At 68.0% G+C, this 57,671-nt stretch carries 50 protein-coding genes, 1 tRNA gene and 1 pseudogene (1 of these 52 running past the window's edge); 23 read left to right on the forward strand and 29 right to left on the reverse strand.

What is annotated here, in order from left to right; genetic code table 11:
* Positions 1–245: 245 nt before the first annotated feature.
* Positions 246–1,520 carry a tyrosine--tRNA ligase gene (gene tyrS, locus QJR12_RS15640; protein ID WP_300584083.1) on the reverse strand — a complete coding sequence of 425 codons (1,275 nt, stop codon included), beginning with the start codon at positions 1,518–1,520 and terminating at the stop codon, positions 246–248.
* Positions 1,521–1,585: 65 nt separating this feature from the next.
* On the reverse strand, positions 1,586–2,197 hold the full coding sequence (locus QJR12_RS15645) for a DNA-3-methyladenine glycosylase (protein ID WP_300584085.1): 612 nt from the start codon (positions 2,195–2,197) through the stop codon (positions 1,586–1,588).
* 59 nt (positions 2,198–2,256) lie between these two features.
* Here QJR12_RS15645 and QJR12_RS15650 point away from each other — a divergent pair, with 59 nt between their 5' ends.
* Genes QJR12_RS15650 through QJR12_RS15660 form a run of 3 tightly spaced genes read left to right on the forward strand, consistent with a single transcriptional unit; the run spans position 2,257 to position 4,395 of the window.
* Positions 2,257–3,021 (forward strand): ABC transporter ATP-binding protein, encoded by a 765-nt coding sequence (locus QJR12_RS15650; RefSeq protein ID WP_300584255.1) that lies wholly within the window; start codon positions 2,257–2,259, stop codon positions 3,019–3,021.
* Positions 2,955–3,773 carry an ABC transporter permease gene (locus QJR12_RS15655; protein WP_300584088.1) on the forward strand — a complete coding sequence of 273 codons (819 nt, stop codon included), beginning with the start codon at positions 2,955–2,957 and terminating at the stop codon, positions 3,771–3,773. The genes QJR12_RS15650 and QJR12_RS15655 overlap by 67 nt, the downstream gene beginning before the upstream one ends.
* Before the next feature lies 1 nt (position 3,774).
* On the forward strand, positions 3,775–4,395 hold the full coding sequence (locus tag QJR12_RS15660; protein ID WP_300584090.1) for a TetR family transcriptional regulator: 621 nt from the start codon (positions 3,775–3,777) through the stop codon (positions 4,393–4,395).
* Here QJR12_RS15660 and QJR12_RS15665 read toward each other — a convergent pair.
* The 13 genes from QJR12_RS15665 to QJR12_RS15725 form a co-directional block, all read right to left on the reverse strand.
* Positions 4,361–4,573, reverse strand: coding sequence for a Trm112 family protein (locus tag QJR12_RS15665; RefSeq protein WP_300584092.1), 213 nt, complete (start codon positions 4,571–4,573; stop codon positions 4,361–4,363). The genes QJR12_RS15660 and QJR12_RS15665 overlap by 35 nt on opposite strands.
* 15 nt (positions 4,574–4,588) lie before the next feature.
* Complete coding sequence (locus QJR12_RS15670; protein WP_300584257.1) at positions 4,589–7,513, reverse strand: acyl-CoA synthetase; 2,925 nt, start codon at positions 7,511–7,513, stop codon at positions 4,589–4,591.
* Positions 7,514–7,737: 224 nt separating this feature from the next.
* On the reverse strand, positions 7,738–9,150 hold the full coding sequence (gene argH, locus QJR12_RS15675) for an argininosuccinate lyase (protein WP_300584094.1): 1,413 nt from the start codon (positions 9,148–9,150) through the stop codon (positions 7,738–7,740).
* On the reverse strand, positions 9,147–10,370 hold the full coding sequence (locus QJR12_RS15680) for an argininosuccinate synthase (RefSeq protein ID WP_300584095.1): 1,224 nt from the start codon (positions 10,368–10,370) through the stop codon (positions 9,147–9,149). Before QJR12_RS15680 ends, argH begins: the two co-directional genes overlap by 4 nt.
* Positions 10,371–10,387: 17 nt before the next feature.
* On the reverse strand, positions 10,388–10,882 hold the full coding sequence (locus QJR12_RS15685) for an arginine repressor (protein ID WP_300584097.1): 495 nt from the start codon (positions 10,880–10,882) through the stop codon (positions 10,388–10,390).
* Positions 10,879–11,805, reverse strand: a complete 927-nt coding sequence (gene argF, locus QJR12_RS15690) for an ornithine carbamoyltransferase (protein ID WP_300584099.1) — start codon at positions 11,803–11,805, stop codon at positions 10,879–10,881. The genes QJR12_RS15685 and argF overlap by 4 nt, the downstream gene beginning before the upstream one ends.
* The gene (locus tag QJR12_RS15695) at positions 11,802–12,992 is read right to left on the reverse strand and encodes an acetylornithine transaminase (RefSeq protein ID WP_300584101.1); all 1,191 of its coding nucleotides are present in this window, start codon (positions 12,990–12,992) and stop codon (positions 11,802–11,804) included. The genes argF and QJR12_RS15695 overlap by 4 nt, the downstream gene beginning before the upstream one ends.
* Entirely contained in the window at positions 12,989–13,870 is an 882-nt protein-coding gene (argB, locus tag QJR12_RS15700; RefSeq protein WP_300584103.1) for an acetylglutamate kinase, read from the reverse strand. The genes QJR12_RS15695 and argB overlap by 4 nt, the downstream gene beginning before the upstream one ends.
* Complete coding sequence (gene argJ / locus QJR12_RS15705) at positions 13,867–15,081, reverse strand: bifunctional glutamate N-acetyltransferase/amino-acid acetyltransferase ArgJ (RefSeq protein ID WP_300584104.1); 1,215 nt, start codon at positions 15,079–15,081, stop codon at positions 13,867–13,869. Before argJ ends, argB begins: the two co-directional genes overlap by 4 nt.
* Positions 15,078–16,130, reverse strand: a complete 1,053-nt coding sequence (argC, locus tag QJR12_RS15710) for an N-acetyl-gamma-glutamyl-phosphate reductase (RefSeq protein ID WP_300584106.1) — start codon at positions 16,128–16,130, stop codon at positions 15,078–15,080. Before argC ends, argJ begins: the two co-directional genes overlap by 4 nt.
* 74 nt (positions 16,131–16,204) lie before the next feature.
* Positions 16,205–18,703: a phenylalanine--tRNA ligase subunit beta gene (gene pheT / locus QJR12_RS15715; RefSeq protein WP_300584108.1), complete on the reverse strand. Its 2,499-nt coding sequence runs from the start codon at positions 18,701–18,703 to the stop codon at positions 16,205–16,207.
* On the reverse strand, positions 18,703–19,755 hold the full coding sequence (pheS, locus tag QJR12_RS15720) for a phenylalanine--tRNA ligase subunit alpha (RefSeq protein WP_300584110.1): 1,053 nt from the start codon (positions 19,753–19,755) through the stop codon (positions 18,703–18,705). The genes pheT and pheS overlap by 1 nt, the downstream gene beginning before the upstream one ends.
* Positions 19,756–19,925: 170 nt before the next feature.
* Positions 19,926–20,729: a rhomboid-like protein gene (locus tag QJR12_RS15725; protein WP_300584112.1), complete on the reverse strand. Its 804-nt coding sequence runs from the start codon at positions 20,727–20,729 to the stop codon at positions 19,926–19,928.
* Between the two features lie 187 nt (positions 20,730–20,916).
* On the opposite strand from QJR12_RS15725, the gene QJR12_RS15730 reads away from it, so the two are divergent.
* Positions 20,917–21,978, forward strand: coding sequence for an oxygenase MpaB family protein (locus tag QJR12_RS15730; protein ID WP_300584259.1), 1,062 nt, complete (start codon positions 20,917–20,919; stop codon positions 21,976–21,978).
* Positions 21,979–21,999: 21 nt separating this feature from the next.
* Here QJR12_RS15730 and QJR12_RS15735 read toward each other — a convergent pair whose 3' ends face one another.
* The 4 genes from QJR12_RS15735 to infC form a co-directional block, all read right to left on the reverse strand.
* The gene (locus tag QJR12_RS15735) at positions 22,000–22,815 is read right to left on the reverse strand and encodes an RNA methyltransferase (protein ID WP_300584261.1); all 816 of its coding nucleotides are present in this window, start codon (positions 22,813–22,815) and stop codon (positions 22,000–22,002) included.
* A gap of 74 nt (positions 22,816–22,889) precedes the next feature.
* A complete protein-coding gene (rplT, locus tag QJR12_RS15740; protein WP_300584114.1) occupies positions 22,890–23,279 on the reverse strand; it encodes a 50S ribosomal protein L20 in 390 nt (129 codons plus the stop codon).
* Between the two features lie 108 nt (positions 23,280–23,387).
* Entirely contained in the window at positions 23,388–23,582 is a 195-nt protein-coding gene (gene rpmI / locus QJR12_RS15745) for a 50S ribosomal protein L35 (RefSeq protein ID WP_300584116.1), read from the reverse strand.
* A 16-nt stretch (positions 23,583–23,598) separates the two neighbouring features.
* A complete protein-coding gene (gene infC / locus QJR12_RS15750) occupies positions 23,599–24,204 on the reverse strand; it encodes a translation initiation factor IF-3 (RefSeq protein ID WP_300584263.1) in 606 nt (201 codons plus the stop codon).
* Positions 24,205–24,638: 434 nt separating this feature from the next.
* Between infC and lysX the strand changes: the two genes are divergently transcribed.
* The gene (gene lysX, locus QJR12_RS15755) at positions 24,639–27,932 is read left to right on the forward strand and encodes a bifunctional lysylphosphatidylglycerol synthetase/lysine--tRNA ligase LysX (RefSeq protein WP_300584265.1); all 3,294 of its coding nucleotides are present in this window, start codon (positions 24,639–24,641) and stop codon (positions 27,930–27,932) included.
* Positions 27,933–27,934: 2 nt separating this feature from the next.
* Here the strand turns inward: lysX and uvrA are convergent, their stop codons facing one another.
* Complete coding sequence (uvrA, locus tag QJR12_RS15760; protein ID WP_300584118.1) at positions 27,935–30,856, reverse strand: excinuclease ABC subunit UvrA; 2,922 nt, start codon at positions 30,854–30,856, stop codon at positions 27,935–27,937.
* A 184-nt stretch (positions 30,857–31,040) separates the two neighbouring features.
* On the opposite strand from uvrA, the gene QJR12_RS15765 reads away from it, so the two are divergent.
* The 4 genes from QJR12_RS15765 (at position 31,041) to QJR12_RS15780 (ending at position 33,769) form a co-directional block, all read left to right on the forward strand.
* Positions 31,041–31,718, forward strand: coding sequence for an MBL fold metallo-hydrolase (locus tag QJR12_RS15765; protein WP_300584119.1), 678 nt, complete (start codon positions 31,041–31,043; stop codon positions 31,716–31,718).
* A gap of 76 nt (positions 31,719–31,794) precedes the next feature.
* Positions 31,795–32,022, forward strand: coding sequence for a hypothetical protein (locus QJR12_RS15770; protein WP_300584121.1), 228 nt, complete (start codon positions 31,795–31,797; stop codon positions 32,020–32,022).
* A gap of 167 nt (positions 32,023–32,189) precedes the next feature.
* Positions 32,190–33,455 (forward strand): sulfate adenylyltransferase, encoded by a 1,266-nt coding sequence (gene sat / locus QJR12_RS15775; RefSeq protein ID WP_300584123.1) that lies wholly within the window; start codon positions 32,190–32,192, stop codon positions 33,453–33,455.
* Positions 33,452–33,769, forward strand: a complete 318-nt coding sequence (locus QJR12_RS15780) for a hypothetical protein (protein WP_300584125.1) — start codon at positions 33,452–33,454, stop codon at positions 33,767–33,769. The genes sat and QJR12_RS15780 overlap by 4 nt, the downstream gene beginning before the upstream one ends.
* A gap of 31 nt (positions 33,770–33,800) precedes the next feature.
* Here QJR12_RS15780 and QJR12_RS15785 read toward each other — a convergent pair whose 3' ends face one another.
* Positions 33,801–34,244 (reverse strand): universal stress protein, encoded by a 444-nt coding sequence (locus tag QJR12_RS15785; RefSeq protein ID WP_300584127.1) that lies wholly within the window; start codon positions 34,242–34,244, stop codon positions 33,801–33,803.
* A gap of 208 nt (positions 34,245–34,452) precedes the next feature.
* Here QJR12_RS15785 and QJR12_RS15790 point away from each other — a divergent pair, with 208 nt between their 5' ends.
* Positions 34,453–36,036 (forward strand): glycosyltransferase family 39 protein, encoded by a 1,584-nt coding sequence (locus QJR12_RS15790; RefSeq protein WP_300584129.1) that lies wholly within the window; start codon positions 34,453–34,455, stop codon positions 36,034–36,036.
* Positions 36,037–36,093: 57 nt separating this feature from the next.
* On the opposite strand, the gene uvrB is transcribed toward QJR12_RS15790, so the two are convergent.
* Entirely contained in the window at positions 36,094–38,262 is a 2,169-nt protein-coding gene (uvrB, locus tag QJR12_RS15795; protein WP_300584131.1) for an excinuclease ABC subunit UvrB, read from the reverse strand.
* 146 nt (positions 38,263–38,408) lie between these two features.
* Between uvrB and QJR12_RS15800 the strand changes: the two genes are divergently transcribed.
* The 3 genes from QJR12_RS15800 (at position 38,409) to QJR12_RS15810 (ending at position 40,330) form a co-directional block, all read left to right on the forward strand.
* Positions 38,409–38,888: a DUF402 domain-containing protein gene (locus tag QJR12_RS15800; RefSeq protein ID WP_300584133.1), complete on the forward strand. Its 480-nt coding sequence runs from the start codon at positions 38,409–38,411 to the stop codon at positions 38,886–38,888.
* A gap of 33 nt (positions 38,889–38,921) precedes the next feature.
* On the forward strand, positions 38,922–39,821 hold the full coding sequence (gene ligD / locus QJR12_RS15805) for a non-homologous end-joining DNA ligase (RefSeq protein WP_300584135.1): 900 nt from the start codon (positions 38,922–38,924) through the stop codon (positions 39,819–39,821).
* Between the two features lie 89 nt (positions 39,822–39,910).
* Positions 39,911–40,330 carry a hypothetical protein gene (locus tag QJR12_RS15810; protein WP_300584137.1) on the forward strand — a complete coding sequence of 140 codons (420 nt, stop codon included), beginning with the start codon at positions 39,911–39,913 and terminating at the stop codon, positions 40,328–40,330.
* Positions 40,331–40,368: 38 nt separating this feature from the next.
* On the opposite strand, the gene coaE is transcribed toward QJR12_RS15810, so the two are convergent.
* The 3 genes from coaE to polA all read right to left on the reverse strand — a co-directional run bounded on the left by coaE (position 40,369) and on the right by polA (position 45,984).
* On the reverse strand, positions 40,369–41,583 hold the full coding sequence (coaE, locus tag QJR12_RS15815; protein ID WP_300584138.1) for a dephospho-CoA kinase: 1,215 nt from the start codon (positions 41,581–41,583) through the stop codon (positions 40,369–40,371).
* 24 nt (positions 41,584–41,607) lie between these two features.
* Positions 41,608–43,056 carry a 30S ribosomal protein S1 gene (gene rpsA, locus QJR12_RS15820; protein WP_300584140.1) on the reverse strand — a complete coding sequence of 483 codons (1,449 nt, stop codon included), beginning with the start codon at positions 43,054–43,056 and terminating at the stop codon, positions 41,608–41,610.
* A 213-nt stretch (positions 43,057–43,269) separates the two neighbouring features.
* Positions 43,270–45,984 carry a DNA polymerase I gene (gene polA / locus QJR12_RS15825; protein ID WP_300584267.1) on the reverse strand — a complete coding sequence of 905 codons (2,715 nt, stop codon included), beginning with the start codon at positions 45,982–45,984 and terminating at the stop codon, positions 43,270–43,272.
* Positions 45,985–46,100: 116 nt separating this feature from the next.
* Here polA and QJR12_RS15830 point away from each other — a divergent pair, with 116 nt between their 5' ends.
* Entirely contained in the window at positions 46,101–46,337 is a 237-nt protein-coding gene (locus tag QJR12_RS15830; RefSeq protein ID WP_300584142.1) for a DUF167 domain-containing protein, read from the forward strand.
* Here QJR12_RS15830 and QJR12_RS15835 read toward each other — a convergent pair.
* On the reverse strand, positions 46,334–46,960 hold the full coding sequence (locus tag QJR12_RS15835; protein WP_300584144.1) for an ANTAR domain-containing response regulator: 627 nt from the start codon (positions 46,958–46,960) through the stop codon (positions 46,334–46,336). The two genes, QJR12_RS15830 and QJR12_RS15835, sit on opposite strands and share 4 nt — an antisense overlap.
* A 101-nt stretch (positions 46,961–47,061) precedes the next feature.
* On the opposite strand from QJR12_RS15835, the gene QJR12_RS15840 reads away from it, so the two are divergent.
* The 9 genes from QJR12_RS15840 (at position 47,062) to QJR12_RS15880 (ending at position 56,222) form a co-directional block, all read left to right on the forward strand.
* Positions 47,062–47,135, forward strand: a tRNA-Leu gene (locus tag QJR12_RS15840).
* Positions 47,136–47,148: 13 nt separating this feature from the next.
* Positions 47,149–47,658, forward strand: coding sequence for a DUF488 domain-containing protein (locus QJR12_RS15845; RefSeq protein WP_300584147.1), 510 nt, complete (start codon positions 47,149–47,151; stop codon positions 47,656–47,658).
* Positions 47,659–47,739: 81 nt separating this feature from the next.
* Entirely contained in the window at positions 47,740–49,044 is a 1,305-nt protein-coding gene (locus QJR12_RS15850) for an adenylate/guanylate cyclase domain-containing protein (protein ID WP_300584269.1), read from the forward strand.
* Positions 49,045–49,070: 26 nt separating this feature from the next.
* The gene (locus QJR12_RS15855) at positions 49,071–49,667 is read left to right on the forward strand and encodes an HdeD family acid-resistance protein (RefSeq protein ID WP_300584149.1); all 597 of its coding nucleotides are present in this window, start codon (positions 49,071–49,073) and stop codon (positions 49,665–49,667) included.
* Between the two features lie 82 nt (positions 49,668–49,749).
* Positions 49,750–51,216: a cytochrome ubiquinol oxidase subunit I gene (locus QJR12_RS15860; RefSeq protein WP_300584151.1), complete on the forward strand. Its 1,467-nt coding sequence runs from the start codon at positions 49,750–49,752 to the stop codon at positions 51,214–51,216.
* Between the two features lie 16 nt (positions 51,217–51,232).
* Positions 51,233–52,273: a cytochrome d ubiquinol oxidase subunit II gene (gene cydB / locus QJR12_RS15865; protein WP_300584153.1), complete on the forward strand. Its 1,041-nt coding sequence runs from the start codon at positions 51,233–51,235 to the stop codon at positions 52,271–52,273.
* Between the two features lie 53 nt (positions 52,274–52,326).
* Positions 52,327–53,937 (forward strand): thiol reductant ABC exporter subunit CydD, encoded by a 1,611-nt coding sequence (gene cydD, locus QJR12_RS15870; protein WP_300584271.1) that lies wholly within the window; start codon positions 52,327–52,329, stop codon positions 53,935–53,937.
* A complete protein-coding gene (gene cydC, locus QJR12_RS15875) occupies positions 53,924–55,645 on the forward strand; it encodes a thiol reductant ABC exporter subunit CydC (protein WP_300584155.1) in 1,722 nt (573 codons plus the stop codon). The genes cydD and cydC overlap by 14 nt, the downstream gene beginning before the upstream one ends.
* On the forward strand, positions 55,617–56,222 hold the full coding sequence (locus QJR12_RS15880) for a DUF4190 domain-containing protein (RefSeq protein WP_300584157.1): 606 nt from the start codon (positions 55,617–55,619) through the stop codon (positions 56,220–56,222). Before cydC ends, QJR12_RS15880 begins: the two co-directional genes overlap by 29 nt.
* Before the next feature lie 19 nt (positions 56,223–56,241).
* On the opposite strand, the pseudogene QJR12_RS15885 reads toward QJR12_RS15880, so the two are convergent.
* The 3 genes and pseudogenes from QJR12_RS15885 to pyk all read right to left on the reverse strand — a co-directional run.
* Positions 56,242–56,684, reverse strand: a pseudogene (locus QJR12_RS15885) (phosphatidylglycerol lysyltransferase domain-containing protein); the annotation flags it as partial.
* Positions 56,681–57,562, reverse strand: a complete 882-nt coding sequence (locus QJR12_RS15890) for an acyl-CoA thioesterase II (RefSeq protein WP_300584159.1) — start codon at positions 57,560–57,562, stop codon at positions 56,681–56,683. The gene QJR12_RS15890 and the pseudogene QJR12_RS15885, both read right to left, overlap by 4 nt.
* A 67-nt stretch (positions 57,563–57,629) precedes the next feature.
* Positions 57,630–57,671 carry the end of a pyruvate kinase gene (gene pyk / locus QJR12_RS15895; RefSeq protein WP_300584161.1) on the reverse strand. Its footprint extends 1,374 nt past the window's final position, so only the last 42 of its 1,416 coding nucleotides appear in the window; its start codon lies beyond the right edge, outside the window; it ends in the stop codon at positions 57,630–57,632.

Genomic DNA, 57,671 nt, shown 5'->3' on the forward strand with positions numbered 1-57,671 from the left:
CGACAAACAACACCATCAACACACTATTGAGTTCTCAAACAACACCCCCAACGGCCGCGCAACCAGCCGCGGCGCTCTGGCCGCGGACGGTGGTGCGGACGATGAAGGACCCACCGAAGTGGGATATCTCTTCGGTGATGCCGCCGCGCGCCGGAAGAACCGCATCGCGACGACGTCACCAAGTTACGCTGAGCGCCACACAGAGTCAAACAACGTGGTAGTCGCTGTGTTTCGCGTAATCCAGATTAGCCAACCCGTTGGACACCGGCAATATTCCGCTTACCGCGGCGCAGCACCAGCCATCGTCCGTGCAGGAAGTCGGAGCGCTGCGGTGCCCACTCGTCGCTGTCGATTCGGGTGTTGTTGACCGACACCCCGCCCTCCGCGATGGTGCGCCGGGCCGCCCCCTTGCTGGCGGCCAGCCCGGTAGCGACCAGCAGGTCCACGATAGAGTCCGGGCCGCCGGGTTTCAGCTCGGCGACCGGCGTCTCCCGCAGCGCGGCCGCGAGGGTTGCCTCGTCGAGCCGGGTCAGCTCGCCGTGGCCGAAAAGGGCCCGGCTGGCGTGCTCGACCGCCACCGTCGCGGCCTCACCGTGGACCAGCATGGTGAGCTCGCGCGCCAGCCGGCGCTGCGCGGCGCGGTCCTGCGGACGGGTAGCCGTCTGCTGTTCCAGCTCGGCCAGCTCATCGGCCGACAAGAAGGTGAACCAACGCAGGTAGCGGATGACGTCGGCGTCGGCGGTGTTGATGAAATACTGGTACCAGGCATAGGGGCTGGTCATCTCCGGATCCAGCCACAAGTTGCCGCCACCGGTGGATTTGCCGAACTTGGTGCCGTCGGCGGCCGTCACCAGCGGAACCGTCAGGGCGTGTACCGTCGCACCCAGCTTCTGCCGGACCAAACGCACCCCGGCGATGATGTTGCCCCATTGATCCGAGCCGCCGATCTGCAGCGTGCACCCGTAGCGCCGGTGCAATTCGACGTAGTCGTTGGCCTGCAGCAACAGGTAGCTGAACTCGGTGTAGGAGATTCCCTCCCCGTGCAGCCGCCGGCGGATGGTGTCACGATCCAGCATGACGTTGACCGAGAAGTGCTTGCCCACATCGCGCAGGAACTCGATGACCGACATCCCGCGGGTCCACTCGTCGTTGTTCTCGATGATCGCACCCGTCGGCGAATCATCGAAGACCACGAACCGCTCCAGCTGGGCACGAATTCGCTCGGTCCACTCACGCACGGTGTCGGCGGCGTTCAGGGTCCGTTCACCGGTATCCCGAGGGTCGCCGATCAAACCGGTCGCGCCGCCGGCGAGCACGATCGGGCGGTGGCCGGCGCGCTGAAAACGCCGCAGCGCCAGCAGCGGCACCAAATGCCCGGCGTGCAGGCTGGGCGCGGTGGGATCGAAGCCGGCATACACGGTCACCGGCCCCTGCGCTACCTCGGCGGCCAGCGCGTCCAGATCGGTGCACTGCGCAATCAGCCCGCGCCAGCGCAGCTCGTCGAGGATCGTCGCACCCATACACCCGATTCTCCAGGATGATCGGGACCATCCCACGGCCGTCCCGACGGGAGCGGCGACGCCGGTCAGTCGCTGGCACCCGGCGCCGGCGCTCGCGGGCTGCGCCGGTAGGCCGACACCTCCGGGCGGCCCGGCACCCACAGGCGCCACGGCCGGTCGGCGGCGTGGCTGATGCCGACCCGTGGGCCGCACCCGGCGTCGAGGGTGGCATTCAACCTCAGCGTCACCGGACTGTCCGGGTCGAACAAATCGATTCCATTGTCGGCCATGGTTATTCCCAGCGCGGCACAGAGGTTTCCGGGTCCGCGCGCCAGCGCCGCGGTGCGCACCGTCCCGCCGCGCCGGGCGCGGGCGATATCGATGCCGCCTTCCACCGCGCCGGCCCGCAGCAGGACCGCGGCCGCCACGCCATCGGGGCCGCAGGACACGTTGGCACACACGTGAATTCCGTGGCTGCGATAAGTGTAGAGGTGCCCGGGGGGACCGAACATCACGGCGTTGCGGCCGTTGAGACCGCGGTATGAGTGTGCCGCAGCGTCCGGCCACGGACCCTCGGGCACCCCGCCATACGCCTCGACCTCGACGATCCTGACGCGCACACCCCGCCCGGTGAGGGTGGCGCCGAGCACCCGATGCGCGGCCGTCACCGGATCGACCGCAAGTTCCGCAGCGCCCATCGGACAGATTCTGCCCACCGCCCTTGACAACCCCATACCAGAGGGTTCATATTCATCGCATAGTGATTTCATCGAACGATGAATTATTTCCCACGGGGGTCGAGCCGGCCATCGTCATCGACCGGCTTCGGGTGCTTCGCGACAACCGGCCCGCCGTGCAAAACCTCTCGGTCCGGATCGCGCGTGGCATGATCACCGGCTTGCTCGGCCCGTCGGGCTCGGGCAAGACCACGGTGATGCGCTGCATCGTCGGCACCCAGATCATCACCTCGGGAACGGTGACGGTGCTGGGTCACCCGGCCGGGTCCGCGGTGCTGCGGCGGCGCGTCGGCTACCTGCCCCAGGATCCAAGCATCTACAACGACCTGCGCATCGTCGACAACGTCCGCTATTTCGCTTCCTTGTACGGCGTCGACACCCACGCCGCGGATGAGGCGATCAAGGCGGTGGACCTGCAAGATCACCGCTTCGCTTGCTGTGCGGCGCTCTCCGGGGGCCAACGCGCCCGGGTCTCGCTGGCCTGCGCGCTGGTCGGCCAACCCGAGCTCTTGGTGCTCGACGAGCCGACGATCGGCCTCGATCCCGTGCTGCGCGCCGAGCTGTGGGAGCGGTTCGCCGCCCTGGCACGGCGCGGCGCAACGCTGCTGGTCTCCAGCCACGTCATGGACGAGGCCGACCGATGCGCCGAGGTGTTGCTGATGCGGGAAGGGCGTCTGCTGGCCCACACCACGCCGAAGCGACTGCGAGAGGACACCGGATGTGCGTCACTAGAGGAAGCGTTTCTGTCGGTCATCCGCCACACCACCACCGTCGCAGCCGGCTGACGCTGCGCGGCTATACCGCCACCACGGCCCGGATCCTGCGCCAACTGGCCGCCGATCGCCGCAGCGTCGCCCTGATCCTGCTGGTGCCGGTCGTGGTCCTGACGCTGATGTACTTCATGTTCGAAAATGCCCCGCACCGCCCGGGCGCCCCGTCGCCGTTCGATAACGCGTGCCTGATCCTGCTGGGCCTTTTCCCACTTTTCTTGATGTTCATCATCACGTCGATAACGATGCAACGCGAACGCGTCTCGGGCACCTTGGAGCGGATCCTGACCACCCCGCTGCGCCGGCTCGACCTGCTGATGGCCTATGGGACCGCGTTTTCGATCGCCGCGGCGGCCCAAGCCGTTCTGGCGTGCATCGTGTCGTTTTGGTTTTTGGGCTTGCGCACCGCAGGTAGCCCGGTGTGGGTGTTCGTGATCGCGATCATCAACGCCGTGCTGGGTGTCGGGCTGGGCCTGCTGTGCAGTGCGTTCGCCCGCACGGAGTTTCAGGCCGTGCAGTTCATCCCGCTGGTGCTGACACCGCAGCTGCTGCTGGCCGGGATCATCGTCCCGCGAGCGCTGATGGCGACCTGGCTGCAGTGGATCAGCAACGTGCTGCCCGCCAGCTACGCCCTGGAAGCGCTGCAGCAAGTCGGTAGCCACGCCGGGCTGACCGCCGTCGCAAGACGCGACATCATCGTCGTGCTGGGCTTCGCCGTCGCCGCGCTGTGCCTGGCCGCCGCGACGCTGCGAAGGCGGACACCGTAACGTGACCGCCGAAGTGCGACGCCGGCGGCCCGGACGCCCGGCCGGAACCTCCGACACCCGCGAGCGGATCCTGGAGAGCGCCCGCGAGCTGTTCGCCCGCAACGGGATAGACAAGACGTCGATCCGGGCGGTGGCCGCCGCGGCGGGTGTGGATCCCGCGCTGGTGCACCACTATTACGGCACCAAGCGGCAACTGTTCGCCGCGGCCGTACGCATCCCGATCGACCCGATGGACATCATCGGCCCGTTGCGCGAGGTGCCCGTCGAGCACCTCGGCTACCGGCTGCCGTCGATGTTGCTGGAGCTGTGGGACTCCGAGATGGGTGCCGGGATCGTCGCCACGCTGCGGTCCATCCTGGCCGGATCGGAGGTGAACCTGTTTCGCTCGTTCCTTCAGGAGGTGATCGCGGTCGAGGTGGGGCCTCGTGTCGACAATCCCCCCGGAAGCGGAATCATCCGCATCCAGTTCGTGGCGTCGCAGCTGGTGGGCGTGGTCATGGCCCGCTACATCCTGGAACTGGAGCCGTTCACGTCGCTGCCGGCGCAACAGATCGCGCAGACGATCGCGCCCAACCTGCAGCACTACCTCACCGGGGATCTGCCGGCCGTGCGCGCGCCATGAGGCGGGCGTGCTCGTCGTCGCCGACCGCACGTGCCTCGTCGACCAGCAGCACCGGGATGCCGTCTTCGATGCGGTACGCTCGGCGCAGCCTCGGGTTGTAGAGCATCTCGTCGACCAGCAGCAGCGGACCCCGGTCGGCGGGGCAGACCAAAATGCTCAACAGCGTTTCGTCGATCACGACACCACCTCGTCGTTAATGCGTCCCGTACAGCCCGGTTCGCACCGCCGGGGTCAACCGGCGGAACTGGCCGGCGCCGGGCTCGAAATACCACGCGAGCCGACCCGCTTTGGGGATCCCGGCCGCCCGCAGGGCGCTGACGGTCGGGCGGTAGTTGGCGCTGAGCGTCATTGCCGGCACCACGTGCACGATGTCGGGCCCGAACCCGACCGCTATGCCCGCCGCGGCCTCGGTCAGGTCGGCCGCGGTGATGCTGGCTCCCGGGCGCAGCGTCACCGCCGAGACCGCCACCTCGCGTTCGCGCACCGGCACCGGGTAGGTCACCGCGAGGTCGACACCGTTGACGAAGCCGAGCGCGTCGTTGACCGCCTCGGGGTAGACGGTTCCGCGCCCGGTGCGGATCACCACGGCACGCCGGCCCAGCAACCAGTAGTCGCCGTCCTCGTCGCGCCGGAAAAGGTACTCGGTGGAGATCCAGGTATCCCCCGGCGCGAAGACGCCGCGTTTGATCGATGCCGAGGGGTCGATCGGCCCGCGCGGCGAAGCCAGCAGCACCCCGGCCTGGTTGACGCCCGCGACCTGCACGAACCCCCGCTCATCCTCGAGGATCAGGTCGCGCTCGGCGTCGTAGGCACCCAGCTCGACCCGGCTTGCGCCGGGCAGCGGACGGCCCTTGCTGCCGATCTTGGCTCCGGACACGTTGCCCAGGACCGCCTGCCCGTCGGTGGTGGCGAAGAACTCCACGACACGGGCGGGCGCGAACACGTCGACGACCCGCTGCCACAAGCCGGTCGGCATGCCCGAACCGATGAACAGCCGCACCGGGTGGTGGCCCGGCGGCACGAACCGCGGGTCGTCGATGACCTCGCGCAGCATCGCCCAGGTGTAGGACACCACCGAAACCCCGTATTGGCGGATCTCCGCGACAAACCGGTCCGGGCGCAACCCCCGCGACAGCGCGATGCGGGCCCCCGCGGCAACCGCTCCGCCGAGGCTGACCAGCAGCCCGGACTCGTGGTGCAGCGCCGTCAGGCAGTACACGGTGTCGCCCCGCCCCAGGGCCGCCGCCGACGCCGTCCCGAACGCCGACAGCGCCCACCGGTAGTTGGTGATCTGCCTGGCGACCAACTCGCCACCGGCCACCGTGAACGCGATGAACGCCAAATCGCGCGCCAGTCCCGGGTTGGGCCGGTACCACCCGGGCAGCTCGACCGCGGCCGGGTCGATCTTTTCCATGTCGATGACGTCGGCGTCCTGCGGCAGATGCAGATCCCGCGACTCGCCACCACCCAGCACCAGCACCCGGCCGGGCAATCGGCGCGCGGTGTCGAGGTTGGGGGGATCCGTGATGATCTCGGACACCCCCCCGATCCGCGCCGCGGCGGCCAGGTCGGCATCGGGGCGCATCAGCACCGCGACCGCACCGAGGCGAGACAGCGCGGCGATCGCGACCAGTGCGCTGGGGCGAGTCTCCATCAGCACCCCCACGTGCTCGCCCTGGCGCACCCCGACCTCGATCAGGCCGCGCACCACGTTGTCGATTCGCCGGTTCACCGCCTCGTAGGTGTGCACGCGTCCGTCGAACAAGAGGAATTCACCTCGCGGCGCGTCGTGGGCCTGTTCGGCGATGACCCGGCCCAGCGAGATCCGGGTGTGGTCGTTGATCTGGCCCAGCCGCGCCAGCCGCGGCAGTGTGCGGGCGGTCTCCACGGCGAGGGTGCGCACCGATTTGTTGGCGGCGACCACCGTGTCGGCCGCGCCGCGAGCCAGCGCCCACGCCATCTCCGACGCCTCGCCCACGCCGTGCAGCACCCGGTTGCCGAACGTGACACCGCTGTCGGTGTGTTCGGCCGGCGGCTCCACCATGGGCGCGATGGCCGCCGGCTTGTCTCCGCGCCCGGAGATCCACAGCACCCACTCGGCCACCGTCGGCCAGCTGTGCTGCGCCGCCTTGGATCCGACGACCAGGCCGAAATGACCTGATCGCACGCTGCATTCGTAGACCTCGGCATTCGGAGCGGCCCGGCGGATACCGCGCACCGCGGCCGGCTGCCCGATGTCATCGACCTCCCCGACGAATGCCAGCACCGGGCAGGTGATGTCGGTCAGCGTGACCAGCTGGCCGCTGATCGCGAAACCGCCGGTCATCATCCGGTTGTGCGCGATGAACTGTTTGAGCAGCTCGGAGACGGCCGGCCCCGACCACGCGATCCAGCCTTCCGATTCGAGGAACCGGCGCTGCTGCTCGCGTGGCAACAGCGCCTCGCGGTCATGCAGCTGACGCAGGAAATCGAGCCGGGCTTTCGCCGTCTTAAGTGGGTCACGCATATGAAAACCCGTGCGCGCCAACCAGCTTGGGATTGCCACTCGGTTGAAAACGTGATCGGCCATGAAGTTGGCGGCTGCGGCGGCCAGGTTGGGCGGAATGCCCATCGGCAATGCGGCCAGGGTGTCGACCGGGGCACCGAACGTCACGATGCTGGCGATGTTCTTCGAGCGCCGGTACGCGGCCGCCTGATAGCAGAACATCCCGCCTTGCGAATAACCGGCCAGGTGCACCTCGTGGCCGGTGATGTCCGTCACGGTGTCGACGGCCTGGCTGAGCGCGACGATGTGGTCGGCCAGGTTGCGGCGCATGCCGCCCTCGACCTTGTCGGGTGAGCCGAAGTCGATGACCCAGGGATCCAGCCCCGCCGCGTGCAGGATGCTCACTGCGCCGTTCGCCCGGCTGACATCCCACATGTCCGCGGACATCATCATCGGGTGCACCATCAACACCGGCGGCCCCGCCGGCGGCTGCCCGGGGCGGCTGTCCGGCGGGAAGTACCGGCGCAGCTTGTACATCGGCACACTCTCGACGATCTGGAAGGGTGATGGGGCAGCGCCGGTCTCCAGGCCTCCCAGGCGCAACACCTCCAGGCCGTTCTGCGCCGTGGCCATCAGGCGCTCGAGCGGTCTCGTGATCGCCGAAAGCTTCAACTCCACCCGTGCTCCCCTATAAAAGTACTGCGGTGCCAGGCAGCCACCCCAGGGTGCACATCATGGCACATCGGGGCGTCGCCCTAGCCGCTTTCACCGTGCGCCCGCCCCGCTGGGCCGTGGATCGGCAAGCCACCGGCCGATCGTCGCCGCCGGTAACCCATTCGGGGATCCCGGCGAACCGACTAGCGCTGCAACCGCTCCCGCAGCCGCTGCGCCGTCGCACGGACCGTGTCGAGCTGCCTGGCAACCTGGGCCGGCGCGGTACCGCCGCGAGCGTCGCGGGCGCACACCGAGCCCTGCACGGTCAGCACCTCGCGGACCCCGCCGGTGAGCTGCGGATGGATGGCCGTCAACTCGTCGTCGGTCAACTCCTCCAGCCCGACGCCGCGCCGCTCCGCCGCGCGCACCGCCGCCCCCGCGGCCTCATGCGCCGTTCGAAACGGAATGCCCTGGCGCACCAACCATTCGGCAATGTCGGTGGCCAGGGTGTAACCGATCGGCGCCAATTGCGCCATCCGCTCGATGTTGAACGTCAGGCTGCCCACCAGCCCGGTCATCGCCGGCAGCAGCAGCTCCAGTTGGGTCACCGAGTCGAACACCGGTTCCTTGTCTTCCTGCAGGTCCCGGTTGTAGGCCAGCGGCTGGGCTTTCAGGGTTGCCATCAGCCCGGCGAGGTTGCCGATCAGCCGGCCCGACTTGCCCCGGGCCAGCTCGGCGATGTCAGGGTTTTTCTTCTGCGGCATGATCGAGCTGCCGGTCGACCATGAGTCGTGCAGTGTGACGTAGCCGAATTCGGTTGAACTCCAAATGACGATGTCCTCGCCGAGGCGCGAGAGGTCGACCGCGATCATCGCGAACACGAATGCGGCCTCGGCCGCGAAATCCCGGGCCGAGGTCGCGTCGACCGAATTGTCCGCCGCTGCCGAAAAACCCAACTCTTTGGCGATGGCGTCGGGGTCGAGTCCCAGCGACGAGCCGGCCAATGCGCCCGAGCCGTAGGGAGATACCGCCGTGCGCCGGTCCAGATCGACGATCCGGTCGACATCGCGCAGCAGTGGGTGGGCGTGCGCGAGCAAATGGTGCGCCAGCAAAATCGGTTGCGCGGACTGCAGGTGCGTCTTGCCGGGCATGATGGCACCCGGATGAGCGGCGGCTTGAGTAGCCAGCGCATCGACGACATCGAGCACTCCGGCGGCGACCCGGCGCGCGCCGTCACGCAACCACATCCGGAAAAGCGTGACCACCTGGTCATTTCGCGATCTGCCGGCCCGCAGCCGGCCGCCCAGCTCCGACCCGACTCGCTCGATCAGTCCGCGCTCCAGCGCGGCGTGCACGTCTTCGTCGGTGGCCCGTGGCGTAAAGCTGCCGTCGGAGACGTCATGGGCCAGGCTGTCCAACCCCGCCAGCAGCCGGTCGCGCTGCTCCTCGGTGAGCAGCCCCGCCCGGTAGAGCACCCGGGTATGCGCTTTGGAGGCGGTGATGTCATAGGGGGCCAGCACCCAGTCGAAGTGGGTGGACCGGCTCAGCGCCATCAGGGCATCGGAGGGGCCTTCGCGGAACCGCCCGCCCCACAACGCTCCCGGGTTGGTGCTCATGTCTGCTCGCCGGCCGGCTTTTTGGCCCGCAGGTCCCTGCGGGCCGCCAACCTGGCCGATAACCCGTAAATGTGCACGAACCCGCGAGCAGCCGACTGGTCGAAGGTGTCGCCCTCGTCGTAGGTGGCCAGGTGAAAGTCGTACAACGACTGCGCACTGCGGCGGCCGTTGACCGCGATGTGCCCGCCGTGCAGCACCATCCGCACCTCGCCGGAGACGTGCTCCTGGGTTTTGGCGACGAAGCATTCCAGGGCGTTCTTCAGCGGCGAATACCACAATCCGTCGTACACCAGTTCGGCCCAGCGCTGATCGGTCAGCCGTTTGAAGCGCCCCAGCTCGCGCTCCAGGGTGACGTGCTCGAGTTCGGTGTGCGCGGTGATGAGCACCATCGCCCCCGGCGCTTCATAGATTTCGCGGCTCTTGATGCCCACCAGCCGGTCTTCGACGACATCCAGGCGCCCGATACCCTGGGCGCCGGCACGCCGGTTGAGTTCCTCGATGGCGTCCAGCACCGACACCGCCCGGCCGTCGATCGACACCGGGACACCGCGCTCGAACCCGACAATCACCTCGTCGGGGGTGTTCTGGTGCACGGTGGGGTCTTCGGTGTAGGCGTAGACGTCTTCGGTGGGCGCGTTCCACAGGTGTTCCAGGAAGCCGGTTTCCACCGCACGCCCCCAGACGTTCTGGTCTATCGAGAACGGCGAGCGCGCGCTGACGTTGATCGGGATCGCATTCTCCTCGGCGAACGCGATCGCCTTCTCCCGGGTCCACGCGTAATCGCGGACCGGGGCAAGCACCTGCAAATCCGGTGCCAGCGAGGCGAATCCGACTTCGAAGCGGACCTGGTCGTTGCCTTTCCCGGTGCAGCCGTGGGCGACGATGCCCCCGCCGTACTCGCGGGCGGCGGCCACCAGGTGCTTGACGATCAGCGGGCGGCTAATCGCCGACACCAGCGGGTAGCGGTCCATGTACAGCCCGTTGGCCATGATGGTGGGAACGCAGTAGTCATTGGCGAACTCTTCGCGCGCGTCGATGACGATCGCCTCCACCGCGCCACAATCCAGGGCACGGCGGCGCACCACCTCCATGTCCTCGCCGCCCTGGCCGAGGTCGATCGCTACGGCGATGACCTCCCTGCCGGTCTCCTTGCCGATCCAGCTGATCGCCACAGAGGTGTCCAGGCCACCGGAATATGCCAGGATGACACGCTCGGACATGAATCAAACTCCTTGTGCTACTTGAGTTTTTCGAGGACACCGACGAGTTCGGCCCCGGTCATCGGTTCGCGGGCCGCCACGAAGACGGTGTCGTCTCCGGCGATGGTGCCCACCACGTACGGCAACGCCGCCCGGTCGATCGCGCTGGCCAGATAGTCTGCTGCCCCGGGCGGGGTGCGCAGCACCGCGAGGTTCCCGCTGGCGTCGCTGCCAACCAGCAGCTCACCCAGCAGCCGGGAGAGCCGCGCGGTGCCACCGGGCACCCCGCGCACCGGGCTGCCGTCCTCGGGAACAACGTAGACCCCGACTCCGCCGTCGGCGCCACGCAGTTTCACCGCCCCGAGCTCTTCCAGATCCCGTGACAGCGTGGCCTGGGTAACCTCGATTCCCTCGTCGGCCAGCAGCGCCGCCAGCTCCGTTTGGCTGTGCACCGATGCCGACGACAAGATCGCCACGATGCGGGCCTGCCGCCCGGCGCGGGTGATTTCCGGCGATGTCTTCGAGCGTGTCATCGCGAACCCTCCAGCAGCCATACCAGTAATGCCTTCTGCGCGTGCAGCCGGTTTTCGGCCTCGTCCCACACCGCGCTGTGCGGTCCGTCCATCACCTCGTCGGTGATCTCGTGGCCACGGTGCGCCGGAAGACAGTGCAGCACAATGGCATCCGGGTCAGCCAATGCGAGCAGTCCGGCGTTGACCTGAAATGGCCGAAACGGCGCCACCCGATTCAGCCCGTCGGCCTCTTGTCCCATCGACGTCCAGGTGTCGGTCACCAGGACGTCGGCCCCGGCCGCGGCCGCCCGCGGGTCGGCGGTCACCCGCACCGACCCGCCGGTGGCGGCGGCGCGTTCCCGGGCGGCGGTCACCACCGACGGATGCGGGGCGAAGCCGGCGGGCGCGGCGATGGTGACGTGCAGTCCCGCGGTGACACCGCCCAGCAGCAACGAGTGGGCCATGTTATTGGCGCCATCACCGAAATAGGACATTCGCACGCCGCGAAGCCGGCCCTTGCGCTCGGCAATGGTCTGCAGATCGGCGAGCACCTGGCAGGGATGGAATGCGTCGGAGAGCGCATTGACCACCGGGACCGTCGCGGCCGCGGCCATCGCGGTCAGCCGCTCCTGGGCGAAGGTTCGCCAGACGATCGCCTCGACGTAGCGCGACAACGCCCGTGCGGTGTCCGCCAGGGTCTCCGCGCGGTCCAGCTGGGTGCTGCGACTGTCGACGACGACGGCGTGCCCGCCGAGCTGAGCGACGCCCAGCTCGAAGGAGAACCGGGTGCGCGTGGAGTGCTTATCGAAAATAACGGCAACCCCGCGGGGACCTTCCAGGGGCCGGCGGCTCCACGGATCCTTCTTGAGCTCGCCGGCCAGCTGGAGGATTTCGGCCTGCTCAGCCGGCGTTAGGTCATCGTCGCGCAGGAAATGCCGCGTCACCGGGCGCCCTCCGCACCGTCGAGGATGCCGGGCAAGGCGGTGACGAAGGCGTCGATTTGGCCTTCGGTGATGATCAGCGGCGGCGCCAGCCGGATGACCTGGGGGGTAGCGGCGTTGACCAGGAAACCCGCGTCCCGGGCCGCCGTCTCCACCTCTTTCGCTTTCGGCGCGCTCAGCACGACACCGCACAGCAGTCCGCGCCCGCGAACCCGATCGATTAGCGGGTGGCCCAGTGATTCGATGCGGTGGCGCAACAACTTTCCCAGCCCGTCGGCGCGGCGCACCAGGTCGTCGGCGGCCAGCACCCGCAGCACCGCCAGCGCCGCGGCCGCACAGACCGGGTTGCCGCCGAAGGTGCTGCCGTGCAGGCCCGGGGTGAGCAACTCGGCGGCGGGCCCGACGGCCAGGCACGCCCCGATCGGCAGGCCGCCGCCGAGCCCCTTGGCCAGCGTCACCACATCCGGGGTGATGCCGTCGTGTTGGTGGGCGAAAAAGGCCCCGGTGCGGCCCATCCCGGTCTGCACCTCGTCGAGCACCAGCAGCGCGCCATGGCGGGCGGTGATGTCCCGGGCGGCGGCCAGATAGCCGTCGGGCGGGACGACGACACCGCACTCCCCCATGATCGGCTCCAAAAACACCGCGGCGGTGTCGTCGCCGACCGCGGCCGCCAGCGCATCGCGATCACCGTAGGGGACGTGGGCGACGTCGCCGGGCAGCGGCGCGAACGGCGCCTGCTTGGCCGGCTGCCCGGTCAGCGCTAGCGAGCCCATCGTTCGGCCATGGAAAGCGTCCTGTGCGGCAACAAGTTTGGTGCGGCCGGTGAGCCGGGACAGTTTGAATGCCAGCTCGACGGCCTCGGTGCCGGAGTTGCAGAAAAACACCTTCGCCGGGGTTTCCGCGCCCAGCAGGCCGACCAGTGCCTCGGCCAGGGCGATGGCCGGCTCGGTGGCGTAGAGGTTGGAGGTGTGACCCAGCGTGGACAGCTGCCGGCTGACCGCCTCCACGACGGCGGGGTGGCAGTGGCCGAGGACGTTGACCGCGATGCCGGCGAGCAGATCCAGGTAGCACTTGCCGTCCACATCGGTGACCACCGCGCCGGCACCGCTGGCCAGGGCCACCGGCGGGGTGCCGTAGGCGTTCATCATCACGGCCGCCCAGCGCCGCTGCAGCACCTCCGTGCGGGTCACCCGCTCACCACCTTGGTGCCGGTGCCCGCGTCGGTGAAAAGCTCAACCAGAACGCAATGTTCGACCCGCCCGTCGATCATGTGCGCGCTGGGCACCCCGCCGGTCACCGCGCGCAGACACGCCTCCACCTTGGGAATCATGCCGCCCTGCAGGGTTGGCAACAGCCGCGCCAGCGCCGCGCTGTCGATCTCGCTGACCAGCGTATCCGGGTCCGGCCACCGCCGATACAGTCCCTCGACATCGGTGAGCATCAACAGCTTTTCTGCTCCCAGCGCCGCCGCCAGGGCCGCCGCGGCGGTGTCGGCGTTGATGTTGTGCACCACACCCTCGGCATCGGGCGCCAGCGTCGAGACCACCGGGATGCGGCGCGCCGCAATGAGATCCAGCACCGCTGCGGTGTTGACCTTGTCGATGTCGCCGACCAGGCCCAAGTCGGTGGTGACGCCGTCGACGGTGATGCTGCGACGCACCGCGGTGAAAAGTTGGGCGTCCTCGCCGGTAATGCCGACCGCGTAGGGCCCGTGCGCGTTGATCAGGTTGACCAGTTCCCGCCCCACCTGCCCGAAGAGCACCATCCGGGCGACGTCGAGCACCTCGGGTGTGGTGACCCGCAGGCCACCCTTGAAGTCGCCGGTGATGCCGAGGCGCTCCAGCATGGCGCTGATCTGCGGACCCCCGCCGTGCACCACCACGGGATGGATGCCGCAGTTGCGCAGAAAAGCCATATCGGCGGCGAATGCGTGCTTCAAAGTGTCATCGGTCATCGCGTTGCCGCCGTATTTGATGACGACGATCTTGCCGTGCAGTTGCTTGAGCCAGGGCAGGGCTTCGGCCAGCACCTGTGCCTTGACGTGGGTGGGCAATGCGCTGGTCGTCATGAGCTGTAGGCCGAGTTCTCTTCGACGTAGCCGTGAGACAGATCCGTGGTGCGGATCGCGGCCTTCCCGTCGCCCAGGCCGAGGTCGACGCTGAGGTCGATATCGGCACCTGAAAGGTCGACCCGGCGTGCCCCGGGTACCCCGACGCCGTTCACACACATCGTAAAACCGTTGAACGACACCGTAATACGATTTGGATCGAGGACGATTGGCGCCATGCCGACGGCGGCAACCACCCGGCCCCAGTTGGGATCCGAGCCGAACAATGCGGTTTTGACCAGGCTGTCTCGGGCGATCCCCCGGGCGGCGGCGAGGGCGTCGTCGTCGCTGGCCGCCCCGGTCACAGTGACGGTGATCCGCTTGGTGGCACCCTCGGCGTCGGCCTGCAGCTGCGCGCACAGGTCGTCGCAGACCCGCAGCACCGCCTCGTCGAGATCGCCCTGGGACGGCGTGATCTCACTGGCTCCCGACGCCAGCAGCAACACGGTGTCGTTGGTGGAGCAGCTGCCGTCGACGTCGAGACGATCGAAGGTGGCCGCGGCGGCGCGACGCAGCGCCCGGTCGAGCTCCTGCGGCCCGACCGCCGCGTCGGTGGTCAACACGCACAACATCGTGGCCAGCGACGGCGCCAGCATGCCGGCCCCCTTGGCCATCCCGCCGACCGTCCACGTGCCGGGATGGTGCAGCGCCACCTGCTTGGGCACGGTGTCGGTGGTCATGATGGCCCGTGCCGCGTCCTCACCACCCGCCAGACCGCCGGCCAGCTCGCGCACCACCGCACGCACGCCGGCGAGCACCTTATCCATCGGCAGCCGGTCCCCGATCAACCCGGTGGAGCAGACGCCGACCTCGATCGCTCCGGTTTCGGTGCCCCAGTCCGACAACGCCGCGGCGAGCGCCTCCGCCGTGGCGTGGGTGTCCTGAAAGCCCGCCGGTCCGGTGCAGGCGTTGGCGCCGCCGGAGTTCAGGATCACCGCCCGCAGCCGGCCGGTCGTCAGCACCTGCCGGGTCCACAGCACCGGCGCGGCCTTGACCTGGTTGCGGGTGAACACCCCGGCGGCCGCGTAGTCGGGGCCCTCGTTGAACACCAGCGCGAGATCCAATCCGCCCGAGGGCTTGATCCCCGCGGCGATGCCCGCAGCCCGGAAACCGGCGGGCGCCGTGACGCCCTGGGTGCGCAGCAGCCGCGCCGCATCGGCCAGGCCGGTCACGGCGCCACCCCGACCACCGGAAGGCCTTCGGTCTCCCGCCATCCCAGCGCCAGGTTCATCGCCTGCACCGCGGTGCCGGCGGCGCCCTTGACCAGGTTGTCGATCGCGCAGATCGCGACGAAGGTGGCGGCCTCCTCGTCCACCGCGACCGCGAGGTGTGCGGCGTTGCTGCCGATCACCGCACCGGTGCTGGGCAGCTGGCCTTCGGGTAGCAGATGGACGAAAGGCTCGACGTGGTAAGCCTTTTCGTAGGCGCCTCGCAATGCAGACAGCGGCGCGGCGGTGCGCGCGGTGCAGGTCGCCAGGATGCCCCGCGAGGTCGGGATCAGCACCGGGGTGAACGACACGGTGACGTCGCGGTCGGTCACCGTCCGCAGGCCCTGGACGATCTCGGGGGTGTGGCGGTGGGCGCCGGCGATGTTGTAAGCCCGTGCCGACCCGATGACCTCCGAGCCGAGCAGGTCGGCTTTTGCGGCCCGGCCGGCGCCGGAGGTGCCGCTGACGGCGACCACCGTGACCGCGGGCTCGACGAGGTCCTCGGCGATCGCGGGCAGCAGCGCCAGCAGGGCGGCGGTCGGATAGCAACCCGGTACCGCGATCCGGGTCGCATCCCGCAGCCGCTCGCGGCTTCCGGGCAGTTCGGGGAGCCCGTATGGCCAGCTGCCTGCGTGCGCCGACCCGTAGAACCGCTCCCAGGCGGCGGCGTCGGTGAGCCGGAAATCCGCGCCGCAGTCCACGATCAACGTCTGGGGGCCGACTTGTTGAGCCAGCGTCGCCGAATTGCCATGCGGGAGAGCCAGGAAAACGACGTCATGACTGTCGAGCACGTCGGGTTCGGTCGGTTCCAGCAGCCGCCGCGCCAACGGCAACAGGTGCGGGTGGTGTTGGCCCAGGGTGTCGCCGGCGTGGCCGGCGGCGGTCAGCGCCCCAATCATCAGCCGGCCATCGGAGTATGCCGGATGACCGAGCAGCAGCCGCAGGATCTCGCCGCCCACATAACCGCTGGCGCCCGCCACCGCCACCCGCTTGATCTCGACCACCGTAGCCATTCTGCATTGTTATGCACTATGATGCAAATTAATTCTGCCGCTTGCGGCATCTCGCGTCTCCGCACCGCGCGCCGTCACGCGCGAAGCACCGCGCCGGTGCGTTCGGCGGCACATCGCAGCGCGGCGTCACGGGCCGCGCTGGCCTCCTCTTCGGTCAGGGTGCGATCCGGCGCACGGAACCGCAGCGCGAATGTCAGCGACTTGCGGTGCTCGCCGATCTGCGGGCCGGTATAAAGGTCGAACAGCCGGACATCCTCTAACAGGTCGCCCGCGCCGTCGCGGATGGCGTCTTGCACCGTCTGCGCGGCGACATCGCTATCCACCACCAGGCTGAGATCCTGAAATACCGCCGGGAACGGCGATATCCTCGGCGCCGGCAGCGTCTCGACAACCGGAATGGCATCGAGGTCCAGCTCCACCGCGCAGGTGCCCTTGGGCAGGCCGGACCGCTCGATCACGGCCGGATGCAGTTCTCCCGCGTGGCCGACCACCGTTTGTTCCGCACCGTGACCGACCAGCACCTCGGCGCACCGGCCGGGGTGCCACGGCAGGTAGTGGGCCGCCTGCAGCCGCACGTCGATCCCGGCGGCCCGCCCGATGATGCGCACCGCCTCGAAAGCATCGGCGGCCTCGACCGCCCGGCCGGGACCCCAGGGGCCACGCTGTTCCCGCAGGCCGGTCAATACCGCGGCGACGTGCTGCGGTTGCCGCGGCAGCGACGCGTCCAACATCGCGATCTCGGCGTCGGTGGGCCGGCGATGCACCGGAATGGGATCCACCCCCCGGGTCTGCGCGGTCGGCTCGACCACCTGTGCGATCGCGAACAGCGCGACGTCGACGATGCCGCGGGAGACATTGCGCGCCAGCGCTTCCAGTAGCGCCGGCAACAGCGTGGTGGCCAGATGCGGGCGGTCGGCCTCCAACGGGTTGAGGACTTGAGTGGTGACCCGGCGCGGATCGTCGGGCGCCAGCCCCCACAGGTCGAACACCCGGGCCGAAAGAAACGGGGTCGGCACGATCTCGACGTATCCCGAGAGCGCTAACGACTTGCCGATGGCCCGGCGCCGCTTCTGCGCCGCGGTGAGCCCCCGGCCGGCCGGCGCGGCCGGCAGCACCGACGGGATGGCGTCATAACCCTCCAGCCGTGCGACCTCCTCGATCAGGTCCGCGGGCTGCACCAGATCGGGCCGCCAGCTGGGCGGTCTCACGATCAGGGTGGCCCCCTCGTCGGTGACCGCGGCGCCGATCTGGGTCAAACGCCGGGCCGTCGTCCCCCGGGGGTAGTCGACGCCGATGATCCGGCCGGGCAGGTCGGCGGGCATCCGGATGGCGGGCGGCGACCAGTCCCGACACGGCGGGTCGCCGCGCCAATCGGTCAGGGCGGGCGAGACCGTTCCCCCGGCGATCTCGGCGAGTAACGCGGCGCAGCGGTCCAGGGCGGCCACCGAGATCGCCGGGTCGACCGCCCGCTCGTAGCGGCGGGCGGCCTCGCTGGGCAGGTGCAGCCGGCGCTGGGTGCGCGACACCGCTGCCGGATCCCACACCGCGGCCTCCAGCACCACATCGGTGGAGTCCGCCCGCACTTGGGTGCTGGCCGCCCCCATCACGCCACCGATCGCGGCGGTGGTTACGTCGTCGACGATCACGACGTCGGCCGGATCCAGTCGGCGTTCGACGTTATCGAGGGTGAGCACCGTCTCGCCGGGCCGGGCAAAGCGCACCGTAAAACCGCCGGTGATGCGCTTGCGGTCGTGCGCGTGCATCGGGTGACCGAGTTCGAGCATGACGTAGTTGGTCGCGTCCACCGCCGGGGAGGTCGGCCGGATACCCGACAGCAACAACCGCCGCTGCAGCCACCACGGTGACATCGCTCCCGGGTCGATGCCGCTCACCTCCCGCAAGGCGAAGCGGCGCACTCCCGTTCCGGGCTGCACCGTCACCGGCAACGCGCCCGTTTCGCCGGGCAATGGCGGCACCTCGGCCGGATCGACGAACGTCAGGTTGTAGGCGCACGCGATCTCGCGGGCCAAACCCCGCACCGACATGCAGTAACCGCGGTCCGGGGTGATGGCCAGGTGGAAGACGACATCGTCGAGTCCGAGCACGCTCGCGGCGTCGGCTCCCGGCTCGCCGGTCCCGGGCGGCAGCACCAAAATGCCGTAATGGTCGGCGCTCAACCCTAACTCGGCCGCTGAGCAAATCATGCCCTCGGAGCTGCGGCCGTAGATCTGGCGCGCCGCGATCGTGAGGCCCCCCGGCAGGGTGGCGCCGGGCAGTGCCACCACGACTAGGTCACCGCCAACGAAATTTGTCGCACCGCAGACGATCTCACGTCGCTGACGCTCCCCGACGTCAACGACGCAGGCTCGCATCGGCTTCTTGAAACCACGGAGTTCCTCGATGGCGGTCACCCGTCCCACGGTCATCGGGCCGCTGACCGGACCGGGTCTGATCACTTCTTCAACCTCGTGACCGATGCGAAGCAGCGTCTGCTCGAGATCACCCGGCGCAACGTCCCAGCCCGGTGCCCCGGTCGCCACGACGTCGCGCAGCCAGCTGTAGGGAACCCGCATCAGGCCCCCACCCCGAACGGCAGCGAAAACCGGACGTCCCCCTCGACCATGTCGCGCATGTCGGAAATACCGTTGCGGAACTGCAGGGTGCGCTCCAGCCCCATGCCGAAGGCAAAACCGGTGTAGTCCTCCGGGTCGACACCGGCCGCGCGCAACACGTTCGGGTTGACCATTCCGCAGCCTCCCCATTCCACCCAGCCCGCACCGCCCTTCTTGTGACCGAACCAGACATCGACCTCGGCCGACGGCTCGGTGAACGGGAAGAAATGCGGCCGGAACCGGGTGCGGGCGGCCGGGCCAAACTCGGCGCGGGCGAACGCGTCGAGCGTGCCGCGCAGGTGCGCCATCGACAGCCCCCGATCCACCGCCAAGCCTTCGACCTGATGGAACACCGGCGTATGGGTGGCATCGATCTCGTCGGTGCGAAACGCGCGGCCGATGGAGATGACGTAGACCGGCGGCCGGCGCTCGAGCAGCGTACGCACCTGCACCGGCGAGGTATGGGTGCGCAACAGCTGCCGCGAATTCTCCGGCGCGATGTAGAAGGTGTCCTGTTCGCTGCGGGCCGGATGATCGGACGGGAAGTTCAGCGCATCGAAGTTAAACTGCTCGGTCTCCACCTCCGGCCCCTCGGCCAGTTCCCATCCCATCGCAATGAAGGTGTCGGCGATGTGCTCGGCCAATATCGTGACGGGATGCCGGGCCCCGACCGGCTGGCGCGTCGACGGCAGTGTCACGTCGATCCTCTCGGCGAGCAGCACGGCCGCGTCCCGCTCGGCACGCAGCGCCGCAAGTCGTTCCTGGTAGCTGCGTTGGGCTTCGCCGCGGGCCGCGTTGACCCGCCGGCCGGCGTCGGCTCGCTCACTCTTGGGCAATGTGGCCAGCGCCTGGCGGGCCAACGCCAGCGGCGAACGGTCACCGAGGTGCTCGGTCTTGGCACGTGCCAGGGCCTCGAGATCGACCGCGCGCTCGAAGGCCCGCCGTGCCGCATTGACCGCTGCGGTTAGCGACTCCGGCGAGAGCAACGCCGGACCGGGGGGGTGATCACTCACCGATGACACTCTCCTTGTCGGCAAGGCCGTGTGGCAGGGGTTGGTCGGCCCGGGCCGTGAGCAGTTAGCAATGTAGTTGGTCGCGCCCGGTCAGGGGTGCGCCAGGTGGCCGATGGCCGTCGGTGCCGGGGAAACCCGCCCAAGACCGGCCACGGGCCGGGCCGGGCCACTCACCCAATCGACGCGGGCTGTGCGACTGCCGACGCGGTCGGCGCCGCCAAGGCGCGCGCCCCGCGGGAGCGGCTGAGCCTGTCGGCCAGCAGCAGCCCCAGCACACCGAGGGACACCCCGGTCAGCACCGACCACCCGCTATGGGCCAGCACCATGAAACCGAAGACCATTGAGACCGCCAGCAGCACATACCGGGCCGGTGTCCATCGAGCCGGCGGACCCAACAGGCTGCCCAGCAGCATGCCGAGCACCAACGCGATCGCGTGCCCGGCACCGGTGAAGTCGGCGCCGATGACGGCCCCCGCCAGACCCACCGGAACCCACCACCCGATCCACGCGGGCCGCCAGCGTCCGGGTATGGCCGCGGTCAGCGCTCCCAGCACCCCGAGGGCGCCGTAGCTCATCCCGACGTCGCTGGCACGGGTGATCGAGAACGGCAGCCAGCCGGCCTCCACCGCTACCGCCAGCCCGGCCGCCACCACCAGCGTCGTGCCCACGTGGCCGACCAGGAACGCCAGGATCAGCCGGCTGCTGCGCCAGAGCAGCTCCGCCAGCGCCAGCAGGCAGATCAAACCGGGCAGCCAAGCGTAGATCGGGCCGGTGTCGGCGATCAGCGCGCTGCCGAGCAGTGATTCCAGGTTCCCGTGCGCCAGATTGTGCAGGTTGGTACTGGCTTGCTGGACCACCTGCGCCCGAACCCGGGGTCCGAGGATGACCAGCGTGGTACTGATCGAGATCAGCGCCGCTGCGTAACCCACGGTGAACCGGACACGTGCCAGCGCGCGCCACAAGCCGTACATCATCGACATCTACTATGCCAGCTCCGGGCCCAGCTCCGGGCGAGATGCCCGGCCCGGGCACCACGACCTCGCCCGGTGGTGGGCCCGGTTGCGGGTGCGCATCCGGCTCACCCCGGCCACCCACCGCGACGCGATAGACAATGCGCGTTGTCAACCGTTATCGTGGGACGGTCAGGATCGGGAGGCCATGATGACTGCCACCTCGGCGACGTCCGCCCCATCCGGGTCGCGGGCCTCGGGTGCTCGGGCCAAGGCCGAGCCACTCGGGCCGGACTCGTTGACCTGGAGGTATTTCGGTGACCTGCGTACCGCGTTGCTGGGGATGTGGATCGGTGCGCTGCAGAACATGTACCCGGAGTTGGGCGCCGGCGTCGAGGAGCATTCGATCCTGCTGCGCGAGCCGCTGCGACGGGTCGCCCGCTCGGTGTACCCCATCATGGGGGTGGTCTACGACGGCGACCGGGCGGCCCGGACCGCTGAGCAGATCAAGAGGTACCACGTCACCATCAACGGGGTCGACGCCGCCGGCCGACGCTATCACGCGCTGAATCCGGACACGTTCTACTGGGCGCACGCCACGTTCTTCATGCTGGTGATCAAGGTGGCCGAATACTTCTGCGGCGGGCTGACCGAGGCCGAAAAGCGCCGGCTGTTCGAGGAGCATGTGCAGTGGTACCGGATGTACGGAATGAGCATGCGGCCGGTGCCCCGCTCATGGGAGGAGTTCCAGCAGTACTGGGAGCGGGTGTGCCGCGACAAGCTGGAGATCAACCAGGCAACGGTGGACATCCTGCGAATCCGCGTTCCCAAGCCGAGGTTTGTTCTCCTGCCCACGCAGCTCTGGGACCAGCTGTTCACGCCGTTTGTGGCTGGCCAGCGCTGGATCGCGGCGGGATTGTTCGATCCGCCGGTTCGGGAAAAGGCCGGCCTGCGCTGGACGCCGGGAGACGAGATCGTGCTGCGGCTGTTCGGCAAACTGGTTGAGCTGATGTTCCTGGCGGTTCCCGACGAAATCCGGTTGCACCCCCGGGCGCTGGCCGCATACCGGCGGGCAGCGGGACGGATTCCGGCCGACGCGCCCTTGGTCGAGGCGCCGGGGTTTCTGGCACCGCCGCGCGACCGTCGGGGATTGTCGATGCATTATTTCCCGCCCCGCCGCACCATCCTGGAGCGCGCCGGATCACTGGTGCACACCACCTGCTGGTTGGCCGGTCTGCGGCCCGCCCGCGGCCGGCGCACGGCGCGAAATTAGCGACGCACGACCGCGGCGGACTCACCGGTTGGCCTTCGCTCGCCGGGCCCGCGCACTTTGGTACAGGCAGATCGCCGCGGCGGCCGCCACGTTGAGGCTCTCGGCGCCGCCGGACATCGGGATGCGCACGCGATGGTCGGCTTCGTCGGCCACCGACGCCGAAAGCCCTCGCGATTCCGCGCCGAACAGCCACGCCGTCGGGTCAGCGAGCAGCGTCTCGGCATCGTCGAGGGACATTTCGCCGTCCACCGTGGTCGCCAACACCTGCATCCCGGCCGTGCGCAGCGCCGTGATGGCTGCCCGGGCATCCGGTGCGACGACGACCGGGAGGGACACGATGCTGCCGGCGGAGGCGCGCACACACTTGCCGTTGTAGGGGTCAACGCTGTGCCCGACGAGCAGCACGGCCGCGGCGCCCATGGCGTCCGCGATGCGGATCAACGTCCCCGCATTGCCCGGCTCGCGAACCTCGACCGCCGCCGCGATCAGCTCGGGTGCGCGGGCGAGTACCTCATCCATGCGAGCCGCCGGTATTTCGCACACCGCGACCAGCCCCGTCGGCGTGACCGTGTCGGACAGCAACCGGGCGGCGCGCTCGGTCACCCGATGGATCGGGACCTCGTGTCCGGCCAACAACGCCGCGTAACGCTGCGCCGCGGCCTCGGTGACGAAGACTTCCCGGACCAGCCCACGCACGGCTGCGGCTTCGACGAGGTGCGGACCCTCCGCGAGGAAGCGCCCCGCGCGGCGCCGGCCGATGTGGCGATGCAATTTCGCGGCCGCGACCACCCGGGCCGAGCGTTCGCCGAGGACCCGTGGGCCCACCGGCCGGTCCAGATTCACCGATCCGGCCCTCCTCCGGCGGCCGGCCCACGTCGTCGCCGGATCGACCCCGGCGGGGCTAGGCAGGGCTAGGCAGCCTCTCCCGAGGGGGCGTTGACGTCTTCGGGCAGTGCCGAGCGGGCGACGTCGACCAGCGAGGTGAACACCGCCGGATCGGTTACCGCGATGTCGGCCAAATTCTTGCGGTCGACCTCGACGCCGGCGGCCTTCAGGCCCTGGATCAGTCGGTTGTAGGTGATGCCGTTGGCGCGTGCCGCGGCGTTGATCCGCGAAATCCACAACCTGCGGAAATCACCCTTGCGCGCGCGCCGGTCCCGGTAGGCGTAGTTCAGGGAGTGCAGTTGCTGTTCCTTGGCCTTGCGGTACAGCCGGGATCGCTGGCCTCGATAGCCTCGGGACGCCGCCAAAATGGTGCGCCGCTTCTTGTGGGCGTTGACCGCCCGCTTCACGCGTGCCATGTGATGGTCCTATCCTGTCGGGTCCTGCAGGGGACTGCCTCTCGGGGAAATATGCCCGTCGGAGACATAATTGCGCCCGCTCCGGGCTCGTCGTGTCTTGGGTGTCGGTCAGCCGGTCAGCATCCTTTTGACCCGCTTGGTGTCTGCGACCGACACCCCGACGCGACCCTCCAGCCGCCGGGTGCGGGTGCTGGGCTTGTGCTCGAACAGATGCCTGCGGTTGGCCTGCTGGCGCACAATTTTGCCGGTTCCGGTGCGCCGGAACCGTTTCGAGGCGCCGCTGTGGGTCTTGGTTTTAGGCACACGTCCTCCCGTCTGGTCAATTCAGCGACGGCGATGGCTCGGTATCGCCGCCGCCCAGCGGCCCGGTCACGGATGCCCGGGCTTGTTGCGCCGCCCGGGCGCGGGTCTTTGCCCCGCGGTGCGGTGCCAACACCATCGTCATGTTGCGTCCGTCCTGCTTGGGGGCCGACTCGATGAACCCGTAGTCGGCGACGTCGGCGCCCAGGCGTTGCAGCAGTCGGTAGCCCAACTCGGGCCGCGACTGCTCCCGTCCCCGGAACATGATGGTGACCTTGACCTTCGATCCCGCCTCCAAGAACCGGATCACATGGCCCTTTTTGGTCTCGTAGTCGTGGTCGTCGATCTTGGGGCGGAGCTTTTGCTCTTTGACAACGGTCTGCTGCTGATGCCGGCGAGACTCGCGCGCCTTCTGCGCCGCCTCGTATTTGTACTTGCCGTAGTCCATGATCTTGCAGACCGGTGGCCTGGCGTTGGGGGCAACTTCGACAAGGTCGAGATCGGCGTCCGCGGCGACGCGGAGTGCATCTTCGATGCGCACGATGCCTACCTGCTCCCCTCCCGGGCCGATCAATCGGACTTCAGGTACGCGGATGCGCTCGTTGACGCGGGTCTCAGTGCTGATGGGGCCTCCCTAAATCGTTTGTCGGTTGGCGACCGGTTCCGGATCCGTCGGGAGGCAGCACGCGGGGTACCGCCCCATCAGCAAAAAAGCCCTGCAAAAGCAGGGCCCTGTGCCGACCGGTCGCAGCCTTAGCCGCCTGCGCCACACGCAGAACGGGCATCACCCGATACCCGTGACCGGACCGCTAGGCCTTGGATAAGCCCTGGATAAGCCCTGGATAAGCCGTCGAGCATATCCTCGAGATATCCGTGGCCAGCGGTGGGAGTGGGACTCCACTTGCTGTCCCTGCCTTCGCCGGGACGGTCGCGGCTATCAGTTTAGCAGCCATGAGAGATCCTTCGGGGGCAACGGCGGGGCATGGTCATCCGGCACCCTCGGACCGAAGCGGCGGTTGCCGGTCGGAGCGAATATCCTCGCGGTCTGTGACCCTTACCATGAGTCGGCCGGCCTCCCGGTATCACTGGGTACCGGCGGCCGCGGGCTGGACGGTTGGCGTCATCGCCACCGTGTCGCTCATGGCGAGCGTGTCGCCGTTAATCCGCTGGATCATCAAGATTCCGCGAGAGTTCATCAACGATTACCTGTTCAACTTTCCCGACACCAGCTTCGCGTGGTCATTCGTGCTGGCATTGCTGGCCGCGGCGCTCAGCGCGCGCAAACGCATCGCCTGGTGGGTGTTGGTCGGCAACTTGTTTTTCGCCGCCGTATTGAATGTCGCGGGCCTGGTGGGTGGCGATCACACCGGGGCGCAAATCTTCGGGGAGAACTTCGGGCTGCTGCTGCATGTGGCGGCTATCGCCCTGCTGGTCTTGGCCTACCGGGAGTTTTCGGCCAAGGTTCGTCGCGGCGCGCTGGTCAAGGCGACCGCCGTGCTGGCCGTCGGATGGGCGTTGGGAATTCTGCTGTCCTGGGGGCTGGTCGAACTGTTTCCCGGATCGCTGGCGCCTTCCGACCGACTGCCCTACGTGGTGGACCGGGTGATCGGCTTCGCCCTGGCCGACCCCGATCTGTTCACCGGCAAACCGCACGTGTTCCTCAATACGCTTTTCGGGCTGTTCGGCGCGCTGGCGCTGATCGCCGCCGCGATCGTGTTGTTTCAATCCCAGCGCGCCGAAAACGCGCTGACCGGTGAGGACGAGTCGGCGATCCGCGGGCTGCTCGAGTTGTACGGGAAAAACGACTCCCTGGGCTACTTCGCCACCCGCCGTGACAAGTCGGTGGTGTTCGCACCCAGCGGCCGGGCCGCCATCACCTATCGCGTCGAGGTCGGTGTCTGTCTGGCCAGCGGCGACCCGGTGGGCGACCCGCGGGCCTGGCCGCAGGCCATCGACGCGTGGCTACGGCTGTGTCAGTCCTACGGCTGGGCGCCTGCGGTCATGGGGGCCAGCGCGCAAGGCGCCCAGGCGTTCCGGGAAGCCGGTCTGTCCGCCCTGGCGCTGGGCGACGAGGCGATCCTGCACGCCGCCGATTTCAAGCTCTCCGGGCCGGAGATGCGCGCGGTTCGCCAGGCGGTCACCCGGGCCCGCAGAGCCGGGCTGACGGTGCGCATCCGTCGGCATCGCGACATCCCGGCCGACGAGATGGCCCGGGTGATCGAGCGTGCGGACGCCTGGCGAGACACCGAATCCGAGCGCGGTTTCTCGATGGCGTTGGGCCGGCTGGGCGACCCGGCGGACGGTGACTGCCTGCTGGTCGAGGCGGTTGACCGGGGCAACCGCGTGGTGGCGATGCTGTCGCTGGTGCCCTGGGGGCACAACGGTGTCTCCCTGGACTTGATGCGCCGTTCCCCCCAATCGCCCAACGGCACCATTGAGCTGATGGTAAGCGAGCTTGCGTTACACGCTGAACGTCTTGGCATCAGCCGTATCTCGTTGAACTTCGCCATGTTCCGATCGGCGTTCGAACAGGGTGCGCAACTGGGAGCCGGACCGATAGCACGGTTGTGGCGGGGACTGTTGGTGTTCTTTTCGCGATGGTGGCAGCTGGAGACGCTGTATCGCTCGAACATGAAATACCAACCCGAATGGGTACCGCGCTACGCGTGCTACGAGGACGCCCGCCTGATTCCCCGGGTGGGGGTTGCCTCGGTGATCGCCGAGGGTTTTCTGGTGCTGCCGTTCTCCCGGCGCACCAGGCAACACACCGGCCATCATCCGGCGGTGCCGCCGCCACTGGCCGCGACCGGACTCTTACACCATGACGGCACGGCGCCGGACGTCACCAGGCTGCGGCAGGCGGCCCTTCCGGACGTCCTCGAGGCTCGGCCCCGGCTGCCCGAGCAAGTGCGGGTCCGGATGGCGAAACTCCAGGCGTTGCAGCATCGTGGCGTCGACCCCTACCCGGTGGGGCGCCCCCCGAGTCACACGGTTGCCCAAGCGCTGGACGCCGCCCAGCAGACCGGCGTCTCGGTGTCCGGCCGGGTGCTGCGAATCCGCGACTTCGGCGGGGTGCTGTTTGCCCAGTTGCGTGACTGGTCGGGGGAAATGCAGCTGCTGCTGGATAATTCGGTTCTAGAAGGCACCCGCACCGCGGATTTCACCAGGGCCATTGACCTGGGTGACTTGATCGAGGTGGCCGGGCAGATGGGGTTCAGCAAGACCGGAACCCGATCGTTGATCGTGAGAAGCTGGCGGCTCATCGGCAAGTGCCTGCGGCCACTTCCCAACAAGTGGAAAGGGCTGACCGATCCGGAGGCCCGGGTGCGGGCCCGTTATGTCGACCTGGCGGTCAATGCCGAGTCCCGCGAGCTGATCACCGCGCGCAGCGGGGTGTTGCGTGCTCTTCGGCAGACACTGTTCGCCAACGGATTCGTCGAGGTCGAGACCCCGGTGTTGCAGCAGGTTCACGGCGGCGCCACCGCTCGCCCGTTCGTGACCCACATCAACAGCTTCGATATGGACCTATATCTGCGGATAGCGCCGGAGCTGTATCTCAAACGGCTCTGCGTCGGCGGAGTCGAGCGGGTTTTCGAGTTGGGCCGGGCCTTCCGCAACGAGGGTGTCGATTTCAGTCATAACCCGGAGTTCACCCTGCTGGAGGCCTACCAGGCGCACGCGGACTATCTGACGTGGATCGACGGGTGCCGCGAACTGATTCAAAACGCGGCGGAAACCGTCAACGGCGCCCCCATCGTGATGCGGCCACGCCCCCAAGGTGACGGCTTCGAGCCGGTCGACATCTCCGGGGCATGGCCGGTGAAGACGGTCTATGACGCGGTGTCCGAGGCGCTGGGCGAGCAGGTCGACGCCGACACCGAATTGCCCCGGCTGCGCAAGCTCTGCGAGGCCGCGGAAATTCCCTACCTGCCACGCTGGGATGCCGGGGCGGTGCTGCTGGAGCTCTATGAGCATCTGGTGGAGGGCCGCACCACGCAGCCCACCTTCTACATCGACTTCCCGGCGTCGGTGTCGCCGCTGACCCGGCCGCACCGCTGCAAGCGCGGGGTCGCCGAGCGTTGGGATCTGGTGGCCTGGGGAATCGAGCTAGGCACCGCCTACAGCGAACTCACCGATCCGGTGGAACAGCGGCGCCGGCTGGAGGAGCAGTCCCTGCGGGCGGCCGGCGGGGATCCGGAGGCGATGGAACTTGACGAGGATTTCCTGCAGGCCATGGAGTACGCGATGCCGCCCACCGGCGGCCTCGGGCTGGGCGTCGACCGGGTGGTCATGCTGATCACCGGGCGCAGCATCCGCGAGACCCTGCCCTTCCCGCTGGCAAAACCGCGCTGAGGTTAGGCGCTGGCCCGGCGCGGAGGCTGCGCCGGCCGCGAGGCGCCACCAACCGGCGCGCTGCCGCCGAGGACCTCGGCGAGAAATTTGCCGGTGTAGCTTTCCGGCACCGCCGCCACGTCCTCCGGAGTGCCCTGGGCGACGATGCTGCCGCCCCCGCCGCCACCTTCGGGTCCCAGGTCGATAACCCAGTCCGCCGTCTTGATCACATCGAGGTTGTGTTCGATGACGATGACCGTATTGCCCTTGTCGACCAGGCCGCCCAGCACGTTGAGCAGCTTGCGGATGTCCTCGAAATGCAACCCCGTGGTGGGTTCGTCGAGGATGTACACGGTGCGCCCGGTGGAACGCTTCTGCAGCTCGGAAGCCAGCTTCACCCGCTGAGCCTCACCGCCGGACAGCGTGGGGGCCGGCTGCCCGAGCCGGACATATCCCAGGCCGACATCGACCAGTGTCTGCAAATAGCGGTGAATACCGGTAATCGGCTCGAAGAACTGCGCCGCCTCCTCGATCGACATGTCGAGCACGTCGGCGATGGTCTTGCCCTTGTAGTGCACCTCCAGGGTTTCCCGGTTATAGCGGGCGCCGTGGCACACCTCGCACGTGACGTACACGTCGGGCAGGAAATTCATCTCGATCTTGATGGTGCCGTCGCCCGAGCACGCCTCGCAGCGGCCACCTTTGACGTTGAACGAGAACCGGCCGGGCCGATAGCCGCGGATCTTGGCCTCGGTGGTGGCGGCGAACAACGCGCGGATCTTGTCGAACACCCCGGTGTAGGTGGCCGGGTTGGACCGCGGCGTGCGACCGATCGGCGACTGGTCGACCTGCACCAGCTTGTCGACATGGCCCAGCCCGGTGACCCGGGTGTGCCGGCCGGGAACCTGCCGCGCGCCGTTGAGCCTCTTGGCCAGCGCCGCCGCCAGGATGTCGTTGACCAGGGTCGACTTGCCGGAGCCGGACACCCCGGTGACGCAGGTGAGCACACCTAGCGGAAACGCCACGTCGATTCCGCGCAGGTTGTGCTCGCGCGCGCCGACGACCGTGAGCAGCCGGCGCCGGTCGACCGGACGCCGGACCGCCGGAACCGCAATGCTCTCCCGGCCCGAGAGGTAGGCGCCGGTGATCGAGTCCGGGTTGCGCAGCAGTTCGTCATAGGGTCCGCTGTGCACGATCCGCCCGCCGTGCTCTCCGGCTCCGGGGCCGATGTCCACGATCCAGTCGGCGTGCGCGATGGTGTCCAGGTCGTGCTCGACGACAATGAGCGTGTTCCCCAAATCCCTTAGCCGCGTGAGCGTTTCGATGAGTCGGCGATTATCTCGCTGGTGCAGCCCGATCGACGGCTCATCGAGGACGTAGAGCACCCCCACCAGGCCGGAACCGATCTGGGTGGCCAGCCGGATCCGTTGCGCTTCACCGCCGGCCAGCGTCGCCGCCGGCCGCGACAACGTCAGGTAGTCCAGCCCCACGTCGAGCAGGAAACCGAGCCGGGCCTGTATCTCCTTGAGCACCTGGCCGGCGATCGCCTGCTCGCGCGGGCCGAGTGTCAGCGCGCTCAGAAAGTCCGCGCAATCGGTGATCGACAAATCGCACACCTCGGCGATGGACTTGGCGCCGCGATCGGCCGCCGACAGCGTCACCGCCAGGATCTCCGGGCGCAAGCGGGTGCCCCGGCAGACCGGACACGGCACGTCCCGCATGAAGCCCTCGTAGCGTTCCTTCATCAGCTCGGACTCGGTCTGCGCGAGTTTGCGGTGCAGAAACGCGATCACGCCCTCGAAGTCCGCGTAATACGAGCGGACCCGGCCGTAGCGGTTGCGGTAACGAACGTGCACCTGCTCGTCGGCACCCTCCAGAATCGCCTTGCGGGCCTTGGCCGGCAGCTCCCGCCACGGAGTGTTGACGTCGAAGCCCAGCACCTCCCCCAGGCCGGCCATCATCCGGGTGAAATAGTCCGCGGCGTGGCCCATCGCCCAGGGCGCCACCGCGCCCTGGGCCAGGGTGAGATCGGGGTCGGGCACCACCAGATCGGGATCGACTTCCTTACGGATCCCCAGCCCGGCGCACTCCGGGCACGCGCCGTACGGAGAGTTGAACGAGAATGACCGCGGTTCCAGATCGTCCACCCCCAACGCGTGGCCGTTGGGGCAGGCCAGCTTCTCGGAGAACCGCTGCTCGCGGGGGCGGTCGTGCTCGTGCGCCCGATCGTCGGGGAACTCCAGGACGACGATGCCGTCCGCCAAATTCAGCGCGGTTTCCACCGACTCGGTGAGCCGCTGCTTGGCGGTGGGCTTGACGGTCAGCCGATCGACCACGACCTCGATGTCGTGCTTGTCCTGTTTCTTCAGCTTCGGCGGGTCGGTCAGCGAATGCACCACACCGTCGACACGCACCCGGCTGTAGCCCTGGCTGTTGAGCTTCTCAAAGAGGTCGGCGAACTCACCTTTGCGGGTGCGCACCACCGGGGCCAGCACCTGAAACCGGGTGCCTTCGGGCATCGCCAGCACCTGATCGACGATCTGCTGCGGTGTCTGGCGGGCGATCCGGTGACCGCAGACCGGGCAGTGCGGCGTGCCCGCCCGGGCGTACAGCAGCCGCAGGTAGTCATACACCTCGGTGATGGTGCCCACGGTCGATCGGGGGTTGCGGTTGGTCGACTTCTGGTCGATGGACACCGCCGGGGACAACCCCTCGATGAAATCGACGTCCGGCTTGTCCATCTGCCCCAGGAATTGGCGGGCATAGGCCGACAGGGATTCCACATAGCGCCGCTGCCCCTCGGCGAAGATCGTGTCAAACGCCAGCGACGATTTACCCGACCCCGACAGCCCGGTGAAGACGATCAGCGCGTCGCGGGGCAAGTCGAGATCGACGCTGCGCAAATTATGCTCGCGCGCACCCTTGACAATCAGCCGCTCGGCCACGCTTACCCCTTCGGCGACACAGTACGAACCCATGCTATGTGCCGCGCCGGACGGCCGGATCAGCCAGGCATCGGCGGTAACGTGGCGCTAATGACACGTGCCTGACACGTGCCCGTGACGAGGCGGAGCGAACAGATGAGACAGAGGACAGATGGATGAGACAGATCAGGGAGGAGCGGCTCGAATGACGATCGTCGACGACAACTACACGGGACATGTCCGGCCGGGGACCGCGGCCCGGCGCACCCTTCCGGGTGCAGCGATCCTGAAGGCTTCGGTGGGGCCGATGGACAACAATGCCTACCTGGTGACGTGCTCGCAGACCGGTGAAACGCTGCTGATCGATGCCGCCAATGACGCCGACATCCTTATCGACCTGCTGCGCCGCTACGCGCCGAAGCTCTCGTTGATCGTGACCAGCCACCGTCACTGGGATCACTGGCAGGCGCTGGAAGCGGTGGCCCGGGCCACCGGCGCGCCCACCGCCGCACACAGGATCGACGCCGGCCCGCTTCCGGTGAAACCCGACCGGCTGCTCGATGAGGGCGACACCGTGCAGATCGGCAAGCTGACCTTCGACGTCATCCATCTGCGTGGCCACACCCCCGGATCGATCACGCTGGCGCTCGACGGGCCCGCCACCGGGGATGTCACGCAGTTGTTCACCGGTGATTGCCTGTTCCCGGGCGGGGTCGGGCGGACAACGCAACCCGCCGACTTCAACGCGCTGTTCGAGGGCGTGAAGACGAAAATCTTTGACCGCTTCGACGACGACACGGTTGTCTATCCCGGGCACGGCGACGACACCACGCTCGGCGTGGAGCGTCCGCACCTAGACGAGTGGCGCGCCCGGGGCTGGTGATCCGCCGCGCGTCCCGCCCTCCGCTTGGCGGACCGGAGCGGAGCCCTCGTTGCCGCCGGGCTTTAGGCTCGCCGATGTGGAACAGTTTGCGAAATTCACCGTCGAGTTCGTGGACGGCAAAAAAGTGTCATTCGACGCGGTCCAGATCCTGCCCAACGGGGTGTTGAAATGTGGCACGGAACACTTGGTCCGCGCACCGGCGGGCAAGCCCGGCCCGACCGTCCGGGAAATGGAAGAGAAATTTTACGCCCCACACACCTGGGTATGCGTGATTCCGTCGCAACGACGACCCGTGTTCGAATAACCGGGCCGACGGGGCCGACGGCCCGGGAGTCATCGTCCGCGGCGTTTCCGCCCCGGGGCGCCCAGCGCCGCGGTGCGCTGCCGCACTCCCCGCACCGGCGCGCGATATGTCGAGAAGAGGACTTGGGACGAAGACTTCGGGAAGAGGACTTGGGGAAGGGGATGAGGATGACTTATCGAGGCCATAACGGAAAACCGCTGGTCGACCGGGTGTCACCTGTCGATGCCGCCGAGAAAATAGGTGGCCTGCAGAGGATTCCGGTAACGCGGACCATCGCATACGAAATAATCGGCATCTCCTATGGTTTTTTTACCCCGCTCACCGGATTCATGTGCCGGCACGAGGTCGACCGCGTCGCGGACCATATGGAACTTCCGGACGGGACACTCTGGAGCATACCCATTGTATTCGACCTCTCCGCGGAAAAAATTAAAGAATTCAACCTCCACGAGGGCGACAGCGTCGTCCTCGAATACGACGGCGCCCCCATGGCAATCTTCGACATCGCGGAGATATACGGCTACGACCTGGAACGCCTGGCCGAAAAGATCTATGGGACGACGGATACCAAGCATCCCGGCGTGAAAAGGACGCGATCCTATGAGGACCGGTTCATCGGCGGCACCATCACGCTCATCAACGAACCCGTATTTAATGAGCCGTATCGAAATTACTGGCTCACTCCCAAACAACACATGGACACATTTCGTCGCAAGGGCTGGAAGCACATCGTCGCCCATCAGTCAAGAAATGTTCCACATACGGGTCACGAGATGCTCATGAAACAGGCCTGGTTTGCGGCGAATGAGGATATGCCGATTGACAAGCCGAACACCGGAATTCTTGTCAATGCGATCATTGGAGAGAAGAGACCCGGGGACTATATCGACGAGTCAATACTGTTGGCGCACCGCGCCCTCAGAGACGGCGGGTATTTTCGGCACGATATCCACATGGTCAGTTTCACGCTGTGGGATATGCGCTACGCCGGGCCTCGAGAGGCGATCTTCCACGCGATCCTAAGGACGAACCTCGGATGCACACATCACATGTTCGGGCGTGATCACGCGGGAGTCGGCGACTTCTACAAACCCTACGACGCGCAGAACCTCCTCGAGAAATATAGAAATAAGCAATGGATAAAACCAATATTTCTCCGGGAAAACCGGTATTGCCCAAAATGCGCGGAGGTTACCAGCTCGGCTCTTTGCGGACACGATTCGATAGCCCAAAGTTTCAGCGGAAACCTCATCCGAAGCATATTGGTCGACGAGGTGAAGCCGACACGCAAAGTTATGAGGCCCGAGGTGTTCGACGTCGTCGTGGATAGTGCGATCCGATACGGCCAGGGCTCACCGTTCGTGACCGAAAATTACCTGAACTCCAGATTGCCGGTGTTTTCCCTGAACCAGGTGGGGGTGCGCAAGCGATGAGCGAAAACCAACGCGACATTCACATCAACGTATGGATCAACGAGGAAAGGCTGGGACTATTAAAACGCGCCGGCCTGGTAGAAATGGCGAAACAGAAATTTGCGGATATGATGGTCCTGGAGGTCTCCGCGACCGAGGAGCAGAAGGACCGGATTCTGCAACGATATCCATCGGCACAGTATGATTCGTCCACGACCCATACTATTGAGCTGCTTCCCAAGGGGGCCAAGGATCGGCTATTCGATCTGTGCGTTCACATGCGCTCAACGGGCCCGGAGGTAATTGATCGGTTTCTTACAGACGGGCAGGCGTGAGCACGACCCGCCGGGTTTCCCGCGCCGCGGCTCACGAGGTGGTGTGCACGATGAGCACATCGGTTTTCGCGCGACGTGCCACGTTGGCCGGCACCGACCCCAGCAGCCGGCCGGCGATCGTGCTCAATCCGACATTCCCCACCACCAGCAGATCGGCGTCGACCTCCTCGGCGAGACCGACGAGGGCGTCGACGGGGGCGCCGACGATCGCCCGTTCCTCGATGTTCTGCGCCCCGGCGGCCTTGGCCCGATCCCTCGCGTCGCGCAGGATCGAGTAGATCGGCGCGGTGCCCGCCACCTTGTAGCTTTCGTCTTTCAGGGCGTCAGCGGCACGCGGGTCCTCGGGCTGGGGCAGGTATGCGGTCGCGATGACCAGCCTCGCGTCCGCCCCCGCGATGGCACCCGCTCGGTCCACCGCGCGCAACGACGAGTCCGAGCCGTCGGTTCCCACCACCACGGTCCGATAGGCGCTCATTTGCCCTCCCAGGTGTCGGTTGCCACGCCAACCCAAGACAGTATCGCGTTCCCGCGGTTCCCGGGGCGCGATTTGCGTGACGTCGCCGCGGCGTCCGTGGCCCCTGATCCGGCGGCACCCGTACCGTGATCGGCAGCCGGCGGCCGGTGGCCGACCGGGCGGCGGCGCACCTCCGCCCGCACCGCACCGGCCTTAAAGTACAGACATCATGTCCACGTCGATCGTCGAACAGCCCACGGCGGCGCTGTCCGGCGCGCCGGCCGCGCGGCGCCGTGGCGGCAGGCTGTCGGACCCCGCGGCGGTCGCCGCGCTCGCCGCGGTCGTCAGCGGCGCGGCCGCCGGCCGGCCGTCGCTGTGGTTCGACGAGGGCGCGACCATCTCGGCTTCGGCGAGCCGGTCGCTGCCGCAACTGTGGCGACTGCTCGGCCATATCGACGCGGTGCACGGTCTGTACTACCTGCTGATGCACGGCTGGTTCACGCTTTTCCCCCCAACGGAGTTCTGGTCGCGGGTACCGAGCTGTCTGGCGGTTGCGACGGCCGCCGCCGGTGTGGTGGTTTTCGCTAAGCAGTTTTCGTCGAGAACGCTCGCCGGGTGTGCGGGCGTGCTGTTCGCCATCCTGCCACGAACGACGTGGGCCGGAGTGGAAGCTCGCTCTTATGCCTTGTCGGCGGCCGCGGCGGTGTGGCTGACCGTGCTGCTGGTCAGCGCGGCGCGACGTAACCGGCTGCGGTGGTGGCTGGGCTACGCCGTGGCCCTGATCCTGGCGGTGCTGCTCAACATCAACCTGGTCTTGCTGGTGCCGGTTCACGGCGCGGTCATCCCCGTGGTCGCGCGGGGCAACGGACCCGGAACAGGAAAATCCGCCGCCGCCCGGTGGGCGGCGGCCTCGTCGGTGGCGGTGTCGATGCTGATCCCGTTCATCGTGTTCGCCCATGGCCAGATCCGGCAGGTCGGCTGGATCTCCCCGCTGAACTGGCACAACGTCATCGACGTCGTCCAGCAGCAGTATTTCGACCGCAGTGTTCCGTTCGCGGTTCTCGCCGGTGTCCTCATCGTTGCCGCGACCGTCACGGTGCGGACCGGTGCCCGCGCCCCGAGCCGCTCGACGCGCAGCCTGGTGCTCGTCTGCACAGCATGGATCGTCGTCCCGACCGCTGCCAGCCTGATCTATTCGGCGATCGGCGAACCGATCTACTATCCGCGCTATTTGACGTTCACCGCGCCGGCGATGGCCGTCGTGCTGGCGGCTGGCGTCGTCACCGTCGCCCGACAGCGATGGGCCGTGGCCGCCGTGCTGATCCTGTTCGCCGGCGCGGCGTTCCCGAATTACCTGTGGACGCAACGCGGACCCTACGCCAAAGAAAAAGGCTGGGACTACAGCCAGGTCGCCGACGTCATCGCCGCGCACGCGACCCCGGGGGATTGCCTCTTGGTCGACAACACCGTGCGCTGGGCGCCGGGGCCGATCCGCGCGCTGCTGGCGACGCGGCCGGCGGCCTTTCGGCCACTGATCGACGTCGGGCGCGGTGCCCGGGGACCGGAGCGCGGCACCCTGTGGGACGGTCACGTTGCCGTTTGGCTGGTGCTCGACCGGCTCGCCAAATGCGCCACGGTGTGGACGATTTCCAGCCGCGACAAGACCTTGCCGGACCATCAAGCCGGCCCATCATTGCCACCGGGGCGGCTTCTCGGGCATGCGCCCGCGTATCAATTCGCGGGTGAGCTCGGGTTTCACATCATCGAGCGGTGGCAATTTCATTTCGCTCAAGTCACGAAGTCGATCCGCTGAACCGGCCGCTGCGCCAACGACTCCCCCGCAAACCGGGGTGACCGCGTTCGGGCGGCCTCACTTCAGGCCGGCGGCGTCCATGGCGCGTAGTTCCTTCTTCAAGTCGGCGATCTCGTCGCGGAGCCGCGCGGCCAGCTCGAACTGCAGGTCACGAGCCGCCGCCATCATCTGCTCGGTCAGGTCCTTGATCAGGTCCGCCAGCTCGGCGCGCGGCAGGTTGGCGGTGTCGCGACCTTCGACCACCCCGGCGCTCACCGCGCGGCCCGGCTCCCCCTGGGCGCGCCGACCGCGGGAGATGTTGCGTCCGGAGCCGCCGATCGGGATGGCGTCGGTGGCTTCTGTATCAGCGGCCTCGGTGTAGACCCGGTCGAGAATGTCGGCGATCTTCTTGCGCAGCGGTTGCGGGTCGATCCCGTGCCGCTCGTTGTAGGCGATCTGCTTGGCCCGCCGGCGTTCGGTCTCGTCGATGGCCTGTCTCATGGAGTCGGTGATGGTGTCGGCGTACAGGTGCACCTCACCGGAGACGTTGCGCGCCGCACGGCCGATGGTCTGGATCAGGCTGCGCGTCGACCGCAGGAAACCTTCCTTGTCCGCGTCCAGGATCGACACCAGCGACACCTCGGGCAGGTCGAGACCCTCGCGCAGCAGGTTGATCCCCACCAGGACGTCGAACTCGCCGAGCCGCAGCTGGCGCAGCAGTTCCACCCGACGCAGCGTGTCGACCTCCGAGTGCAGGTAGCGCACCCGGATCCCCATCTCCAGGAGATAGTCGGTGAGATCCTCGGCCATCTTTTTGGTCAGCGTCGTCACCAGCACCCGCTCGTCGGCCTCGGCCCGCTTGCGGATCTCCGCGATCAGGTCGTCGATCTGGCCCTTGGTCGGCTTGACCACGACTTTCGGATCCACCAGCCCGGTGGGCCGAATCACCTGCTCGACGAACTCACCGCCGGTCCGGCTGAGCTCATAGGGCCCCGGTGTCGCCGACATGTAGACCGTCTGCCCGATCCGGGAAGCGAACTCCTCCCAGGTCAACGGCCGGTTGTCGCAGGCTGAGGGCAACCGGAAGCCGTACTCCACCAGGTTGCGTTTGCGAGAGATGTCGCCTTCATACATGCCGCCGATCTGCGGAACGGTGACGTGCGACTCGTCGATGATCAGCAGAAAGTCCTCGGGAAAATAGTCCAGCAGCGTCGCCGGCGGTGAGCCGGGCCCGCGCCCGTCGATGTGTCGCGAGTAGTTTTCGATCCCCGAGCAGAACCCGACCTGGCGCATCATTTCGATGTCGTAGGTGGTGCGCATGCGCAGCCGCTGCGCCTCTAGCAGCTTGCCCTGGCTTTCCAGTTCGGCGAGCCGCTGCGCCAACTCCTCCTCGATGGTGGAAATGGCCTGCGCCATCCGCTCCGGGCCGGCCACGTAGTGTGTCGCCGGGAAGATCCGCAGCGAGTCGACCCTGCGGATCACCTCACCGGTGAGCGGATGCAGGTAATACAGCGCCTCCACCTCGTCGCCGAAGAACTCGATCCGAACGGCCAGCTCCTCATAGGAGGGGATGATCTCGACGGTGTCACCGCGCACCCGGAAACAGCCGCGGGTGAACGACACGTCGTTGCGGGTGTATTGCACGTCGACCAACAGCCGCAGCAGCGCATCCCTGGGCACTTCGTCGCCGACTTTCAGCTGCACCGACCGGTCCAGGTAGGACTGCGGGGTACCCAGGCCGTAGATGCACGACACCGACGCCACCACCACCACGTCGCGCCGCGATAACAGGCTCGAGGTCGCCGCGTGACGCAGCCGTTCCACGTCGTCGTTGATGGAGCTGTCTTTTTCGATGTAGGTGTCGGTCTGCGCGATGTACGCCTCGGGCTGGTAGTAGTCGTAATAGGAGACGAAATATTCGACCGCGTTGTGCGGCAACATCTGCCGCAGCTCGTTGGCGATCTGGGCGGCCAGCGTCTTGTTCGGCTCGATCACCAGGGTGGGTCGTTGCAGCCGCTCGATCAACCACGCCGCGGTGGCCGACTTGCCGGTTCCGGTGGCGCCCAGCAACACCACATCTTTCTCCCCCGCTTTAAGACGGCGCTCGAGCTCGTCGATAGCGGCCGGTTGGTCTCCGGCCGGTGCATGCGGACTGACCACCTGGAAACGCCCGCCGCTGCGCACGATGTCCTCGACGGCGCGGTATTCCGAGTGCGCGACTACGGGATGTTTGGTAGCGAACGCCATGCCCACCAGGGTAGGCCGGTGGCGGCGCGGGCCGCAGGCCCGTTCCCGCGTAGTAAGCTGACGTTATTCATCCGCCGAAGCACGAAACATTCGATCTCAGTGCGGGCACCAACACCGATCCGAAGGGCGTCGTCCGCGCCGTTGACGTGTACCTCGTGCGCCCGTGGGGGCTCTACCTGGCCCGCCCGACTCCCGGCCGTGCCCAGTTCCATTATCTGGAGTCGTGGCTGTTGCCGTCGTTGGGGGTGCGCGCCACGGTCTTTCACTTCAACCCGGGCTATGAACCCGAGCACGACTACTACCTCGACATCGGCGAATACACCCCCGGACCGGCGGTGTGGCGCTCCGAAGATTACTACCTCGACCTCGAGGTCCGTACCGGCGCCGCGGTGGAGCTGACGGATGTCGCCGAGCTGCTGGAGGCCGTTCGTCACGGCTTGCTGGCCCCCGAGGTCGCCGAACGGGCGGTACGGCGCGCCGTCGGCGCGGTCGACGGGCTGTCCCGCCACGGCTATGACCTGCAGTGCTGGTTGGCCACATTGGGTATGGACATCAGCTGGCGCGGTGGTTCTCGCGCCCGCCGGCGGGCACCGGGCGGCCGTTCGACAACCGCGGATCCCGGTTAGCGGTCGTTGCCGGCAGAGGATCGGTTGAAGCTGATGCCCCGCATCACCGTCGAGATCACCCACCGGGACCGGGTGCTGTTTCCCGCCGACGGAATCACCAAGGGCGACCTCGCCGACTACTACGCCGGGGTCGCCGATGTGATGCTGCCGCACCTGAAGGGCAGGCCGCTTACCGCCCAGCGGTTTCCCCGTGGAATCGGCGAACAGGGCTTCCTGCAGCAGGATTTCGCGGAAACGTTGCCAGACTGGCTGAGCCGCGCCGAGGTCACCAAAGCGGACGGCACCGTGGTGCATCCGGTGGCCGACCGCCGCGAAGCGCTGCTGTGGCTGGCCAACCAGGACTGCATCACGCTGCACGCATGGCTGTCCCGCCAGGACCTCCCCGACAAGCCGGACCGGCTGGTCTTCGACCTGGACCCGTCCGTGCGCGAGTTTTCGGCGGTGCGGGCCACCGCCCGCGCGCTCGCCGACCTGCTCACCGAGCTCGGCCTGGTGTGTTACCTGCAGACCACCGGCTCACGCGGGTTGCACGTCGTGGTCCCCCTGGTGCGCGGGACCGACTTCGATACCGCCCGGCAATTCGCTCGCGACGTCGCCGAGCTGGTCGCGGCCGAGGATCCCGCGCACCGCACCACCGAGATCCGGAAAAGCCAACGGGGCGAGCGGGTGTACATCGACGTCATGCGCAACGCCTACGCGCAGACCGCGGTCGCGCCGTACGCGGTGCGGGCCCGCCGCGGCGCGCCGGTAGCCACCCCGCTGGAATGGGACGAGCTGGAGCAACGGGATCTGCGAGCCGACCGGTTCACTATTCGGGATCTGCCCAAACGACTCGCCGCCCAACGCGATCCGTGGGCCGACATGAGCAGCCACGCCCGCTCGCTGGCCGGCCCCTGCCGGCGGTTGAGCAGCTGGCGGGCCGCGGGTATATGACCCCGGCCCGAGGCGTTCGGTGGACCGCGGCGGATGCCTACGGCAACACCGCGGTTGCGGCTCGGACGTTTCGCGTAATGTCTGCGGTTATGACCTCCAGCAAGCGCAAATCGGTGACGGTCGCCGCGGTGACGGCCGGCGCAATGTGCGCCGCGGCAATCCCGGTGACGGCGCACGCCCAGAACGAGTTGCACAACATCACCTACATCGCCCGGGTCGACGGAGTGGCCCCCGGAAGTCAGGCAACCTTCAGGATCAGTGACACCCAGGTCAACACCGCCACCTTGAGCTCGGTGCCCGGAAACCCGTTCGAGGCCAACACGGTGCTGGCCGATCCGGCGAAAGCGGGCATGCAGGTGGCGATCCACTGGCCGTATTCGGCCAACGTGCACTGCGAGATCGACGTGGACGACACCGTCGCCACGCAGGTCGACCAGTTCGTCAGACCGATACTGGGCAGCACCGACCCGATGAACGGCGTGCTGGGGTGCGGTGCGCCGCTCACCTGAGCGCGCATCCCGCCCGCCAGGGCAGTGCCGGTGCGGGGTTAGGGTCGCCAGCCGCTCGCGTCGGCCCACTCCCACGCCCGGTGGTAGGCGGCGCCAAACCACCGCTCTTTGGCGGCGGTGTAGCGAGCGGGATCGCCGCCGGATGCCACCGCGGCCCGCCGTTTGACGGTCAGAAACTCCCCGCGCACATCGGGATTGGCTCGCAACCAGTCGGTGAACAACAACCCGAGCTGTTGATTGGGCCAACCGGCGACCCGGATATGAACGCAGGTCGGCCTGCCGGGATCGGCAGAACCGTGGATCCGCTTGTGCCATAACGTTGGATCGTCACTGTGGTCATAACGGTCGACGGTGCTGCGGGCATCTGCGGTGGCGACATCGGCGGTGATGTCGGGGATGCGGGGGTAGCCGGCGGGCAGCAGCAGCGGGGCGATGTCGTCGGCAACGGTCAGTGATTCGACGGTGACCTGGATATCGATCGCATTTCTGGCGTCCAGCCCGGGCAGCGCGGTCGATCCGATATGGTCCACCCGCAATGCTTTCGCCCCGCACGCCGTCGCTATGCGAGCGACGATGCGCCGCCCCTGCTGCGGCCAGACCGGATCGGCGGGTGTCAGCGCCACCGGCGGACGCACCGCCCGGTGTGCGCTCAGGTTGCGGGCGAACGGCAGGATCCGGTGATGCCACACCGCGCGGGCCGCCTCGGTCAGTGCGGGCAGGCTACCCGAGTTATCCAGCCAGACATCGGCCACCGCCCGGCGCTGGTCGTCATCGGCCTGCGCGGAGATCCTGGCACGGGCGTCGGTTTCGGTCATGCCGCGTTGTTCGACCAGCCGCTGCACTCGCAGTTCGGCATCGGCATAGACCACAACCACCAACGCAAACAGCGGAGCCATACCGGATTCCACCAGCAGCGGAATGTCCTCCACGACAACCGCATCTTCGGGCACGGCCGCGATGATCTCCGCGCGGCGCCGGGCCACCAGCGGATGAACGATCCCATTGAGCGCAGCCCGGGTGGTGTCATCACGGAAAGCCCTGGCCGCCAACGCCGCCCGATCCAGAGTCCCGTCGGGACGCAGGATATCGGTGCCGAACGTGGTGACCAGCGCCGCCAATCCTTCGGTGCCGGGCTCGACCACCTCACGGGCGATGACGTCGGCGTCGACAACGACCCCGCCGCATTCCGCGAACGTAGCCGCCACCACCGACTTACCGGCACCGATACCGCCGGTCAGCCCGATTCGCAGCATCTGGACGAAACCGGGCGCCCGCCGCTATGCGCTGCCGGCGAGCTTCTCCCGCAACGCGGCCAGTTGGGCTTCGCTGGCGAGCTTCCCGGCGTTGGCATCCTCGGACGGGGAACTGTTGGCCGGGGGCTGGCCGGCATCGGCGCGGGCGGCCGCATCCGCGGCGGCGGCGAATTTCTCCATTTGCGCGGTGTGCATCTTGTGCCGGCGCTCGGCCTCGGCGTAGCGCGCCTCCCACTCGGCACGCTGCTTTTCAAAGCCCTCAAGCCATTCGTTGGTCTCCGGATCGAATCCTTCGGGGAAGATGTAGTTGCCCTGCTCGTCGTAGCTGTCGGCCATGCCGTATTTGGCCGGGTCGAACTCCTCGGTGTAGTCCTCGTTAGCCTGCTTGAGCGACAACGAGATCCGCCGACGGTCCAGATCGATGTCGATGACCTTGACCATCACCTCGTCGCCGACGCTGACCACCTGGTCGGCGACCTCGATGTGCCGCTCCGACAGTTCGGAGATGTGCACCAGGCCCTCGATACCCTCCTCGACGCGGACGAACGCCCCGAAGGGCACCAGTTTGGTGACCTTGCCGGGAACGATCTGGCCGATCGCGTGCGTGCGGGCGAAGTGCCGCCACGGATCTTCCTGAGTCGCTTTCAGCGACAACGACACCCGTTCCCTATCCATATCGACGTCGAGCACCTCGACGGTAACCTCGTCGCCCACCTGCACCACCTCGGAGGGATGGTCGATGTGCTTCCAGGACAACTCAGAGACGTGCACCAAACCGTCGACACCCCCGAGGTCGACGAACGCGCCGAAGTTGACGATCGATGACACCACACCCTTTCGGATGGCGCCCTTCTGCAGCTGGTGGAGGAACTCGGTGCGCACCTCGGACTGGGTCTGCTCCAGCCAGGCCCGCCGGGAGAGCACGACGTTGTTGCGGTTCTTGTCCAGCTCGATGATCTTGGCCTCGAGTTCCCTGCCGATGTAGGGCTGCAGATCGCGGACCCGCCGCATCTCGACCAGCGAGGCCGGCAGGAAGCCACGCAACCCGATGTCGAGGATCAGGCCGCCCTTGACCACCTCGATCACGGTGCCCTTGACCGCCTGGTCCTTCTCCTTGAGCGCCTCGATGGTGCCCCACGCCCGCTCGTATTGGGCGCGCTTCTTGGACAGGATCAGCCGACCGTCCTTGTCCTCCTTGGTCAGCACCAACGCCTCGATCCGGTCGCCGACGGACACCACCTCATGCGGGTCGACGTCGTGTTTGATGGACAGCTCGCGCGCGGGGATGACCCCTTCGGTTTTGTAGCCGATGTCCAAAAGGACCTCGTCACGGTCGACCTTGACCACGGTCCCTTCCACGATGTCGCCATCGTTGAAGTATTTGATCGTCTTGTCGATGGCGGCGAGAAAATCCTCGCTCGAGCCGATGTCGTTGACGGCGACCTGGGGCGAGGTGACGGAGGGACTTGGCATATTGTTGGGGTGCTCCGGACGGACGTGGTCGTAGGGACAGATTTGAGTTACTCGTCGAGGCTACTCGACTCGGCGCGGCCAGGCCAAACCCGGCCCGTGCGCCGCGGGTAACGCTACGGCTACGGGTGGGCCGCAGTTCGCCCGGGCGGCCGACCCGGCCAGGCGACCCCGAGAGGTGTCCAGCGACACCAGGGCCGGCCGGCGGCCGCCGGCTCAGTGGGCGGCGGCGTCCCAGCTGCGGCCGTAGCCCACCGACACCTCCAGCGGCACGTCCAACGGGTAAGCGCTGCCCATCTTCTCGCGCACCAGCGCCTCGAGTCGCTCCCGCTCGCCGGGAGCGACTTCCAACAGCAGCTCGTCGTGGATCTGCAGCAGCATGCGCGAGGCCAAGCCCGCCGCTTTCAGTGCCCGGTCGACCCCGATCATGGCCACCTTGATGATGTCGGCCGCACTGCCCTGAATCGGCGCGTTGAGCGCCGCGCGCTCGGCGGCTTCACGCACCTGACGGTTGCTGCTGTCCAGCTCGGGCAGGTAGCGCCGGCGCCCCAAGATGGTCGAGGTGTAACCGTCCTTGCGGGCCTGCTCCACCACGGCGCGCAGATAGTCCCGCACCCCGCCGAACCGGGCGAAGTACGTCTCCATCTGCGCTTTCGCCTCTTCGGTGGAGATCTTCAGCTGGGCGGCAAGCCCAAAAGCGCTCAGCCCGTAGGCCAGCCCGTAGGACATCGCCTTGACGCGGCGCCGCAATTCGGGTGTCACCTCCTCGATCGGCACCCCGAAGGCCCGCGACGCGACGAAGGAGTGCAGATCCTCCCCGGTGCGGAAGGCCTCGATGAGGCCCGCGTCACCGGAGAGATGCGCCATGATGCGCATCTCGATCTGGCTGTAGTCGGCGCTCATCAGCTCGGCGTAGCCGTCACCGACGACGAAGGCGTCGCGGATTTGGCGGCCGGCGTCGGTGCGGATCGGGATGTTCTGCAGGTTCGGGTCGGTCGAGGACAGCCGGCCCGTCGCCGTGATCGTCTGGTTGAACGTGGTGTGGATGCGCCCGTCGGCGGCCACCGAATTCAGCAGCCCGTCGACCGTGACTTTGAGCCTGGTGGCGTCCCGGTGGGCGAGCAGGTGCTCGAGGAAGGGGTGCCCGGTCTTGTCGAACAGCGACTGCAGGGCGTCGGCGTCGGTGGTGTAGCCGGTCTTGGTCCGTTTGGTTTTCGGCATATCCAGTTCGTCGAACAGCACGACCTGCAGCTGTTTGGGTGAGCCGAGGTTGATCTGCTTGCCGATCACGGCGTACGCCGCTTCGGCGGCGTCGCGGATCTGGTGGGCGAACTGGCTTTGCAGCCTGCTGAGCAGGTCGGTGTCGACCGCGATGCCCGCGGCCTCCATGCCTGCCAGCACCCGTTGCACGGGCAGCTCCATCTCCATCAGCAACGCGGTGGAGTCGATGCGGGCCAGCTCGGCGTCCAGCGCGTCGGCCAGGTCTGCCACCGCCCGGGCGCGCAGGATCGTGGTCCGCGCCGCTTGGCCGTCCGGCTTGTCGGTGTCATCGAGAAGCGAAAGCTGCTGTGGCTCAGAACCGTCCTCGCGCAGCTCGCGGTGCAGGTAGCGCAGCGAAAGGTCGTCGAGCGTGAAGCTGCGCTGTCCCGGGCGGACCAGGTAGGCGGCCAGCGCGGTGTCGGAGGTGATGCCGTTCAGCGTCCAGCCCCGCCCGGCGAGGTCGTGGATGGCCGGCTTGGCCTCATGCAGCGCTTTGGGTTTTTCGGGGTCGGCCAACCAGTCCCCCAGCGCCGCGTCGTCGTCGGGGGTCAGCGTGGTGGTGTCGATATAACCGCCGTCCCCGTCGGCGGCCGCGATCGCGAGCGCGGTGGCGTCCGCGCCGTAAGGAACGTGCGTGCCGACCACCGCCAACCCGGATCGGCGCCCATCGCCGGCGTGCCCGGCCAACCATCGCCGGACGGTGCCGGGCGCCAGCGCCGCACCGCGCACCTCGAACCCCTCCTCGACCTCCGGCTCGACGGCGGCCAGCGTCTCGAAAAGCCGGTCGCGCAACACCCGGAATTCCAGCTGGTCGAACAGCCGGTGGATGGCGTCACGGTCCCAGGGGCGCAGCCGCAGCGTGTCCGGTGTCTGCGCCAGCGGCACGTCACGGATCAGGCGGGTGAGCTCGCGGTTGCGTACCACGCCGGCCAGGTGCGCCCGCAGGGCGTCCCCCGCCTTGCCGCGCACCGAATCGACGTTGTCGACCAGCGCCTGCAGCGAACCGTATTCGGCGATCCATTTCGCGGCGGTCTTCTCGCCCACCCCGGGGATGCCGGGCAGGTTGTCGCTGGGGTCGCCGCGAAGCGCGGCAAAGTCCGGGTACTGCTCGGGGGTAAGCCCGTATTTCTCGACGACGGCGTCGGGGGTGAAGCGGGTCAGGTCGCTGACGCCCTTGCGCGGGTAAAGCACCGTCACGTTGTCGCTCACCAGTTGCAGCGCGTCGCGGTCACCGGTGACCACCAGCACCCGAAACCCCTCGTCTTCGGCCTGGGTGGCCAGTGTCGCGATGATGTCGTCGGCTTCGAAACCCGGCTCGGCCAGCACGGTGATGCCCAACGCGGTAAGCACCTCCTTGGTGATGTCGATCTGGCCGTGAAACTCATCGGGGGTGGCCGACCGGTTGGCCTTGTACTGCGGGTAGCGATCGGAGCGAAAGGTCTGCCGCGACACGTCGAACGCCGCGGCCACGTGGGTCGGGTATTCGTCGCGCAGCAGGTTGATCAGCATCGCGGTGAACCCGTAGACGGCGTTGGTGGTCAGCCCGCCTGCGGTTTTGAAGTTCTCCGCGGGCAGCGCGTAGAAGGCGCGGTAGGCCAGCGAATTACCGTCCAGCAACAGCAGGGTGGGTTTGTCCTCGCCGGCGGTTGCGGCACCCGGGGTCCGCGCCAACCGGCCGGCCGGGGGGGCATTGGCTGGGCTCACGGCCCTACTCTATGCACAGCGGGCCGGCGTCGGACGCGGCGTCGGCCGGTGATCACGGCGGGCCCGATGAGGTGGTGGCGGTTATGGGACACACGAGAACCCTCGTGGTCACGGTCAAACCCGGGAGCCGTAAAGGACCGCTGGTGGAAATCGGCGCCGACGGCGCGCTGACGATCTACGTGCGCGAACCGGCCGCTGACGGCAGGGCCAACGCGGCCGTTATCCGGGTGCTGGCCGAACACCTGCGGGTGCCGCGCGCCCGGGTGGAACTGGTCTCCGGGATGACATCGCGCGTCAAGCGATTCCGCATCGCGGGTTAGCGTTCGCCCGGCGGCGCGTCCTGGGGGGTGCCGAGCGTGTCCAGCACCACTTCAGCCACCCGTTTCATGGTGGTGCGCCGGTCCATGGCCGCGCGCTGAATCCACTTGAACGCCTCCGGCTCGGTCATGCCCTGCTTGGTCTGCAGCAGGCCTTTGGCCCGTTCGACCAGCTTGCGGGTTTCCAGCCGCTCGGCGAGCGTCGCCACCTCGCGTTCCAGCGCGGTGATCTCGGCAAACCGGCTGACCGCCAGCTCGATGGCAGGAACCAGGTCGCTGATGGTGAACGGCTTTACCAGATAGGCCATCGCCCCCGCATCGCGGGCCCGCTCCACCAGATCGCGCTGGCTGAACGCGGTCAGCACGACGATCGGCGCGATGCGCTTGCGGGCGATCTCCGAAGCGGCATCGATCCCGTCCCGACGGGGCATCTTGACGTCCATGATCACCAGGTCGGGTTTGAGCCGGCCGGCCAAATCCACGGCCTCCTGCCCGTCGGCGGCTTCCCCGACGACGTCATAGCCCTCTTCCCGCAGCATCTCGGCCAGGTCCAGCCGGATGAGCGCCTCATCCTCGGCGATCAGCACCCGTCGGGAGGGGGCGGCGTCGGTCGGCGGGGCGGTCATGAGCACATTGTGGCAGTGGGCGGCAGCTCACGGCGACCCCGGGCCGCTGGGCGACCGGCGATCGCCAGCATCCTTTATGGTGGGAGGCCGGAGCCGATTGGGCCCTCGTATCCCAACTGGCAGAGGAACGGGACTCAAAACCCCGACAGTGTGGGTTCGAATCCCACCGAGGGCACGACGGTCAACCAATGCTTTTCACCATCGGCCACGGCGCGAAGACCGCCGCTGAACTCACCGCCCTGCTTCGCGAGCACGGCATCGACCTGGTGGTCGACGTGCGAAGCTTCCCGGGGTCACGGCGCAACCCCGACGTGTCCAAGCAGGCAATGCCGCACTGGCTGGGTGCGGCGGGGATCGGCTACCGCCACGAACCCGGGCTCGGTGGCCGCCGTCCACCGCCGGCCACCCCGGCACCGGGTGACCGGTGGTGGCGCAACCCGGCGTTCGCCAACTACGCCGCCCACACCCGCACCCCGGCTTTTCAGGATGCCTACCGGCGGCTGCTGCAGGACGCCGGCAGCTTTCGGGTGGCCATCATGTGCGGGGAGCCGTTGTGGTGGCGCTGCCACCGCCGGATGATCGCGGACCTGGCCGTCCGCGACGGCCACCCGGTGGCGCACATCATGCCCAACGGCACGCTGGTGCCGCACCGCCCGTCGCAGTGGCTGACCGACGGGCCGCCGGATCCCCCGACATGACGCGCCGACACCGTCGGGTCCACCGGTTAGGCTTTTGCCGTGGCCGCTGACGAGCGCGGTACCCCGTGCACGGCGGGTTCGCTGCCCGCGCGGGGCGGCATCGCGACGACACCGACGCGGCCCCGCGCCCGGATCGTCGCCGACAGCGCCGCACGCCGGCGGCGGGTGCTCAACGTCAGCGCCACGCTCGCGGCGGCGATAAGCGCCATCCTGATCGTCGTCGGCTTCTTTGCCCGGCCGGTGCTTTGGTGGGTTCAGGTGATCAGCCTGGTCGCCGCCGTGATCTTCGCGGTGGTGCCGCTGCTGCACCGGTTCGGGGAACTGGTCGGGCCGCTGACGTTTTTCGGCACCGCGTACGCGGCGATCTTCATCAACTGCGCGGCCCTGGGCACCGGCTCGGGTTTGCAGTTCTTTTTCCTGGTCGCGGCCTGTCTGGTGGTGTTGCTGCTGGGCATCGACCGGATCGGTCTGGCGGCGGCCCTGGCGGCCGTCGCCGCCGGTTTGGTGATCACCCTCGAATTCCTCGTCCCGCGCGACACCGGGCTTAAGCCTGCCTGGGTGCAGTCGCTGGGCTTCGTTTTGACCACCGTCTCCGCGTGCGTGATGGTGGTTGTCACGGTGTGGTACGCGCTGCGCGACGCCGCCCGCGCCGAAGCGGCCCGAGAGCGGGAATACCAACGATCCGAGGCGCTGCTGGCCAACATCATGCCGGCCAGCATCGCCGACCGGCTGAAAGACCCGACGCACGGCATTATCGCCGACCGGTACGACGAGGCCTCGGTGCTGTTCGCCGACATCGCCGATTTCACCGAGAAGGCGAGCGACATGGCCCCCGACACGCTGATCCGGTTCCTCGACCGGGTGTATAGCGCCTTCGACGCGCTGGTTGAGCGGCACGGCCTGGAGAAGATCAAAGTCAGCGGGGATTCCTACATGGTGGTCAGCGGGGTCCCCCACCCGCGGCCCGATCACCTCGAGGCGCTGGCCGCGCTGGCGCTCGACATGGCCGACGCCGCCGGCCGACTGCAGGACGCGGACGGCAACGGCCTGCCGCTGCGCATCGGCCTGGCCACCGGCCCGGTGGTCGCCGGGGTCGTGGGTTCGCGCCGGTTCTTTTATGACGTGTGGGGCGACGCGGTCAACGTCGCATCCCGGATGCAGGCCACCGATTCGATCGGGCGGATTCACGTGCCCGAGGCCGTCTACGAACGGCTGAAAAACGACTTCGTGCTGCAAGAGCGGGGCGCCGTGCAGGTCAAGGGAAAAGGCGTGATGCGCACCTGGTACCTGGTCGGCCGCAAAGACGACACCGGTTGGGCCGGACCGCTTGCGGCAGCGCCCAACGACGCGTCCCGCCAGCGAGCCGCCGGGAACCGGGCGCGCTGACCCGAGGTATGTGGGACACTGGGTTCATGGAAACCCAGGCGGTCCCAATCTTGTTGCCGCACCTGTGGAAGTCCACCCTGGTCTCGGGCTTTCTGGCGCTGGCCTTGGGTATTGCGGTAGTGGTTTGGCCGGGGAAATCTATCCTGGTCGCTGCCATCGTTTTCGGCGCCTACCTGCTGATCACCGGCATCGCGCAGGTCGTTTTCGCCTTCGCCCTGCGGGTGTCCACCGGCGGGCGGGTGCTGCTGCTCATCAGCGGGGCGGCATCGCTGATTTTGGCGCTGCTGTGCTTTCGCAGTCTTGCTAACTCCGTTCTGCTGTTGGCGATTTGGATTGGCGTCGGATTCATCTTTCGCGGCGTGGCAACGTCGGTGTCCGCCATCGGCGACGCTGCGCTCCCGGGCCGCGGCTGGGCGATTTTCCTCGGTGTGATCAGCCTGTTAGCCGGCATCGTCATGCTGGCTTCGCCGTTCACCTCGTTGGAGATACTGACGCTGGTCGTCGGCATCTGGCTCGTCGTCATCGGGGTATTCGAGGTGGTGTCGGGGTTTGGCATGCGCACCGCGATCAAGGCGATCACCGGTGCGGTGCCGGAAGCCGCGTCGAAAGAAGCCCCGGCGTGACCGGCCCGCCGGGGTGCCGGAGCTATTTACTACATTATGTCGTAGTACTATGTGGTAGCACCGCGTCCCTGGGAGATGGCAGATGAACGTCGTCGACATGTCACGGTGGCAGTTCGGTATCACCACCGTCTACCACTTCATCTTCGTGCCGCTCACCATGGGCTTGGCCCCGATCCTGGCGGTGATGCAGACCGTGTGGATGGTCACCGGCAACACCGCTTGGTATCGCCTCACCAAGTTCTTCGGCAAACTGTTTTTGATCAACTTCGCGATCGGGGTGGCGACCGGGATCGTGCAGGAGTTCCAGTTCGGGATGAACTGGAGCGAGTACTCCCGCTTCGTCGGGGACATTTTCGGGGCCCCGCTGGCGTTCGAAGGGTTGATCGCGTTCTTCTTCGAATCGACGTTCATCGGGCTGTGGATCTTCGGCTGGGGCCGGCTGCCCCGGTGGCTGCACCTGGCCACCATCTGGATCGTGGCGATCGGGGTGGAATCGTCCGCGTTTTTCATCATCACCGCCAACGCCTTCATGCAGCACCCGGTCGGCGCCCGCTTCAACCCGCGCACCGGCCGCGCCGAACTGACCGACTTCGGCGCCCTGTTGACCAACAACACCGCCATCTGGGCGTTTTTGCACACCGTCACCGCGTCGTTGCTCACCGCCGGCACGTTCGTCGCCGGGGTGTCGGCCTGGTTGATGGTCCGCGAGCACAAGCACGCCGCCGACGCGGCCGAGCAGGCCCGCAGCATGTTCCGACCGGCCACCATCGCCAGCAGCGTTCTGGTTCTCCTGACGGCGGTGGTGTTGCTGTACCCCACCGGGGACACTCAGGGCAAACTGATGTTTCGCCAGCAGCCGATGAAAATGGCGTCGGCCGAATCGTTGTGCCACACCGAAACCGATCCGAGCTTTTCGATCCTGACCATCGGCACGCACAACAACTGCGAAAGTGTCACCCGCGTCGTCACGGCCCTCTACGTGCTGCCGTTTCTCGCCGAAGGCAAGTTCAGCGGCGTCACCCTGCAGGGTGTGGAAGATCTGCAGCGGCAGTATCAGAGCCGTTTCGGGCCCGGCGATTACCGGCCCAACCTGTTCGTGACCTATTGGTCGTTTCGGATCATGATCGGCTTGCTGGCGATCCCGGTGCTCTTCGCGTTGGCGGCGCTGTGGGTCACCCGCCGGGGCCGGGTTCCCGATCAGCGGTGGCTGGGGCGATTGGGTGTGCTCAGCATTCCCACACCGTTTCTGGCGTGTGAAGCGGGGTGGGTGTTCACCGAGATGGGCCGCCAGCCGTGGGTGGTCGCGCCCAACCCGACCGGCGACCAGGCGGTGCGCCTCACCGTAAACGGCGGGGTCTCCCCTGTCACCTCGTCGACGGTGATGACATCTTTGGTGGTCTTCACCCTCGTCTACGGGGTGCTGGCGGTGCTGTGGTTCTTCCTGATCCGCCGCTACGTACTGGAGGGTCCGCAAGAACACGACGCCGAGCCGGCGCCGCCGCGGCCGCCGGGCGAGGCCGAGGTCGCGCCACTGTCGTTCGCCTACTGAAAGGGGTTGACTCGCAGTGGGATTGCAACAGCTGTGGTTCGTGATCATCGCGGCGATGTTTTTGGGGTTTTTGATCCTCGAGGGCTTCGACTTCGGCGTCGGGATGCTGATGGCGCCGGTCGGAATGGTCGGGCCGGGCGATCCCGAGGCCAACCGCCGCGCCCTGCTTAACACCATCGGTCCGGTGTGGGACGGCAATGAGGTGTGGTTAATCACCGCGGGTGCGGCGATGTTCGCGGCGTTTCCGAACTGGTATGCGGCGCTGTTCTCGGCGTTGTATCTCCCGCTGCTGGCGATCCTGTTCGGGATGATCGTGCGCTCGGTCGCAATCGAGTGGCGCGGCAAGATCGACGACCCGAAATGGCGGGCCTGGGCCGACTTCGGCATCGCGGCCGGATCCTGGCTGCCCGCGGTGCTGTGGGGTGTGGCGTTCGCGATCCTGGTGCGCGGGCTGCCGATCGACGCAGCGCACCGGGTGCACCCGGGGATCGGCGATGTGCTCAACGCCTACACACTGCTCGGCGGGCTGGCGACGGCGGCGCTGTTTTTGTTCTATGGCGCGGTGTTCAGCGCGCTGAAAACCGGGGGATCGGTGCGCGACACCGCGTTTCGGTTCGCGCGGTGGCTCTCCGCGCCGGCTGTGGTGCTGGCGGGCAGCTTCGGGCTGTGGACCCAACTGGGCTACGGCAAGCCCTGGACATGGCCGGCGCTGGGCGTCGCGGTCCTCGCGCTGCTCACCGCTGTGATGCTGATGCGCGTCCAAGGCCGCGAGGGCGCAGCGTTTTTCGCGATGACGGTGGTGATCGCCGGGGTGGCAGTGCTGCTCTTCGGCTCACTGTACCCGAATCTGCTGCCGTCGACCCTCAACCCGGCCTGGGGTGTGACGATCTACAACGGCTCGTCGACCGGCTACACCCTGAAGATCATGACGTGGGCGTCGCTCACCTTGGTTCCCCTTGTCATTGCCTATCAAGGGTGGACGTATTGGGTTTTCCGGCAGCGGATCTCGGCCGAGAACATCCCCCCGTCGATCGGTCTGGCGAGGCACGTGTCCTGAGCCGAAACCGCCGAGCCCCCCTCGATCCACGGCTGTGGCGAGCGTCGAGCACGCTGCGCCGTTTCCTGGCCGCCACGGTGGCCTGCGGTGCGGTGATCTCGGGTTGTGCCGTCGCGTCGGCGATCGTGTTGGCGCACATGGTCGCCGGCGTCATCACCGATCCGTCCCGGCGCAGCCTGCACTTTTGGCTGTGGCCACTGTCAATGCTGCTGATACTGTGGGGAATTCGCACCGCGACCCGTTGGATTCAGGCGCGCCTGGGCCAGCGGGGCGCCAGCGCGGCGATCGCCGAGCTCACCGCTCAAGTGCTGACGGCGGTGACGGCCCGAGAACCCCGCACGCTGGTCGCCCAGCGCGATCTCGCCGCCGCGGTGGTGACGCGTGGCCTCGACGGGTTGCGTCCCTACTTCACCACATACCTGCCGTCATTGCTGCTGGCCGCGATCCTGACTCCGGCTACGGTCGCCGTGATCGCGGTCTATGACGTGAAATCGGCTGCGATCGCGGTGATCACGCTTCCGTTGATACCGATATTCATGGTGCTGATCGGTCTGGCAACCGCCGAACGGTCGGCGGGCGCGCTGGCGGCGATGACCACACTGCAGGCCCGGCTGCTGGATCTGATCGCCGGACTGCCGACGCTGCGGGCGCTCGGGCGCGCCAGCGGGCCTGAGCACCGCATCGCGGAACTGGCTGGCGCCCATCGCCGCTCGACGATGGCGGCGCTGCGGATTGCGTTTCTGTCGGCCCTGGTGCTCGAGCTGCTGGCCACCTTGGGTGTGGCCCTGATTGCGGTCGGAATCGGCCTGCGCCTGGTGTTCGGCGGGATGACCCTGGCGACCGGGTTGACGGTGTTGTTGCTGGCGCCGGACGTGTACTGGCCGCTACGGCGGATCGGTGTGGAATTCCATGCCGCCGAGGATGGGAGAGCCGCGGCCGACCAAGCCCTCGCGCTCATCGACACCCCGACGCCGGCAAGGCGGGGACGGTTGACGGTATCCGCGCGGGGCGCGGTGATCCACCTCGAGCGACTGACCGTCGAGGGCCGCGACGGGCCCTCGCCGCGCGATCTCACCGCGGTGATCGAACCGGGCCGGGTGACCGTGCTGACCGGGCCGAACGGCGCGGGGAAAAGCACGGCCCTGCAGGCGATCGCGGGACTGACCACGCCGTCCTCGGGGCGCATCAGCGTGGCCGGGGTGGATGTCGCCGATCTTGACCCGGCCGCCTGGTGGCGGCAGCTGTCCTGGCTGCCGCAGCGCCCGATGCTGATCCCGGGTTCCGTCGCCGCCAATCTGAGGTTGTTCGGCGACCTCGTCGACATCGACGCCGCGTGCGCGGCATCGGGATTCGACTCCGTGCTGAAGGAGCTGCCCGACGGGCTGCATACCGCCCTCGGGCGCGGCGGCGCCGGACTCTCGCTGGGTCAGCGGCAACGGCTCGGCCTGGCCCGTGCCCTGGGATCGCCCGCCCCGGTGCTGCTGCTCGACGAGCCGACCGCCCACCTGGACGCCGCGACCGAGGATCGGGTGCTGCGGGCCATCGTGGCGCGGGCACGCGCCGGCGCCACCGTGGTGGTCGTCGGTCATCGCCCCCGCGTCCTGGCGATCGGTGACCACGTCGTCGAGGTGGTCGGAGGGGAAGCGCGTCATGCGCCGGTCTGATCCGCTGCTGATGGCGTTGCGCCTGCTGCGACCGCGGTTACCCCGATTCCTGCTTGCGCTCTCGCTGGGGGCGGCGTCGCTGGCCAGCGCGCTGGCGCTCGCCGGGGTGTCGGCCTGGCTGATCACCCGCGCCTGGCAAATGCCTCCGGTGCTGGATCTGACGATCGCGGCCGTCACGGTCCGGGCGTTGGCGATTTCCCGTGGCGTGCTGCACTATTGGGAGCGACTGGCCGCCCACGACACCGCGCTGCGCGGGGCGGGCGCGGCCCGCGCCGGGATCTATCACCGGCTCGCGCACGGACCCGCCGACGCCGCGGTCCGCCTGCACAGCGGCGAACTGCTCACGCGGGTCGGCGCGGACGTCGACGAGCTGGCCAATGTGTTGGTGCGCGCGTTGTTGCCGATCGGTGTGGCGGCCGTGCTGGCGCTGGCGGCGACCGCGGTCATCGCCGCGATCTCACCGTCGGCAGCGGGGGTGTTGGCGGTTTGCCTGCTCATCGCCGGCGGGTTGTCGCCCTGGCTGGCCGCCCGCGCCGCCGCCGCCCAGGAAGCGCTCGCCCGTCACCATCATTCCGCTCGTGACGTGGCCACGATGATCGCGCTGGAGCACGCGCCCGAACTGCGTGTCGGTGGCACCCTGGCCGCTCTCGTCGCCGAGTCGCAACACCGCCACCGGGAGTGGGGCTTCGCGGTCGACGCCGCCGCGCGGCCGGCTGCCATCGCCGAGGCGATGCCCACCGCAGCGGTCGGCGTCAGCGTGCTCGGCGCGGTCGTGGCCGGAATCGGGCTGGCCTCCGCGGTCGCACCCACCACCCTGGCGGTGCTGATGCTGCTGCCGCTGTCCGCGTTCGAGTCGACGGTGCCGTTGCCGGCCGCCGCCGTGCAGCTGACCCGCTCACGAATCGCGGCGCGCCGACTGCTCGGCCTCACCGGCCCCGAGCCGACGGTCCCCGCCCCCCCGGCCGAGACCGCCACGGCACCGGCACCGCCCCGCCCGACCGGGCGGCTGCGCGCCGACGTGTGCACCCGTCATCCGGAGAACCGGGTGGCAATCGATCTGGCGCCGGGCGCCAGGCTGGCGGTCACCGGCGCCAGCGGCTCGGGCAAGACGACGCTGCTGATGACACTCGCCGGCCTGCTGGCGCCGCAACACGGCCGGGTCCTGCTGGACGGGGTTCCCATAAACCTGCTCAACGAAAGCGAGTTACGTCAAGCGATAACTTTTTTCGCTGAAGATGCGCACATCTTCGCCACCACCGTGCGGGACAACCTGTTGGTCGCTCGCGGGGACTGCCGCGATGACGAGCTGACGGCGGCGCTGCGCCGGGTCGGCCTCGGCCGGTGGCTGGGCGGTCTGCCCGAAGGGCTCGACACCGTGTTGACCGGTGGGGCGCAGGCCCTCTCGGCGGGTCAGCGCCGACGCCTGCTGTTGGCCCGCGCGGTGATCTCACCGGCACGGATCGTCTTGCTCGACGAGCCGGCCGAGCACCTGGACGCGGCCGATGCGCAGGGTGTGCTGCGCGCCCTGCTGGACCCGCACGGCGGACTGTTGGCCCCGGAGCGCACGGTTGTGGTGGCCACTCATCAGCTGCCCGCCGACATCGGATGTTCGCACCTACGAGTCGGTCCGCCCGGGTACGCTGACCTTCGATCCGCCGGCACCGATGGGAGCGCGAGTCATGACGACACCCGCGGGCACACCCGCTGATAGGCCTTCCGACGGGTCGGCGAGTAAACCCGAAATCCCCACGAATCCACCGGAAACCCCGCCGTCACCGCCCTACCTGCAGTCCGGCGGGTACTCCCCGCAGCCCTACCCGTACGCGCCGGCCCCCTATCCCGGGGGCTCGCCCCCACCCTCGTGGCAACCCTATCCCGGCTCTTTTCCGCCACCGGTCGCCCCGAAAAACGGGCTGGGCATCGCATCGCTGGTGCTGGCGATCGTCGCGCTGATGCTGGTGTGGTCGGTGCTCGGCGGTGTCCTGGTGGGCGCCACCGCGGCGGTCGTCGGGCTCGCCGCGCGCAGACGGGTCAGGCGCGGTGAAGCCACCAACGGCGGGGTTGCCGTTGCGGGGGTCGTGCTGGGCATCGTCGCGATCGTCGTCGGTGTGATCTTCGTCCCGATCTGGATGGGCCTGTGGCACGAAGCCGGCGGAGGAGACTACCTCACCTGCTTGCAGAAGGCCGGCTCGGACAGCGTCAAACAGCAGCGGTGCGTGGAGCGGTTCCGGGAACGCATCCAGGAGAAATTCAGCATCACACCGGCTCCCACACCGTCGCCGTAGCCGTAGCCGTCCGCGGGCCTTAGAGCCGGCGCCGACGCGGCAGGAACTCCAGCGACAACAGCACATAGGCCCCGATTCCCGGCGCCGAACAGTTCCGGGAAGGCCGCGAACGCCAGGGATACCCGTTGCACGCCAGCATCTTTGGCCGCTGCCACCATGTCGGTGCTAAGCCGTTCGTCGATGCCGTTGGGGGCTCCGCGGCGGTTCCGGGGGGCGTCCAGGGTGATGTCGCTGCCGCCACCGGCGGTCGCGTCGCGCTGAAAGCCGGCGCAGCGGCCGGCCGATGACCTCCCGGTCGCTCCACAACCCCAGCCGCCGCTCGCTGCGGGCCAGCAGCACGATCCGCCAGCCGCGGACGCGACACATGGCGGCGAAATCGGCGACCCGCTGCGGAAACTGCGTCTCGCCGCCGATCGGATCGCCGCTGACCACCGCATACCTGGTGCGCGTCCGGACGGCTATCGGCCAGGCCCCGGGAAGTACTTCACGACACCTTCCTGCACCACGGTCGCAACGAGCCGGCCGCACCGGTCGAAGAAATGCCCGGTGCCCAGCCCGCGCGAATCGGCGGCCACCGGTGACGACGTCGAATACAGCACCCAATCGCCGAAGTCGACCGGCCGGTGAAACCACACCGAGTGGTTGGTGGTCGCGGCGAAAATCCGGTCAACCCCCCACGACAGCCCGTGGGTGGTGATCACCGAGTCCAGCACCGTGGTGTCCGAGCAGTACACCATCGCCGCGGTGTGCAGCACCGGGTCGTCGGGCAGCACACCGCCCGCCTTGACCCAGACCCGGTTGAACGTCAGCCGCTCGCCTTTGGCGCGCATCACCCACGTGGGGTCGTTGGTGTAGCGCCAATCGATCGGCTGCAGCGCGTTGACGAAGAGCGGAACGGTGTCCTCGTAGCCGCGCAGCAGTTCGGTGACCGGCGGCAGGGTGTCCGGTGGGGCGACCTCGGGCGGATCGATTCCGTGCTCGAGGCTGCGGCCGCCGGAGAGATACGAGATCATCGCCGACGCCAGCAGCGTGCCGTCCTGTGTCGCGTCCACTCGCCGGTTGGCAAAGCGGCGCTCGTCGCGCAGCCGGGTCACCCGGAATTCGATGTCCTTGGCGGTGTCGCCGCCGTTGATGAAGTGCACCGACAGCGCGGTGGGCGGCAGGTCGCGGGTCAGGGTGCGGCTGGCCGCGACGAACGATTGCGCCATCAGCTGGCCGCCGAACGTCCGCGGCGGATTCTTGCTTGGATGCGAGCCGATGAACAAGTCGTCGGCGATCGGGCTGAGGTCCAGGACCGCCAGCAGTTGCTCGAAGTCAGACGCCGTGTGTTTCTCCCTCATCGCTGGCTGCACCGGCCCTCTCCGCGAGACGGGCCGGTCGTGCGTCGGCCCCGCGCCGGATCGCGGATTAGACGTCCTCCTCACCGATGCGGTGCACATGGATCAGGTT

This window comes from Mycobacterium sp., assembly GCF_029961025.1.
Taxonomy (GTDB): domain Bacteria; phylum Actinomycetota; class Actinomycetes; order Mycobacteriales; family Mycobacteriaceae; genus Mycobacterium.

Excerpts from the sequence above, each read along its gene's own strand:
- tyrS (WP_300584083.1), bottom strand. The coding sequence starts at position 1,520 with ATGGGTGCGACGATCCTCGACGAGCTGCGCTGGCGCGGGCTGATTGCG.
- QJR12_RS15645 (WP_300584085.1), bottom strand. The coding sequence starts at position 2,197 with ATGGGCGCTGCGGAACTTGCGGTCGATCCGGTGACGGCCGCGCATCGG.
- QJR12_RS15655 (WP_300584088.1), top strand. The coding sequence starts at position 2,955 with ATGTGCGTCACTAGAGGAAGCGTTTCTGTCGGTCATCCGCCACACCAC.
- QJR12_RS15670 (WP_300584257.1), bottom strand. The coding sequence starts at position 7,513 with ATGGCCACGGCGCAGAACGGCCTGGAGGTGTTGCGCCTGGGAGGCCTG.
- argH (WP_300584094.1), bottom strand. The coding sequence starts at position 9,150 with ATGAGCACCAACCCGGGAGCGTTGTGGGGCGGGCGGTTCCGCGAAGGC.
- QJR12_RS15680 (WP_300584095.1), bottom strand. The coding sequence starts at position 10,370 with ATGTCCGAGCGTGTCATCCTGGCATATTCCGGTGGCCTGGACACCTCT.
- QJR12_RS15685 (WP_300584097.1), bottom strand. The coding sequence starts at position 10,882 with ATGACACGCTCGAAGACATCGCCGGAAATCACCCGCGCCGGGCGGCAG.
- argB (WP_300584103.1), bottom strand. The coding sequence starts at position 13,870 with ATGACGACCAGCGCATTGCCCACCCACGTCAAGGCACAGGTGCTGGCC.
- argC (WP_300584106.1), bottom strand. The coding sequence starts at position 16,130 with ATGGCTACGGTGGTCGAGATCAAGCGGGTGGCGGTGGCGGGCGCCAGC.
- pheT (WP_300584108.1), bottom strand. The coding sequence starts at position 18,703 with ATGCGGGTTCCCTACAGCTGGCTGCGCGACGTCGTGGCGACCGGGGCA.
- QJR12_RS15725 (WP_300584112.1), bottom strand. The coding sequence starts at position 20,729 with ATGATGTACGGCTTGTGGCGCGCGCTGGCACGTGTCCGGTTCACCGTG.
- QJR12_RS15730 (WP_300584259.1), top strand. The coding sequence starts at position 20,917 with ATGACTGCCACCTCGGCGACGTCCGCCCCATCCGGGTCGCGGGCCTCG.
- rplT (WP_300584114.1), bottom strand. The coding sequence starts at position 23,279 with ATGGCACGCGTGAAGCGGGCGGTCAACGCCCACAAGAAGCGGCGCACC.
- lysX (WP_300584265.1), top strand. The coding sequence starts at position 24,639 with ATGAGTCGGCCGGCCTCCCGGTATCACTGGGTACCGGCGGCCGCGGGC.
- QJR12_RS15765 (WP_300584119.1), top strand. The coding sequence starts at position 31,041 with ATGACGATCGTCGACGACAACTACACGGGACATGTCCGGCCGGGGACC.
- sat (WP_300584123.1), top strand. The coding sequence starts at position 32,190 with ATGACTTATCGAGGCCATAACGGAAAACCGCTGGTCGACCGGGTGTCA.
- QJR12_RS15780 (WP_300584125.1), top strand. The coding sequence starts at position 33,452 with ATGAGCGAAAACCAACGCGACATTCACATCAACGTATGGATCAACGAG.
- QJR12_RS15785 (WP_300584127.1), bottom strand. The coding sequence starts at position 34,244 with ATGAGCGCCTATCGGACCGTGGTGGTGGGAACCGACGGCTCGGACTCG.
- QJR12_RS15790 (WP_300584129.1), top strand. The coding sequence starts at position 34,453 with ATGTCCACGTCGATCGTCGAACAGCCCACGGCGGCGCTGTCCGGCGCG.
- uvrB (WP_300584131.1), bottom strand. The coding sequence starts at position 38,262 with ATGGCGTTCGCTACCAAACATCCCGTAGTCGCGCACTCGGAATACCGC.
- ligD (WP_300584135.1), top strand. The coding sequence starts at position 38,922 with ATGCCCCGCATCACCGTCGAGATCACCCACCGGGACCGGGTGCTGTTT.
- QJR12_RS15810 (WP_300584137.1), top strand. The coding sequence starts at position 39,911 with ATGACCTCCAGCAAGCGCAAATCGGTGACGGTCGCCGCGGTGACGGCC.
- coaE (WP_300584138.1), bottom strand. The coding sequence starts at position 41,583 with ATGCTGCGAATCGGGCTGACCGGCGGTATCGGTGCCGGTAAGTCGGTG.
- rpsA (WP_300584140.1), bottom strand. The coding sequence starts at position 43,056 with ATGCCAAGTCCCTCCGTCACCTCGCCCCAGGTCGCCGTCAACGACATC.
- QJR12_RS15830 (WP_300584142.1), top strand. The coding sequence starts at position 46,101 with ATGGGACACACGAGAACCCTCGTGGTCACGGTCAAACCCGGGAGCCGT.
- QJR12_RS15835 (WP_300584144.1), bottom strand. The coding sequence starts at position 46,960 with ATGACCGCCCCGCCGACCGACGCCGCCCCCTCCCGACGGGTGCTGATC.
- QJR12_RS15845 (WP_300584147.1), top strand. The coding sequence starts at position 47,149 with ATGCTTTTCACCATCGGCCACGGCGCGAAGACCGCCGCTGAACTCACC.
- QJR12_RS15855 (WP_300584149.1), top strand. The coding sequence starts at position 49,071 with ATGGAAACCCAGGCGGTCCCAATCTTGTTGCCGCACCTGTGGAAGTCC.
- QJR12_RS15860 (WP_300584151.1), top strand. The coding sequence starts at position 49,750 with ATGAACGTCGTCGACATGTCACGGTGGCAGTTCGGTATCACCACCGTC.
- cydC (WP_300584155.1), top strand. The coding sequence starts at position 53,924 with ATGCGCCGGTCTGATCCGCTGCTGATGGCGTTGCGCCTGCTGCGACCG.
- QJR12_RS15880 (WP_300584157.1), top strand. The coding sequence starts at position 55,617 with ATGACGACACCCGCGGGCACACCCGCTGATAGGCCTTCCGACGGGTCG.
- QJR12_RS15890 (WP_300584159.1), bottom strand. The coding sequence starts at position 57,562 with ATGAGGGAGAAACACACGGCGTCTGACTTCGAGCAACTGCTGGCGGTC.